Source organism: Lacisediminihabitans profunda (genome assembly GCF_008040105.1).
GTDB classification, from domain to species: domain Bacteria; phylum Actinomycetota; class Actinomycetes; order Actinomycetales; family Microbacteriaceae; genus Lacisediminihabitans; species Lacisediminihabitans profunda.
In genome coordinates this window covers 115,344-172,123 of record NZ_VRMG01000006.1, presented here as the reverse complement: position 1 = coordinate 172,123, position 56,780 = coordinate 115,344, and the positions used below count along the sequence as shown (strand labels likewise).

At 68.0% G+C, this 56,780-nt stretch carries 53 protein-coding genes and 1 pseudogene (2 of these 54 cut by a window edge); 12 read left to right on the top strand and 42 right to left on the bottom strand.

Annotated features, from left to right (window positions below; all coding sequences use genetic code 11):
- A protein-coding gene (locus FVP33_RS09345; RefSeq protein WP_147783384.1) for a dipeptidase crosses the window boundary here: on the bottom strand, positions 1 to 1,222 show its 5' portion. The gene continues 182 nt to the left of window position 1, outside the view; 1,222 of the gene's 1,404 nt are visible here — the first part of the coding sequence; the start codon lies at positions 1,220 to 1,222; its stop codon lies off the left edge, out of view.
- Positions 1,223 to 1,262: 40 nt separating this feature from the next.
- Here FVP33_RS09345 and FVP33_RS09340 point away from each other — a divergent pair, with 40 nt between their 5' ends.
- Complete coding sequence (locus FVP33_RS09340) at positions 1,263 to 1,847, top strand: DUF3043 domain-containing protein (protein WP_147783383.1); 585 nt, start codon at positions 1,263 to 1,265, stop codon at positions 1,845 to 1,847.
- A gap of 3 nt (positions 1,848 to 1,850) precedes the next feature.
- On the opposite strand, the gene FVP33_RS09335 is transcribed toward FVP33_RS09340, so the two are convergent.
- From FVP33_RS09335 to hisD, 3 genes are read right to left on the bottom strand one after another with little or no spacing between them, the layout of a single operon-like run.
- A complete protein-coding gene (locus FVP33_RS09335; RefSeq protein WP_147783382.1) occupies positions 1,851 to 2,879 on the bottom strand; it encodes a quinone-dependent dihydroorotate dehydrogenase in 1,029 nt (342 codons plus the stop codon).
- 31 nt (positions 2,880 to 2,910) lie between these two features.
- Positions 2,911 to 3,411, bottom strand: coding sequence for a transcriptional regulator NrdR (nrdR, locus tag FVP33_RS09330; protein ID WP_147783381.1), 501 nt, complete (start codon positions 3,409 to 3,411; stop codon positions 2,911 to 2,913).
- Between the two features lie 45 nt (positions 3,412 to 3,456).
- Entirely contained in the window at positions 3,457 to 4,767 is a 1,311-nt protein-coding gene (gene hisD / locus FVP33_RS09325; protein WP_147783380.1) for a histidinol dehydrogenase, read from the bottom strand.
- Positions 4,768 to 4,855: 88 nt separating this feature from the next.
- Between hisD and FVP33_RS09320 the strand changes: the two genes are divergently transcribed.
- Complete coding sequence (locus tag FVP33_RS09320) at positions 4,856 to 5,365, top strand: flavin reductase family protein (RefSeq protein ID WP_246142274.1); 510 nt, start codon at positions 4,856 to 4,858, stop codon at positions 5,363 to 5,365.
- A 634-nt stretch (positions 5,366 to 5,999) separates the two neighbouring features.
- Here FVP33_RS09320 and FVP33_RS09315 read toward each other — a convergent pair.
- Positions 6,000 to 6,224, bottom strand: a complete 225-nt coding sequence (locus tag FVP33_RS09315) for a hypothetical protein (RefSeq protein ID WP_147783379.1) — start codon at positions 6,222 to 6,224, stop codon at positions 6,000 to 6,002.
- A gap of 102 nt (positions 6,225 to 6,326) precedes the next feature.
- Between FVP33_RS09315 and FVP33_RS19485 the strand changes: the two genes are divergently transcribed.
- The 3 genes from FVP33_RS19485 (at position 6,327) to FVP33_RS09305 (ending at position 8,377) form a co-directional block, all read left to right on the top strand.
- Positions 6,327 to 6,500, top strand: coding sequence for a hypothetical protein (locus FVP33_RS19485; protein ID WP_187270648.1), 174 nt, complete (start codon positions 6,327 to 6,329; stop codon positions 6,498 to 6,500).
- 66 nt (positions 6,501 to 6,566) lie between these two features.
- Positions 6,567 to 7,028 (top strand): hypothetical protein, encoded by a 462-nt coding sequence (locus tag FVP33_RS09310; RefSeq protein ID WP_147783378.1) that lies wholly within the window; start codon positions 6,567 to 6,569, stop codon positions 7,026 to 7,028.
- Complete coding sequence (locus FVP33_RS09305) at positions 7,025 to 8,377, top strand: wax ester/triacylglycerol synthase domain-containing protein (RefSeq protein WP_147783377.1); 1,353 nt, start codon at positions 7,025 to 7,027, stop codon at positions 8,375 to 8,377. Before FVP33_RS09310 ends, FVP33_RS09305 begins: the two co-directional genes overlap by 4 nt.
- On the opposite strand, the gene FVP33_RS09300 is transcribed toward FVP33_RS09305, so the two are convergent.
- The 3 genes from FVP33_RS09300 to FVP33_RS09290 all read right to left on the bottom strand — a co-directional run bounded on the left by FVP33_RS09300 (position 8,322) and on the right by FVP33_RS09290 (position 9,881).
- Complete coding sequence (locus tag FVP33_RS09300; RefSeq protein ID WP_147783410.1) at positions 8,322 to 8,684, bottom strand: iron chaperone; 363 nt, start codon at positions 8,682 to 8,684, stop codon at positions 8,322 to 8,324. The genes FVP33_RS09305 and FVP33_RS09300 overlap by 56 nt on opposite strands.
- Positions 8,685 to 8,760: 76 nt before the next feature.
- The gene (locus FVP33_RS09295) at positions 8,761 to 9,030 is read right to left on the bottom strand and encodes a hypothetical protein (protein WP_147783376.1); all 270 of its coding nucleotides are present in this window, start codon (positions 9,028 to 9,030) and stop codon (positions 8,761 to 8,763) included.
- 107 nt (positions 9,031 to 9,137) lie between these two features.
- A complete protein-coding gene (locus tag FVP33_RS09290) occupies positions 9,138 to 9,881 on the bottom strand; it encodes an SGNH/GDSL hydrolase family protein (RefSeq protein WP_147783375.1) in 744 nt (247 codons plus the stop codon).
- Positions 9,882 to 10,314: 433 nt separating this feature from the next.
- Here FVP33_RS09290 and FVP33_RS09285 point away from each other — a divergent pair, with 433 nt between their 5' ends.
- Entirely contained in the window at positions 10,315 to 10,680 is a 366-nt protein-coding gene (locus tag FVP33_RS09285) for a hypothetical protein (protein ID WP_147783374.1), read from the top strand.
- 60 nt (positions 10,681 to 10,740) lie between these two features.
- On the opposite strand, the gene dnaE is transcribed toward FVP33_RS09285, so the two are convergent.
- From dnaE to FVP33_RS09180, 21 genes are all read right to left on the bottom strand, one after another.
- On the bottom strand, positions 10,741 to 14,238 hold the full coding sequence (gene dnaE, locus FVP33_RS09280; RefSeq protein WP_425460942.1) for a DNA polymerase III subunit alpha: 3,498 nt from the start codon (positions 14,236 to 14,238) through the stop codon (positions 10,741 to 10,743).
- Positions 14,239 to 14,320: 82 nt separating this feature from the next.
- Positions 14,321 to 15,241 carry an RluA family pseudouridine synthase gene (locus tag FVP33_RS09275; protein WP_147783372.1) on the bottom strand — a complete coding sequence of 307 codons (921 nt, stop codon included), beginning with the start codon at positions 15,239 to 15,241 and terminating at the stop codon, positions 14,321 to 14,323.
- Positions 15,242 to 15,249: 8 nt separating this feature from the next.
- A complete protein-coding gene (lspA, locus tag FVP33_RS09270) occupies positions 15,250 to 15,846 on the bottom strand; it encodes a signal peptidase II (protein WP_246142273.1) in 597 nt (198 codons plus the stop codon).
- Positions 15,833 to 16,618 carry a DivIVA domain-containing protein gene (locus FVP33_RS09265; RefSeq protein WP_147783370.1) on the bottom strand — a complete coding sequence of 262 codons (786 nt, stop codon included), beginning with the start codon at positions 16,616 to 16,618 and terminating at the stop codon, positions 15,833 to 15,835. Before FVP33_RS09265 ends, lspA begins: the two co-directional genes overlap by 14 nt.
- A gap of 116 nt (positions 16,619 to 16,734) precedes the next feature.
- Positions 16,735 to 17,040 carry a YggT family protein gene (locus FVP33_RS09260; RefSeq protein ID WP_147783369.1) on the bottom strand — a complete coding sequence of 102 codons (306 nt, stop codon included), beginning with the start codon at positions 17,038 to 17,040 and terminating at the stop codon, positions 16,735 to 16,737.
- Between the two features lie 23 nt (positions 17,041 to 17,063).
- Positions 17,064 to 17,537: a cell division protein SepF gene (locus tag FVP33_RS09255; protein WP_147783368.1), complete on the bottom strand. Its 474-nt coding sequence runs from the start codon at positions 17,535 to 17,537 to the stop codon at positions 17,064 to 17,066.
- A 35-nt stretch (positions 17,538 to 17,572) separates the two neighbouring features.
- Complete coding sequence (locus FVP33_RS09250) at positions 17,573 to 18,253, bottom strand: YggS family pyridoxal phosphate-dependent enzyme (protein ID WP_147783367.1); 681 nt, start codon at positions 18,251 to 18,253, stop codon at positions 17,573 to 17,575.
- A gap of 24 nt (positions 18,254 to 18,277) precedes the next feature.
- Positions 18,278 to 19,450 (bottom strand): cell division protein FtsZ, encoded by a 1,173-nt coding sequence (gene ftsZ, locus FVP33_RS09245; protein ID WP_147783366.1) that lies wholly within the window; start codon positions 19,448 to 19,450, stop codon positions 18,278 to 18,280.
- Positions 19,451 to 19,625: 175 nt separating this feature from the next.
- Positions 19,626 to 20,624, bottom strand: coding sequence for an FtsQ-type POTRA domain-containing protein (locus FVP33_RS09240; RefSeq protein WP_222706673.1), 999 nt, complete (start codon positions 20,622 to 20,624; stop codon positions 19,626 to 19,628).
- Between the two features lie 10 nt (positions 20,625 to 20,634).
- Complete coding sequence (gene murC, locus FVP33_RS09235) at positions 20,635 to 22,050, bottom strand: UDP-N-acetylmuramate--L-alanine ligase (protein WP_147783365.1); 1,416 nt, start codon at positions 22,048 to 22,050, stop codon at positions 20,635 to 20,637.
- The gene (locus FVP33_RS09230; RefSeq protein WP_147783364.1) at positions 22,047 to 23,138 is read right to left on the bottom strand and encodes a UDP-N-acetylglucosamine--N-acetylmuramyl-(pentapeptide) pyrophosphoryl-undecaprenol N-acetylglucosamine transferase; all 1,092 of its coding nucleotides are present in this window, start codon (positions 23,136 to 23,138) and stop codon (positions 22,047 to 22,049) included. The genes murC and FVP33_RS09230 overlap by 4 nt, the downstream gene beginning before the upstream one ends.
- Complete coding sequence (gene ftsW, locus FVP33_RS09225) at positions 23,135 to 24,454, bottom strand: putative lipid II flippase FtsW (protein WP_147783363.1); 1,320 nt, start codon at positions 24,452 to 24,454, stop codon at positions 23,135 to 23,137. The genes FVP33_RS09230 and ftsW overlap by 4 nt, the downstream gene beginning before the upstream one ends.
- Positions 24,414 to 25,919, bottom strand: coding sequence for a UDP-N-acetylmuramoyl-L-alanine--D-glutamate ligase (gene murD / locus FVP33_RS09220; protein WP_147783408.1), 1,506 nt, complete (start codon positions 25,917 to 25,919; stop codon positions 24,414 to 24,416). The genes ftsW and murD overlap by 41 nt, the downstream gene beginning before the upstream one ends.
- Positions 25,919 to 27,016, bottom strand: coding sequence for a phospho-N-acetylmuramoyl-pentapeptide-transferase (gene mraY / locus FVP33_RS09215; protein ID WP_147783362.1), 1,098 nt, complete (start codon positions 27,014 to 27,016; stop codon positions 25,919 to 25,921). Before mraY ends, murD begins: the two co-directional genes overlap by 1 nt.
- Positions 27,013 to 28,422, bottom strand: coding sequence for a UDP-N-acetylmuramoyl-tripeptide--D-alanyl-D-alanine ligase (locus FVP33_RS09210; protein WP_147783361.1), 1,410 nt, complete (start codon positions 28,420 to 28,422; stop codon positions 27,013 to 27,015). The genes mraY and FVP33_RS09210 overlap by 4 nt, the downstream gene beginning before the upstream one ends.
- Positions 28,422 to 29,960 (bottom strand): Mur ligase family protein, encoded by a 1,539-nt coding sequence (locus FVP33_RS09205; protein WP_147783360.1) that lies wholly within the window; start codon positions 29,958 to 29,960, stop codon positions 28,422 to 28,424. The genes FVP33_RS09210 and FVP33_RS09205 overlap by 1 nt, the downstream gene beginning before the upstream one ends.
- A 31-nt stretch (positions 29,961 to 29,991) precedes the next feature.
- Positions 29,992 to 31,746 (bottom strand): peptidoglycan D,D-transpeptidase FtsI family protein, encoded by a 1,755-nt coding sequence (locus FVP33_RS09200; RefSeq protein ID WP_246142272.1) that lies wholly within the window; start codon positions 31,744 to 31,746, stop codon positions 29,992 to 29,994.
- 31 nt (positions 31,747 to 31,777) lie between these two features.
- Complete coding sequence (ftsL, locus tag FVP33_RS09195; RefSeq protein ID WP_147783359.1) at positions 31,778 to 32,398, bottom strand: cell division protein FtsL; 621 nt, start codon at positions 32,396 to 32,398, stop codon at positions 31,778 to 31,780.
- A complete protein-coding gene (rsmH, locus tag FVP33_RS09190; protein WP_147783358.1) occupies positions 32,395 to 33,348 on the bottom strand; it encodes a 16S rRNA (cytosine(1402)-N(4))-methyltransferase RsmH in 954 nt (317 codons plus the stop codon). Before rsmH ends, ftsL begins: the two co-directional genes overlap by 4 nt.
- A gap of 105 nt (positions 33,349 to 33,453) precedes the next feature.
- Positions 33,454 to 33,885, bottom strand: a complete 432-nt coding sequence (mraZ, locus tag FVP33_RS09185; protein WP_147783357.1) for a division/cell wall cluster transcriptional repressor MraZ — start codon at positions 33,883 to 33,885, stop codon at positions 33,454 to 33,456.
- A 252-nt stretch (positions 33,886 to 34,137) separates the two neighbouring features.
- Entirely contained in the window at positions 34,138 to 34,503 is a 366-nt protein-coding gene (locus tag FVP33_RS09180) for a DUF3040 domain-containing protein (RefSeq protein WP_147783356.1), read from the bottom strand.
- A 77-nt stretch (positions 34,504 to 34,580) separates the two neighbouring features.
- On the opposite strand from FVP33_RS09180, the gene FVP33_RS09175 reads away from it, so the two are divergent.
- Positions 34,581 to 35,702: a polyprenyl synthetase family protein gene (locus tag FVP33_RS09175; RefSeq protein ID WP_147783355.1), complete on the top strand. Its 1,122-nt coding sequence runs from the start codon at positions 34,581 to 34,583 to the stop codon at positions 35,700 to 35,702.
- A 48-nt stretch (positions 35,703 to 35,750) separates the two neighbouring features.
- On the opposite strand, the gene FVP33_RS09170 is transcribed toward FVP33_RS09175, so the two are convergent.
- A complete protein-coding gene (locus FVP33_RS09170; RefSeq protein ID WP_147783354.1) occupies positions 35,751 to 36,092 on the bottom strand; it encodes an Rv2175c family DNA-binding protein in 342 nt (113 codons plus the stop codon).
- A 169-nt stretch (positions 36,093 to 36,261) separates the two neighbouring features.
- Here FVP33_RS09170 and FVP33_RS09165 point away from each other — a divergent pair, with 169 nt between their 5' ends.
- Together FVP33_RS09165 and pknB are read left to right on the top strand one after the other, a co-directional pair.
- Positions 36,262 to 37,542 (top strand): muramidase family protein, encoded by a 1,281-nt coding sequence (locus FVP33_RS09165; RefSeq protein ID WP_246142271.1) that lies wholly within the window; start codon positions 36,262 to 36,264, stop codon positions 37,540 to 37,542.
- 58 nt (positions 37,543 to 37,600) lie between these two features.
- On the top strand, positions 37,601 to 39,550 hold the full coding sequence (gene pknB, locus FVP33_RS09160; RefSeq protein WP_147783353.1) for a Stk1 family PASTA domain-containing Ser/Thr kinase: 1,950 nt from the start codon (positions 37,601 to 37,603) through the stop codon (positions 39,548 to 39,550).
- Positions 39,551 to 39,709: 159 nt separating this feature from the next.
- Here pknB and FVP33_RS20225 read toward each other — a convergent pair.
- From FVP33_RS20225 to FVP33_RS09135, 5 genes and pseudogenes are all read right to left on the bottom strand, one after another.
- Positions 39,710 to 39,838 (bottom strand): annotated as a pseudogene (locus FVP33_RS20225) (3-deoxy-7-phosphoheptulonate synthase); the annotation flags it as partial.
- Between the two features lie 189 nt (positions 39,839 to 40,027).
- Positions 40,028 to 42,133, bottom strand: coding sequence for a phosphocholine-specific phospholipase C (locus FVP33_RS09150; RefSeq protein ID WP_147783352.1), 2,106 nt, complete (start codon positions 42,131 to 42,133; stop codon positions 40,028 to 40,030).
- A gap of 207 nt (positions 42,134 to 42,340) precedes the next feature.
- Positions 42,341 to 43,669 carry a class II 3-deoxy-7-phosphoheptulonate synthase gene (locus FVP33_RS09145; protein WP_147783404.1) on the bottom strand — a complete coding sequence of 443 codons (1,329 nt, stop codon included), beginning with the start codon at positions 43,667 to 43,669 and terminating at the stop codon, positions 42,341 to 42,343.
- Positions 43,670 to 43,778: 109 nt separating this feature from the next.
- Positions 43,779 to 44,468, bottom strand: a complete 690-nt coding sequence (locus tag FVP33_RS09140; RefSeq protein ID WP_147783351.1) for a lysophospholipid acyltransferase family protein — start codon at positions 44,466 to 44,468, stop codon at positions 43,779 to 43,781.
- Positions 44,469 to 44,540: 72 nt separating this feature from the next.
- Entirely contained in the window at positions 44,541 to 45,491 is a 951-nt protein-coding gene (locus FVP33_RS09135) for an ROK family glucokinase (RefSeq protein ID WP_147783350.1), read from the bottom strand.
- 182 nt (positions 45,492 to 45,673) lie between these two features.
- On the opposite strand from FVP33_RS09135, the gene FVP33_RS09130 reads away from it, so the two are divergent.
- Positions 45,674 to 47,494 (top strand): AMP-dependent synthetase/ligase, encoded by a 1,821-nt coding sequence (locus FVP33_RS09130; protein WP_147783349.1) that lies wholly within the window; start codon positions 45,674 to 45,676, stop codon positions 47,492 to 47,494.
- Here FVP33_RS09130 and FVP33_RS09125 read toward each other — a convergent pair.
- The 3 genes from FVP33_RS09125 to FVP33_RS09115 all read right to left on the bottom strand — a co-directional run bounded on the left by FVP33_RS09125 (position 47,491) and on the right by FVP33_RS09115 (position 52,939).
- Entirely contained in the window at positions 47,491 to 47,979 is a 489-nt protein-coding gene (locus FVP33_RS09125; protein WP_147783348.1) for a peptide deformylase, read from the bottom strand. The two genes, FVP33_RS09130 and FVP33_RS09125, sit on opposite strands and share 4 nt — an antisense overlap.
- Before the next feature lie 140 nt (positions 47,980 to 48,119).
- Positions 48,120 to 49,436 (bottom strand): MinD/ParA family ATP-binding protein, encoded by a 1,317-nt coding sequence (locus tag FVP33_RS09120; RefSeq protein WP_147783347.1) that lies wholly within the window; start codon positions 49,434 to 49,436, stop codon positions 48,120 to 48,122.
- A gap of 98 nt (positions 49,437 to 49,534) precedes the next feature.
- Positions 49,535 to 52,939, bottom strand: a complete 3,405-nt coding sequence (locus FVP33_RS09115) for a pyruvate carboxylase (protein ID WP_147783403.1) — start codon at positions 52,937 to 52,939, stop codon at positions 49,535 to 49,537.
- A gap of 122 nt (positions 52,940 to 53,061) precedes the next feature.
- On the opposite strand from FVP33_RS09115, the gene FVP33_RS09110 reads away from it, so the two are divergent.
- Positions 53,062 to 53,868 carry a ParA family protein gene (locus FVP33_RS09110; RefSeq protein ID WP_147783346.1) on the top strand — a complete coding sequence of 269 codons (807 nt, stop codon included), beginning with the start codon at positions 53,062 to 53,064 and terminating at the stop codon, positions 53,866 to 53,868.
- A gap of 257 nt (positions 53,869 to 54,125) precedes the next feature.
- Here FVP33_RS09110 and FVP33_RS09105 read toward each other — a convergent pair whose 3' ends face one another.
- The 4 genes from FVP33_RS09105 to FVP33_RS09090 form a co-directional block, all read right to left on the bottom strand.
- Positions 54,126 to 54,674 carry a MerR family transcriptional regulator gene (locus tag FVP33_RS09105; protein ID WP_147783345.1) on the bottom strand — a complete coding sequence of 183 codons (549 nt, stop codon included), beginning with the start codon at positions 54,672 to 54,674 and terminating at the stop codon, positions 54,126 to 54,128.
- A 172-nt stretch (positions 54,675 to 54,846) separates the two neighbouring features.
- Entirely contained in the window at positions 54,847 to 55,548 is a 702-nt protein-coding gene (gene ftsR, locus FVP33_RS09100; protein WP_147783344.1) for a transcriptional regulator FtsR, read from the bottom strand.
- On the bottom strand, positions 55,548 to 56,024 hold the full coding sequence (locus FVP33_RS09095; RefSeq protein ID WP_147783343.1) for an FHA domain-containing protein: 477 nt from the start codon (positions 56,022 to 56,024) through the stop codon (positions 55,548 to 55,550). Before FVP33_RS09095 ends, ftsR begins: the two co-directional genes overlap by 1 nt.
- Before the next feature lie 21 nt (positions 56,025 to 56,045).
- Entirely contained in the window at positions 56,046 to 56,639 is a 594-nt protein-coding gene (locus FVP33_RS09090) for a CDP-alcohol phosphatidyltransferase family protein (RefSeq protein ID WP_246142270.1), read from the bottom strand.
- A 69-nt stretch (positions 56,640 to 56,708) separates the two neighbouring features.
- Between FVP33_RS09090 and FVP33_RS09085 the strand changes: the two genes are divergently transcribed.
- Positions 56,709 to 56,780: the 5' end (the start) of a DUF1295 domain-containing protein gene (locus tag FVP33_RS09085; RefSeq protein WP_147783342.1), read on the top strand. It continues 750 nt past the right edge of the window; only the first 72 of its 822 coding nucleotides appear in the window; the start codon lies at positions 56,709 to 56,711; the stop codon falls past the right edge of the window.

Sequence of the window (56,780 nt, the reverse complement as noted above, 5' to 3'; positions counted from 1 at the left end):
CACCGACTCCCATCTCCACGACCTCGGCACCCCAGGCCTCCGTCATGGCAGTCTTCACCTCGGAGACGGCCCAGCCGCTCGTGTCGACGAGGAATCCATTTCCCTGGTCCACGTCATCGATCTCGACCTGGGCTCCGAACGGCGCATTCGCCAGGAGGTGCTTCTCGAGTGCGGCGAACGCCTCTCCCGACTGCTGCCCGGGTGCGATGCGTGCGCTGATCCGCACGGACACGACCGGTGCGAGCGTGTTGGAGGCATTGGCGACGGTCGGGGCGTCGATGCCCGTGACCGTGATCGCCGGCTTCGACCAGATGCGGCCGAGGATCGGACCAGAGCCGATCGAGGTCACCCCCTCCACCAGCCCGGCCTCGTGCCGCAGCTTCTCCTCCGAATAGTCCGGGGTGTCTGCCTCGCGGGACGTGAGCCCCTCGACGGCGACGGAACCGTCCTCGTTGTGCAGCGTGGCGAGCAGGCGGATGGTGGCGAGCATCGCGTCCGGAACCGCTCCCCCGTACATGCCGGAGTGCGAGGCATGCTCGAGAGTGCGCACCGTGAGACGGAAGGTCACGTTTCCGCGGAGGCCGACGGTGAGGGCCGGGGTGTGGATGTCCCAGTTGTCCGAGTCCGCGACGACGATGACATCGGCGGCGAGTTCGCGCCGGTGCTTGGCGAGGAAGTTGCTGAAGGAGCGCGAACCGAACTCCTCCTCCCCCTCGATGAAGACCGCAAGGCCCAGATCGAAGTCGCTGCCGACCGTCTCGACGAGGGCGCGGATCGCCGCGATGTGGGAGAGCACGCCCGCCTTGTCGTCGGCGGCTCCCCGGCCGTACAGCCGGTCGCCGCGCACGGTGGGCTCGAACGGCGAGGACTCCCAGTCCTCGTCGTGGCCGGGGGGCTGCACGTCGTGGTGGGCGTAAAGCAGGATGGTGGGCCGGCCGTTACGGGCGGCCCGGGTCGCGAGCACGGCGGGCTGGCCGAGGGTCGGCGTGTCGCCGATGGTCGCCCGGGACACCTCGACGGTGTCGAACACCCCGAGGCCGCGCACGAGCCCGGCCACGGCATCCGCGCTCTCGCTCACGTGGGTCGGATCGAACGCGGCCCAGGACACGGAGGGGATGCGCACTAGCCGGGAGAGATCGGCGATCGTCGTGGGCATCCCGGCCTGCACCGCGTCGCGCAGTGCGCCAAGGAGTTCCGGCCGTGTGGTCTCAGTTGAAGTCATGGAGGTAATCTTAAGCAGACAACTATCGCAAGGACCCCACATGGCCAAGCCAAGCACGAGCAAGCCTGACGACGCCGTCGGCTACGAGCTCAACACGGACAGCACGATGGCCGGCAAGGGCCACGCCACACCGACTCGCAAGGAGCGGGAGGCCGCAAACCTTCGCCCGCTCGTGTCGAGCGATCGCAAGGCGGGAAACGCGGCGGCCCGCGCCAGGGCGGCCGAGGCCAGGGAGAAGGCCCGCATCGGCATGGCCAACGGGGACGAGAAGTACCTCCCCGTGCGCGACAAGGGCGTGCAGCGCCGCTTCATCCGAGACTACGTGGACGCCCGCTGGAGCGTCGGCGAACTGATCATCCCGGTGATGTTCCTCGTGATCATCCTCACCTTCATCAACAATGTCCTGCTGCAGAACATCGCGATCTTCAGCCTGTGGGGCTTCTTCCTCGTCGCCGTCATCGACTGTGTCGTGGTGGGCATGATCGTCCAGCGCAAGCTCGCGGCCAAGGTGGGTGCCGACCGCCTGCAGAAGGGCAACCGCTGGTACACCGCGATGCGGGCCCTCCAGCTGCGTCCGATGCGTCTCCCGAAGCCCCAGGTGAAGCGCGGCCAGTTCCCCGCCTAGCCGTCAGCGGCGCAGCGCCAGCAGTCCGCGGTTGATGCTCCTGGCCCAGAACGGGCCGCGGTAGAGGAACGCCGTGTAGCCCTGCACGAGCGTCGCCCCCTCGGCGAGACGCTCGGCGACGTCGGCCGCCGTCTCCACTCCCCCGACCGAGATCACGCACATGTCGGCGGGGACGACGGAGCGGATCAGCCTCAGCACCTCGAGGGAGCGCGCGGCGAGCGGCGCGCCGGACAGGCCGCCGGCGCCGGCGGCCTCGACGACCGACGCGTCGGTGCGCAGGCCCTCCCTGGAGAGCGTCGTGTTGGTGGCGATGATGCCGGCGAGCCCGAGTTCCACCGCGAGCCCGGCGATGCGGCGGACGGCATCGTCGGCGAGGTCCGGCGAGATCTTCACGAGGACGGGGGTCTCGTCCGCGGCATCCCGCACCGCGGTGAGCAGCGGCGCGAGCTTGTCGAGTTCCTGCAGGCCGCGCAGGCCCGGCGTGTTGGGCGAGCTGACGTTCACGGCGAGGTAGTCGGCGACGGGCGCGAGCAGCCGGGCGCTGACGAGGTAGTCGTGGATGGCGTCGTCCACCTCCACGACCCGGCTCTTGCCGATGTTGGCGCCGATCACCGGTCGCTCGAGCCTCGCGGACTCGAGGGCGAGGCGCGGCGCGGCATCCGCCGCCCCGTCGTTGTTGAAACCCATTCGGTTGATCACGGCGCGGTCGGCAACGAGGCGGAACAGCCGGGGCCGGGCGTTGCCGGGCTGGGCGATGGCGGTGACGGTGCCAACCTCGACATGCCCGAATCCGAGCTGGCCGAGGCCCTGGATGGCGCGGCCGTCCTTGTCGAACCCGGCGGCCACACCGAACGGGGACGGGAATCTCAGGCCGAGGGCCGTCACGCCGAGGGAGGGGTCGGGTCGGGTGAACACCTCGATCAGCCGCCCGATGCCGAGCCGCGGCAACCAGCGAATCACCGTGAAGGCGAGGTGGTGGGCGTTCTCCGGGTCTAGCCGCGAGAGGACGAGCGAAAAGAGGATGCGATACATGCCGTAGTCAGGCTATCGGCAGTGGCGCCGGTCAGGCGTCGGCGACGTGCGCAGCGCCGTCCTTTGCTGCGGCGTCCTGGGCATTGTCGTGTTCGACCCTGAGCAGGGTGATCGCCGACTCGAAGTCCTCGAGCGAATCGAAGCCCTGGTAGACGCTCGCGAAGCGGAGGTAGGCCACCTCATCGAGTTCGCGAAGGGGCGACAGGATCGCCAGGCCGATGTCGTTCGCCTCGATCTGGGAGGCCCCGGTCGCGCGAATCGACTCCTCCACCTTCTGGGCCAGCACCGCGAGATCGGTGTCGGTCACCGGACGTCCCTGGCACGCCTTCCGAACGCCCGAGACGATCTTCTCCCGGCTGAAGGGTTGCACGACGCCGCTTCGCTTGACCACGTTGAGGCTCGCCGTCTCGGTCGTGCTGAATCGGCGGCCGCACTCCGGGCACTGCCGGCGGCGACGGATGGACATGCCGTCGTCGCTCGTGCGCGAGTCGATGACGCGGGAATCGGGGTGCCTGCAGAAGGGGCAAAACATGGTTCTCAGGATACCGGCTGCCCGGCGCGTTCGTGCGAGGGCGGATCAGCGCTCGGAGAACCGCGCGGTGACCGCCGCGGCGTGGGCCGGCAGGTCTTCGGCGGTGGCGAGGGCCACGATTCCGGCCTCGACCGCACGGAGTGCCTCCCGGTCGTAGCGAATCACCTGTTGCGGCCGCAGGAAGGTGTACGCCCCGAGGCCCGGGGTGAATCGCGCCTGGCCGCCGGTGGGCAGCACGTGGTTGGAGCCGGCGAGGTAGTCGCCGAGGCTCACCGGGGAGTTCTCGCCGAGGAAGATCGCCCCGGCGCTCTCGATGAGGTCGAGCACCGCGTCGGGCTCCGCGGTCTGGATCTCGAGGTGCTCCGGGCCGTAGACGTTGCTGAAGGCGGCCGCGGCCGGCAGGTCGTCGACGAGCACCACGGCGGACTGCTGCCCGCGAAGTGCCGTGTCGACCCTGGCCCGATGCGCGGTCAGCGGCGCGAGCCGCTCCAGTTCCGCGCGCACGCGGGCCGCGAGTTCCGGCGAATCGGTCACGAGCACCGCAGCGGCGAGCTCGTCGTGCTCGGCCTGGCTGAGAAGGTCGCTCGCCACGAGGAAGGCGTCGGCCGTGGCATCCGCGATCACCAGGATCTCGGTGGGACCGGCCTCCGAGTCGATGCCGACCTGGCCCCGGACGAGACGCTTGGCGGCGGCGACGTAGACGTTTCCCGGCCCGGTGATGACCTGAACCGGGTCGAGTCCAAGCTCCGCGACACCCCAGGCGAAGGCGCCGATCGCCCCGGCGCCGCCCATCGCGTAGACCTCGTCGATGCCGAGCAGCCCGGCGGCTCCCAGGATCGTGGGGTGAACCGAGCCGCCGAATTCCCTTTGCGGCGGCGAGGCGAGGGCGATCGAAGAGACACCGGCGATCTGCGCCGGTACCACGTTCATCACGACGCTCGACGGGTAGACGGCCTTTCCGCCGGGTACGTAGAGCCCCACCCGCCGCACGGGGCTCCACCGCTGGATCACCTCGGCCCCCGGCCCGAGCCGGGTTACCGTCGGGGTGGGAAGCTGGGCGCGCGATGCCGCGCGAACGCGATCGATGGCCTCCTCGAGCGCGTCGCGCACGTCGGGCCGGAGCCCGCGCACCGCCGCGGACACGGTGGCGACGTCGAGGCGCACCCGGTCCGGGCGCACGCCATCGAGTCGGGTCGCCTGGTCGATGAGGGCCGCGGCGCCTCGGCGCCGCACGTCGTCGATGAGCTCGCTCGCAATGGCAGTGGCGGCTGACACGTCCGTGAGGGATCTCGGGATCAGATCCAAGAGTTCGGCACGGCTAGGCTTGAGACCCCGCAGGTCAATCGTCTGGATCATGGCCAGACCATCCTATTGGACGGCGGCTCCCGGAATCCGCCCGGGAATAACGGTCGCGCCCCACGGATTGGCACTGAGGATGAAGGACATGGCCCCAGCGCCCCACGCCGAAGAGCCTGACGGGCTCGCGGCGTTCAAACACGCCTTCCGGCGGCACGCGGCCGGCGTGGTGGTCATCACCGCGCTCACCCCGGAGGGCAAGCCCGTCGGCTTCACCGCCACCTCCCTCGCGTCCCTCGCCGCCGTGCCTCCGCTCGCCACCTTCAACATGGCCCGCACCGCCAGCGCCTGGCCGGCGATCGTGGGCACGGACTACGTCGCGATCCAGACGATGGGCGTGCGTACCCGCCACCTGGCCGAACGGATGTCGGGCGACCACGCGCTGCGTTTCGACGGCGACCACTGGTACGAGGGCCCGCACGGCATCCCGATTCTCAAGGGCGTCACCTCCTGGATGATCGGACGCATCGTCGAGCGCCTCAACGTCGCGGGAAACGCGGTGATCGTGGTGCAGATCGAGGAGGGTGCGCTCGGCGAGCCGGATGACGCCCTCCTCTACCACGAGCGCCGCTACCTCAAGCCGGGCGACGAGGTCTAGCTAGCGGTACTGCCCAGGGACGTTGGTTGACCGGCTGATGGAGCCAGGCCAGAGGGCGTTTCGGGCCGTCTGGCCTGGCCACTGTGCGCTATTCCCTTGCCCCTGGCACGGGTTGTGCAGGACGGCGCCGGCGTCCACGGGTGCCCCACCCCTACAGACTCCAGTTGTGCAGGACGGGTGGTGCAGGACGGCAGAACGGGTTGTGCAGGACGCCTCGGGCGGGATAGCGAGGACGAGAGGTGCAGAACCCACGGGAGCGTCCCGCAGACCGCAACCCTTCGGGTCGCCACACCCCTCCCGTGTCCTGCACAAGCTGTCCTGCAGAAACTGTCCTGCACAAGCCGTCCTGCATAACTGGAGTCTGTAGGGGTAGGCACCCACACCACCGGAGCCCGTCCTGCAGAACGCGGCCCGACCGACGCGGGCGGCACAACTAGCCGGCACCGCCAGAGGGCCGAGAAGGTCCAGCCTCCGGCGCACGAGATCCGCAATGCGCCGACGGCCACACACGAACGTCCGTAACGGTGTGTGGAGTCCAACAGCAGCATCAGCGTGGGACAGGAGCTCCTCGCTCACGTTCACCGACTGAAGCGAGTCGCCACACCCAATCAACCAACCTGCCTGGCCAGTACACCTAGCCGCGGGAGTGCGGCTTCTGCACCTGACGCCGGGCGATCACTCTCGGCGCGATCCAGAACAGCGCGAAGGTTCCGATCGCGGCACGCACGACCGCGAACACGAGCACCCACCAGCCGACCGGCATCCCGGAGAGCAGCAGTCCCACCCCGAACACGACGAGGACGACGTCCGCGGCGTACGGCACCCTGAGCCAGAACAGCAGTCGCTTCGTCGGGTCCATTGCTCCATGATCCTCCGTCCTGCTGGGCACTGGACGTGCGCCCCGAAGAGGCCTACCGTTCAGGCCAGCGAGGTGTTCGCTGCGACGATGCGGAGGTTCACAATGAGCGGCAACAACGGAGGGTCCCCCGACGAGACTCCAGTGGGCGACATGACAGGCGAGGGTCAGACCGAGGTCGGCCCATACCCTTCACTCACCGACATCGAGAACATGGAGCAGGCCGACCTCGAGTCGGTCGCGAAGAAACCGGAGAAGCCGTCCGACAAAGACTCCTGACCCCGTCGCGGAACACCGGGACCTTCGGACCTAGAGAGCAGTCCGTTCTATTGTGAGACTGCGTGCATGTCCACCAGTGCCCCGCGCCGCGCCGAAAACGCGACGGCCAGACGCGTGGGATACGCGCTGGCCGTCGTGATCAACGGATTGCTTCTCTACGGCATCAACGTGTGGCCGGGCTGGAGGGTTCTGCCGTTCCTCACCGAGGAGACCACACTCGTGCTCGGTCTGGTCACCCTCTCCCTGATCGCCGGGATGGTCGTGAACGCCGTCTATGTCGTCGCCGATCAGACCTGGCTCAAGGCGCTGGGCGACCTGATCACCCTGGCCATCGGGATGGCCGTGCTGGTGGGATTCTGGGAGGTCTTCCCCTTCGACTTCACCGGTTCGTCTCTCGGCTGGGGCACGGTGGCGCGCGTCGTGCTGATCGTTGCCATGGTCGGCACGGCACTGGGGCTGGCGGTGCAGTTCGTGGTGCTGATCGCGAGTCTGTTGCATGGCAGCAGGCGATCGACGGGCCCACGGTGACCTCGTCCCGAATCGACCGCGCGAGCAGCGACGACCTCATGTCGCTGGCCTCGGACCGCGGATCCGCACCGATGCAGGTGGGTGCCGTGCTGATGCTCGATGTCGGCCGGGGATTCGAACCGGAGCGCCTGGTGCACGCGATCGAGCAACGGCTCCCCGCCATCCCGCGACTGAGGCAACGGCTCGAGCGGGTGCCCGTCGGGTTCGGGCGGCCGATCTGGGTCGACGACGCGGGCTTCCGGATCGCCGACCACGTGTCGATAGTTCGCTGCCCGTCGCCTGCCGGCCCGGCTTCCGTGCTCGACGTCGCCGCCGGTCTCATCACGACTCGACTCCCCCGCGACCGTCCGCTGTGGAGGGCGAGTCTCGTCACTGACGTCGTCGGCGGCGGCGCGGCGCTCGTGATCGTGTACCACCACGTGCTCGCGGATGGCATCGGCGGACTCGCCGTTTTGGCTGCGCTCGCCGGCGCTCCCGCGGTCGATCCGTTGTTCCCGAGGTCGCGCCCCACCCGCCGCGAGCTTGCCCTCGGGGCCGCCCGCGATCGCCTGCGTGCCGTGACGCGCCTCCCGTCGGCACTCGCGCGACTGGCCCAGGCCGCGCTCCAGCTCGGGCCGGCGCTGCGGACGCGCCCGCAGCGGTCCTCCCTCAATCGGCCGACCGGCCGGCGCCGGAGATTCGCCACGGTCACCTGCGAGCTGGACCGCGTGCGGGAGACCGCCCACGGCCACCACGCGACCGTGAACGACGTCGTGCTCAGCGCGATCACCGGGGCCCTGCATCGGCTGCTGGCCGAGCGCGACGAGCCGGCAGAGACCATCGTCGTCTCCGTGCCGTTCTCCTCCCGTGGCAGTACTGCCGCCTCACGGCTCGGCAACGCGAGCGGGGTGATCCCGCTGCGCCTCCCCGCCACCGGCGATCCCGACGAGCGTCTCGAAGCGGTGGCCCTCATCACCCGCGCGGCGAAACTGTCGGCGCCCGGTGCGTCGACCGCCATGCTCGGACCCGGCTTTCGCCTGCTGGCGCGGGCCGGACTCTTCCGGCGGTTCATCGACCGCCAGCGTCTCATCCAGACCTTCGTCAGCAACCTGAAGGGCCCGCAGGACAGGCTCGCCATCGATGGCCGGCCCGTCGTGGCCGTGATCCCCCTCAGCGTCGCGGTCGGCAACGTGACGGTCTCATTCTCGGTGCTCTCCTACTGCGGCACCCTCACCATCAGTCTCGCCGCCGACCCGGATGCGTGCCCGGACCTCGACCGGCTGCGGCAGCTTCTCGAGCGCGAATTGAACGACGTCACCCGGAGATCCGTTGCCGGAGTCGCACCAGATCGTCGGCGACCCGTCGGATGAGGCCATAGGGCACGGGCTCCGAGTACGGGAAGGAGAGAGTGCCCTTGTCACCGCGGTACGGGGCGAGCTGCCGCTCGAGCTCGACCCTCATCGTCGGCACGGCGTACAGCGCCACGTGCCGCTTCCAGCCGGCGAAGTACGCCAGACGGCGTCCGTCGAGCACGATCGTGGGCATCCCGTAACTGATCGTCTCGATCGAATCCGGCGCCGCGCCGCGCAACTCGCCGCGAACGCGTTCGAGCACCGGGCGGACCTCCGTGGGAAACGAGGCGATGTACTCGTCGACCGTGGCGAACTGCTCTCCCATCGGCTCCTCCTCGGCGAGACCGCCCATTGGGCAGAATCGTACCCGCGTGCCGCACGGCGAGCCACCGCCGAGTCGCTCAGGAGCCCGACGATTGGGCGTGTTGCCCGAAGCCCTGGCCGGGGACCGCCGGACCGATTTGCTGTTGGCTGCCGTCGTCGGAGAAGCCCGACTGGTTCGTGTCGGACCCGTCGCCGCGCTGCACGTTCGACGTCCCGACGGACGTCGGGGTTCGAACCGTGCCGAGCCAGAGCGCCAGAGACACGATTCCGGTGGCCGCGAGACTCACGACGCCCACGAGCACGGTGACGCTCGCCGCGAGTTGCCGGCCCTCTGATCGGATGCTCACGCCGCCACCTCCCTGTCGTCGACAGCCGTCGACAGGACCAAGACTGCTCGCGCGAGCTTGGATTCGCATAAGAACTGGCGGAGAGCGACCTGCGAGTCAAGTGCCGATCAGGCGGCATCCGTCGCGGTCGTCGCGACGGGGGTCGGCACTGGTCGACTGATCGGCTGGGTGGTCACGGCCGTCGCCAGCGCAGCGCCCCACTCGGCGTACATCCGTCCGTACGACGATTGCCGTGACTCGGGGAGCCGGAGCCCCTCGTGCAGCGAGGCCGGGAAGGCGACCGAACTGACCCGCGGCCTGGTCGCCACGACCTCCCGGGTGATCCGGTTCAGGACTCTGGCCTGGTGACCGGAGGCCAGCCGAGCCGCGCGCGAGATCGACCCGGCGTTGTCCATCGGCGGGATTTCGGCCACCAGCACCTGTCCATCGCTCGCGAGGTGGCCCGCCAGCTGGTCGACGGTGACCGCGATCAGCCGCCGCCAACTGCTGCGGGAGGTCATGCGGAGCGTGTCGGTGATTCCGATCATCAGGATCACCACGTCGATTCGCGCGAAGGTCGCCGCGGAGGAGGTGATGGCCGGCGCGGATCGCAGCCGGCCGTCCGGGAAGCCGACCGACGACCAGTACACGCCGGAGCCCGCGGCGCGCGCGAGTCGACGCGCGCACTGCGCGGCCACGCCGAGTTCGTGGCTGCGCACGCCCAGGCCGACCGCGGTGCCCTCCCCGATCGTGATGATGCGGTACGAATCGTCACCCTCGACGACTCCGCCCGCCGAATCGGTCGGATAGCTATCCCCGCTCGCATCCTGGCACGGGAAGAGGAATTCGGCGAGGTTGAGGGACCTCGCCACGACGCGGAAAGCCGATCGAATAGGCCGCCCTGCTGCCACCATCCGCTTGGTCCCCTCGTGTGCGTCCGACTGGGGTCCATCCCCCGGAGACAGTACATCACGAGATACTCTCATAAAATGGCGGATGCCCCGAACTGGGGATGCCACGCCGCCTCCGGAAATGCCGCCACCGGCGTCGAGTCGGGGCTAGTGGCCGCTTCGCCGCGCGCAAACAGGCCATTCTCCCCGACTCGTCGCGACTTTTGGGGCGCCTGGTCGACAACGATCACCGGCGAGTGGCGTCGGGAGAGAGCGCAGTCAGCGTGCAGGCTGGCGCGGGACTTTCGGCTCTGCAGGAGCCGGCGGTCGCGTGCCAGCGTGGGGTGATGGATCACTGGCCTGCGCACGCGCAATCCCGAGGACTGCCCCTGTCAGACCTCGGAGGGAGCGCGCCATGGTCGAGTCAGTGAATGTCCCTCGCCGCTCACCGCCTGAACCGCCGCGATCGCCGCGAGTTGCGATCTGGCCCACCGCACCGACGGGGTGGATCGCCGTGGCTGCGGCCGCGGTCGGCCTCGGCACGTGGGTGGTGTTGCCGATCATCACGACGCTGTTCGCCGAGCGATACCCGGTGACCGATACCTTCGTCATGCCCGTGATCGGCACGGTAGTGATCCTGCTAGCCGCGCTTTTCAACGTGCTGTCCGTGTGGCTGTGGAAGCAGCGATCCGTGCTGAACATCGTCGCGTTGGCGGTAGTCGCGCCGGCGGCGATCTTCTTCACGTTCTTTGTCGTGGGCGAGGGTATCGGCGGCGCCTGAATCGCCGCCCGCTCCATCCCGCCGCCGGGGCGCGCGCGGCGGAAGTTCCCCGGGAAGTTTCTAGCCCAGGCAGCTCGGGCCGAGCAGAGACTTCAGTTCGCCGTACAGGTCCGCGTTCACGGACACCGGATACGGCACCTCGAAGACCCGAGCCGTGTCGCCCTTCACGAGCTTGAGCCGAACCTCGGTGTCGCCGGAGTGCCGAATGAGCACGTCGTTGAGCGCCGTGACGATATCGGTCGTCGCCCGCTGCTCGGGAACCGAGATCACGAGCGGACCGGAGCCGAGACTCTGCCCGATGTCTGGACTGAACATGCTCACCGCGTGCAGGTTCATCCCGTCGTCGCGCACGCTCACCCGACCGCGCACCACCACGATGGAGTCGTTGGTGAGGGCTGGCGAGAACTCCTGGTAGGTCTTGCCGAGGAACATCACGGTGATCTCCCCGGCGAAGTCCTCCACCGTGATGAGTCCGTACTGGTTGCCGGAGTTGCGCGCGGTGCGGTGCTGCACCGAGGTGATGAGGCCGGCGACCGTCACGTGCTCGCCGTCGGCCGCGACATCCCCGCCCAGGATCTCCATGATGCTCGCGCTCGCGTGCTTGGCGAGCTGCACCTCGAGGCCGGCGAGCGGATGATCGGAGACGTAGAGCCCGAGCATCTCTCGTTCGAAGGCGAGCTTGTCGCGCTTCGACCACTCCGGTCGGTCCGGCACCTGGTTCACCGCCTGCGGCTCGTCCCACAGGCTGTCGAAGTCGAAGCCGACCTGGCCGTTCGCCTCGGCGCGCTTGTCGCTCACCGCCGAGTCGATGGCGTCCTCGTGGATCTCGAGGAGGGCGCGCCTCGTCGCTGCCGTCGAGTCGAAGGCCCCCGCCTTGATCAGGGATTCCACCGTGCGCTTGTTGGCGACCTGGATCGGCACCTTGCGCAGGAAGTCGTGGAAGGACTCGAATCGCCCCTTCTCCTCCCGGGCCCGCTTGATCGACTCGACGACGTTCGACCCGACGTTGCGGATCGCGCCGAGGCCGAAGCGGATGTCGCCGGCGACGGCGGTGAAGTCGCCGGAGGACTCGTTCACGTCGGGCGCGAGCACCCGGATGCCCATGCGCCGACACTCGCTCAGGTAGAGCGCAAGCTTGTCCTTGGAGTCCCCGACGCTCGTGAGCAGGGCGGCCATGTACTCGGCCGGGAAATTGGCCTTGAGGTACGCGGTCCAGTAGCTCAGCACGCCGTAGCCGGCGCTGTGCGCCTTGTTGAAGGCGTAGTCGGCGAAGGGCATCAGGGTGTCCCAGAGCACCTTCACGGCGTTTGCGCTGTAGCCGTTGGCCTTCATTCCGGCCTCGAAGTCGGCGTACTGCTTGTCGAGCTCCGACTTCTTCTTCTTGCCCATCGCGCGCCGCAGCACGTCGGCCTGCCCGAGCGTGAACCCGGCCACCTTCTGGGCGACGGACATCACCTGCTCCTGGTACACGATCAGGCCGTAGGTGATGCCGAGGCTCTCCCGCAGAGGCTCCTCGAGCTCCGGGTGGATGGCCTCGATCTTCTGCAGGCCGTTCTTGCGCAGCGCATAGTTGGTGTGCGAGTTCATGCCCATGGGGCCCGGGCGGTAGAGGGCGATGACGGCCGAGATGTCTTCGAAGCTCGTGGGCTTGAGCTGCTTGAGCAGCGAACGCATGGGCCCGCCGTCGAGCTGGAACACGCCGAGCGTCTCGCCCCGGGCCAGCAGGTCGTAGGTCTTCTGGTCCTCGTCGAGGTCGAGGTCCTCGATCACGAGCTTGTTGCCCGTGTTCTGTTCGATCATGCGCAGCGCATCCTCGATGATGGTGAGGTTGCGCAGGCCGAGGAAGTCCATCTTGATCAGACCGAGGGACTCCAGCGGCGGCTGGTCGAACTGGGTGATGATCGCGCCGTCGTCCTCGCGCTTCATGATCGGCAGGACATCGAGCAATGGTTCGGCCGACATGATCACGCCGGCGGCGTGCACACCCCACTGGCGCTTGAGGTTCTCGATGCCCTTCGCCGTGTCGAAGACCTTCGCGGCCTCCTGGTCGGTCTCGAGCACCGCCCGGAAGTCGGCCGCCTCCTTGTAGCGCGGGGCATCCTTGTCGAGGATCTCGCTGAGCGAGATGTCCTTGCCCATGATCGCGGGCGGCATGGCCTTGGTGAGCTTCTCCCCCACCGAGTACGGCATGCCGAGCACCCGGGCGGAGTCCTTGAGCGCCTGCTTCGCCTTGATCGTGCCGTAGGTCACGATCTGGGCGACCCGGTCGTCCCCGTACTTGTCCGTCACATAGCGGATCACCTCCGGCCGGCGCCGGTCGTCGAAGTCGACGTCGACGTCGGGCATGGATACCCGCTCCGGGTTGAGGAAGCGCTCGAAGATGAGTCCGTGCGCCAGCGGGTCGAGTTCGGTGATGCCCATGGCGTAGGAGGCCATCGATCCGGCGGCCGACCCGCGACCGGGACCCACCCGGATGCCCTGCGCCTTCGCCCACGCGATGAAGTCGGCCACGACGAGGAAGTACCCCGGGAATCCCATCTGCTTGATGACGTCCACCTCGTACTTCGCCTGGGCGAGGTGGGCCTCGGATGGCGCATTCTTGAAGCGCCGCATCATGCCGACGCCGACCTCCTTCTCGAACCAGGAGGCCTCCGTCTCGCCCTCCGGCACGGGGAACCTCGGCATGAGGTCGCGGTGCTCGAACGACACCTCACAGCGCTCGGCGATGAGCAGGGTGTTGTCGCAGGCCTCCGGGTAGTCGCGAAACAGATGACGCATCTGGTCGGCCGACTTGAGGTAGAACTCGTCGGAGTCGAACTTGAAGCGATTCGGGTCGTCGAGGGTGGAGGCGGACTGCACGCAGAGCAGAGCGGCGTGCGCCGTCGCGTCGTGCGCGTGGGTGTAGTGCAGGTCGTTGGTGGCGACGAGCGGCAGGTCGAGGTCCTTCGCGAGGCGAAGCAGGTCCTCCATTGTGCGGCGTTCGATATCGATGCCGTGGTCCATGATCTCGGCGAAGAAATTGCCCTTGCCGAAGATGTCCTGGAAGTCTGCGGCGGCCTTGCGCGCCTCGTCGTACTGCCCAAGACGCAGCCGCGTCTGCACCTCGCCGCCGACGCAGCCCGTCGTGGCGATGATGCCCTGGGCGTAGCGGCTCAGCAGTTCCCTGTCCATCCGGGGCTTGAAGTAGAAGCCCTCGATCGAGGCGAGCGACGACAACCGGAACAGGTTGTGCATGCCCTCGTTGTTCTCCGAGAGCAGGGTCATGTGGGTGTACGAGCCGGACCCGCCCACGTCGTCCTGGTTCTGGTGGTTCGCGCCCCACTTGACCCTGGTGCGATCCTGCCGGGCGGTCCCAGGGGTGATGTACGCCTCGGTGCCGATGATCGGCTTGACTCCGTTGGCCGTCGCGGTCTTCCAGAAGTCGTAGGCGCCGAACATGTTGCCGTGGTCGGTCACCGCGATGGCGGGCATCTTCTGCTCGGCGGCGGCCTTGATGAGAGGGCCGACCCTGGCCGCACCATCCAGCATCGAGTACTCGCTGTGCACGTGCAAATGCACGAAAGATTCATTGCTGACTGGCACCGATACTCCGACTAACCGAGGGCTGGATGTTTTCCCCGGCCTTTAGCTTAAGCCCGGCTCAGTCGCGTCGAAGCACGTCGAGCGCGTGTTGCAGGTCGGCGGGATACCGGCTGCTGAAGACCACCGGTTCGCCCGTCGCGGGGTGCCTAAAACCGAGCTGCATGGCATGGAGCCACTGCCTGGTGAGGCCCAGCCTGGCCGAGATCGTCGGGTCTGCGCCGTACATGGCGTCGCCGACACAGGGGTGCCGCTGGGCGGCCATGTGCACGCGAATCTGGTGGGTCCGACCGGTCTCGAGGTGCACCTCGAGCAGGGACGCGCTCGGAAACGCCTCGAGGGTCTCGTAGTGGGTCACAGAGTCCTTGCCGTCGATCGTCACGGCGAACTTCCAACTCGAACTGGGATGCCGCCCGATCGGCGCGTCGATAGTTCCGGCGAGCGGGTCGGGATGCCCCTGCACGACGGCGTGGTAGATCTTCTCCACCTCGCGGTCGTGAAAGGCGCGCTTCAGCTCCGAGTATGCCCGCTCGCTCTTGGCCACGACCATGAGGCCGCTCGTGCCGGCGTCGAGGCGGTGCACGATCCCCGCACGTTCGGCGGCGCCGGAGGTGGAGATCCGGAAGCCGGCGCCGGCGAGGGCTCCGAGCACCGTCGGCCCGGTCCAGCCGACCGACGGATGCGCGGCCACCCCGACCGGCTTGTCGACGACGACGATGTCGTCATCGTCGTAGATGATCGTGAGGTCTGGCACGACGACAGGCTCGATTCGCGGTGCCTCCTTGGGCTGCCAGGTCACCTCGAGCCAACTGCCGGCCTGCAGGCGATCTGACTTGCCGAGCACCACGCCGTCGGCCGTCACTCCCCCGGACTCGGCGACCTCGGCGGCGAAGCTCCGCGAGAAGCCGAGCAGCTTCGCGAGCGCCGCATCGGTCCTCTCGCCGGCCAGTCCGTCGGGCACCGGCAGGCTGCGTGTTTCCATCGAGGGGCCTACTTGCTGTCGTGTGAAGTCGGGGGCTGTGGCTCGACATCCGACGCGGCGTCCGCCGGTGCAGTGCCGTGGCCGCGCTTGCCGTCGAGCCCGACGCCGCGGATCGTGAGGATGATGAACAGCCCCATGCTCGCGACGATGAACGAGTCGGCGATGTTGAAGATCGCCGGAAAGCCGATGACCTGGATGAAGTCGACCACGTGGCCGACCCCGAAGCCGGGTTCCCGGAACAGCCGGTCGGTGAGATTCCCTGTCGTGCCGCCCAGGAGCATCCCGAAAAGCACGGCCCAGCCGACCGAACGGATGCGCCGGGAGAACCCGATGATGAAGACCGTGACGGCGGAGGCGGCTATCGAGAAGATCCAGGTCGAACCGCTGGCGAAGGAGAAGGCGGCACCGGAGTTCTTCACGAAGTGGAACTGAAGAACCTCACCGAGAACGCGTACCAGTTCGCCCTCGGTGAGATTCGAGACAATCAGAAACTTGGATAACTGGTCGAGACCGTAGACAGCGAGCGCAACAACGGCCAGCGTGACGAGAGCACGAACGCTGACCGGTGAAGCGCGAACCTCCGCCTGCGGCTCAGTTGCCGCCAAAGCCCTGGTAGCTGGCTGGTGGAGGCGTCTGGCTGTTGAACGGCGCGGAGTCGAACGGCACGGCATCGACCGGCGCGGAGTCAACCGGGCCCGAATCGAACGACGCCGACGCGAACGATGCGCTGCCCGGCGCGACTGCCGAAGCAGCGCTGTTGGACGTCACCTCGGTCGCTTCGAGCTCGTGCAGCTGGCCCTCGATGTAGCTCTTGAGCTTCTGGCGGTACTCCCGCTCGAAGGTGCGGAGCTCTTCAATCCGGGTCTCGAGCGAGACCCGCTGCTGGTCGAGGGCGTTGATCTGGGTGCGCTGGGCCTCTTCGGCCTCGCTCACGATGCGGGCCGCGGTGGCGTGGCCCTCGGCGATGAGAGCGTCACGCTTCTCGATGCCCTCGCGCACGTGCTCCTCGTGAAGCTTGCGAGCAAGCTGCAGGAGGTTGTTCGTGTTGCTCGGGTCGATGGCATTGGGGTCGGATGCCTGGTACGGAGCCGGGGCGGCGACCACGGGCGCCGCGGCGACGACGGCCGGAGCGGAGGCGAACTGCGGCTGCGGGGCGGCCTCGACCGCTGCCGGGCCGGATGCCGCTCGCTGAAGCTCGCTGATCCGGGCGTCGCTCGCGATCAGGCGCTGGCGAAGCTCCTCGTTCTCCTGATTGAGGCGACGCAGCTCGACGACGACCTCGTCCAGGAAGTCATCGACCTCGTCCTGGTCGTAACCTTCGCGGAATTTCGTCGGCTGGAACCGCTTGTTGACTACATCTTCCGGCGTCAGGGCCATTGGTGTCACCTCAAGAACTCTCTGGTACTGCGTTTATTGACAATGATCTAACGCTAGCAAACAACCCGGGTCACGGGGGTCATGAACTCGCGCGGTCGGCGACCGCTTTTCACAGGTTACACAAGTGTGCGGATTACCTGAACGACGTAGATCAGGATGATGACCGCGAGCATCACGATCGACCAGGAGAGGTCGAGCGCAATACCGCCGATCCGGATCGGACGCACGAGCCGGCGCACGGCCTTGATCGGTGGATCGGTGGCGGAGAACACGAATTCGGCGATCACCAGGCCCGCGCCCTTCGGACGCCAGCTCGGCAGGAACGTGCGCGCGACATCCAGTGCGAGCCGGCCCCACAAGACGAACGAATAGATGAGCAGCAGGGCATAGACGAGGGTCGCGATGAGCGACAGTACAAACACAGAACTCCCGGCCGGTTCCGAGGTCAGGACTGGGCGAAGAACGAGGCGTCGACGTCGGGCTCGACCTCGGCCTGGTCGCCGCTCACGGCCACGTGCGCCGGCGACAACAGGAACACCTTGCTGGTGACGCGCTCGATCTTGCCGTAGAGGCCCTGCGAGAGGCCGCTGGCGAAGTCGATGAGTCGGCGTGCCTCAGGCTCGCTCATCTGGGACAGGTTGATGATCACCGGGATGCCGTCGCGGAAGCTCTCGGCGATGACCTGTGCGTCCTTGTACTGGCGCGGGTGCACCGTGAGGATCTCGTTCATCTCGGCGGGACCGGCCGACCTTTGGCTCGGCGCGCGGCGCAGGGGGGTCACCGGGGCACGATTGCTCACCGGCTGCGGCACGTGATGAGCGACCGGCGCGGCAGGCGCCGCCGGTGCGGTCTCCTCGTACTCGAGCTCTTCATCCGCAAGGCCCAGATAAACCATGGTCTTGCGTAGCGGGTTAGCCATTTCGTGCCTCCTGTGGTGAAACTCTTGTGTTCAGATTAACCGGCGGTTGGCCGGATTCCCGTGATTGCCGACCCGATGCGCAGGTGTGTCGCGCCCTCGAGCACGGCTTCGCGATAGTCGCCGGACATGCCGGCGGAAATGTAGCGGGCCGCTGGGGCGATCGCCCTGACCCGCTCCGACGCGGCGCGCACCCTGGCGAACGCCGCGCGGGGTTCTTCGCCGACCGGGGCCACGGCCATGACGCCGAGAAGGCGCAAACCGCTCGTCGCCAGCACGCGCTCGGTGAGGGTCTCGAGGTCCGCGTCCCGCACTCCGCCCCTGGCCGGGTCGTCGGTGAGGTTGAGCTGCACGAAACAGTCCACCACCGACTCGACGGACGCGAGCGCATCCACGACGGACTCGCGATCCAGCGAGTGGATGACGCGCGCGTATGCCCGCACCTGCCGCGCCTTCTTGCTCTGCAGTTGACCGATGAAGTGCCAGGTGATGTCGAGGTCGGCGAGTTCGGCCGCCTTGGCCTGCGCCTCCTGGTGCCGGTTCTCGCCGAAGTCGGTCACCCCGAGCGCGAACAAGTCGCGCACGAGCCGCGGCGGGTGGAATTTCGTGACGACGATGAGCGAGATCTCGTCGACACTCCGCCCGGCCTCGGCCGCGGCGTCCGCGATGCCTCGGCGCACCGCCTCGAGTCGCTCGGGCAGCGCGGCACCTGCGGTCATGAGATCGCCCCGCCGGTGTCGGCGCTACTTGAGGAAATCCGGAATGTCCAGGTCGTCATCGTCGTCGTCGAACACCGGGTCTTTCTGGGCGCTGGGCGCGCTGGGCAGCTCGGGCTCGGGCGACCAGGCCGGCGCCGCGGCCGGCTCGGCCTCGGCGTAGCCGGTCGACGCCGCTGCGCCGACTCCGACACCGACCGGAACGGCGGCATCGACGAAGTTGGAACGATGGCCGTTCTTCTTGACGACCGGCTCTCCGCCGTCGAATCCCGCCGCGATCACCGTGACGCGCACCTCGTCGCCGAGCGTGTCGTCGATGACGGCACCGAAGATGATGTTGGCCTCGGGATGCACGGCCTCCTGCACGAGGCGAGCCGCGTCGTTGATCTCGAAGATGCCGAGGTTGGATCCGCCCTGGATGGACAGGAGCACTCCGTGCGCCCCGTCGATCGACGCCTCGAGCAGCGGCGATGCGACAGCGAGCTCGGCGGCCTTGATGGCTCGATCTGCCCCGCGGGACGACCCGATGCCCATGAGCGCGGACCCGGCTCCCTGCATCACCGACTTGACGTCGGCGAAGTCCAGGTTGATGAGGCCCGGGGTGGTGATGAGGTCGGTGATGCCCTGCACGCCGGCAAGGAGCACCTGGTCGGCGGTGGCGAATGCCTCGAGGAAAGAGATTCCGCGATCGCTGATCTCGAGGAGGCGATCGTTGGGGACGACGATGAGCGTGTCCACCTCGCTCTTGAGCGCCGAGACGCCCACGTCGGCCTGGGCGGCGCGACGCTTGCCCTCGAATCCGAACGGACGCGTCACGACACCGATGGTGAGGGCACCGATCGACTTGGCGATGCGGGCCACGACCGGCGCGCCGCCCGTGCCGGTGCCGCCGCCCTCTCCCGCGGTGACGAAGACCATGTCGGCGCCAGCAAGCGCCTCTTCGATCTCCTCGGCATGGTCCTCGGCCGCGCGACGCCCGACCTCGGGGTCCGCGCCGGCGCCGAGGCCGCGGGTGAGCTCGCGTCCGACGTCGAGCTTGACGTCGGCATCGCTCATGAGCAGCGCCTGCGCGTCGGTGTTGATCGCGATGAACTCGACTCCTCGGAGCCCGAGTTCGATCATCCGGTTTACGGCGTTAACGCCGCCGCCGCCAATGCCGACGACCTTGATCACGGCGAGGTAGTTTTGGTTCGATGTCACGTCCGGCCTCCGCTTGAAAAAACTCTCAACCTTTACTAGAGCGTTAAAGTTATGCCCGGTATAGGTTTCTTGGTTTGACGGTAAGCGCCGCGGGCACACGGAGGCGTGAGGCGCGCCAGCGTGTCGCGGAATCTGCTCGCGAGAAAGGCGAATTCCGTGCCGCGCGGACGATCGCTCAGGCCGGGCCGACGACCGGATTCGTCGGGGCGGACACGTCGTACTTCACTGCGGACGTCGGACTCTGGGTCTTCATCAGGGCGACGAGCACACGCGCCTTGAGCTGCGAGTTCTCCGCGCTCCCCCACACCACGGTCTGGCCCGCCCCGGTGAGGGTGAGGGTGACATCGTCAGTGGTCTGGGCCGTGACGCTGTCGACCTTGCCGAGCACGCTCGGGGGAAGGGCGAGCAGAACTGCGACCGCCGCCTGGAAGGCCGCCCCCTTGGCGCCCGTGGTGCCGACGTCGATGAGCGGCAGGGACGGCGGCCGGTCGGCAGACTTCTCGATCTCCACGCCGGCCGGGTCCACCACGGAGAATCCGGAAGCGGTGGCGACGCTCCCCACCGGTGCACGCTCGGTGACCCGGATCACGAGAGTGTCCGGTGGCACGGTCTCGGTGACGAAGCTGCGGATCAGCGGGAAGCGGGACAGCTCGGCCTTCACCCGCGCGAAGTCCACGAGGGCGAGTGGCTTGCCGACCTGGTCGCCGACCGCGTTCCGCACGGCTGCCGCATCCACCCGCGTGGTGCCGACGACCGTCACGGTGCGCAGGGCGAGCAGCGGTGAATACACGGCAACGGTCACGAGCCCCACCAGCACGACCGCCGTGATCGCCGCGGACAGCCAGGCGACACGGCGACGACGCGAACGCCGGGTGAAGCGGCGGACCTCGCCGCGCTCGTAGCGCCGCCGCGCCCGCGCGGCCTTCTTCAATTCGCGCTCGGCGACCGGATCTGCCGGTGGGATCGTGCCTGCCGCGGCCCTCTTGGGCGCCTTCGCCGAGTGCTCGGTCGTAGGGGTCTCGCTGGCCGTCGAGGTCTCGCGGGCCTTCGGGGTCACCGGCGCCGTCGGTCGCGCCGGGGGCGCGGGCGTCGACGCGCGACTCTTGGTCGAGGAGGCCGGGCGGGTGGGCTGCTCCCCGGTCGGTCGCCGGTCGAACCCCTGTGGTCGTTTCACTCGCGGCCGCTCATTCGTCGGCCGGGCCGGCCGTCGCCCTCTTGTCGAGGGCCTCCAGCAGTTGGGGGATGATCTGATAGATGTCGCCGCCACCCATCGGGATCACGAAGTCGCCGGGCCGTGCGATCCGGGCCGCATAGTCCACGGCATCCTGCCAGTCCTCGAAGTAGCGGCCGGACGAGGGATCGGTGAACCTGCTGGTGATGAGCTCGCCCGTGACGCCGGGCTCCGGATCCTGCCGTGCGCCGTAGATCGGCACGACGATGGTGTGATCGGCGAGGGACTCGAAGGTCTCGGCGAACTCCTTCGCCATGTCCCGAGTGCGGGTGTAGAGATGCGGCTGGAAGATCGGGATGAGACGCCCGGCCCCCACGACCCCGCGCGCGCCGGAGAGCGCGGCCCGGATCTCGGTGGGGTGATGCGCGAAGTCGTCGTAGACGCTCACGCCGCCGACGCTGCCGCGCAATTCGAACCGTCGCTCGGTGCCGTCGAAGAGCGCGATCGCATCGAGCGCCGCCTGCGGTTCGAAGCCGAGGGAGACCAGCACGCCGAAGGCGCCGGCGGCATTGACCGCGTTGTGCAGACCGGCCACGCGCAGGCGGGTGCTGTAGTCGGCGCCGAGATAACGCAGGGTGAAACCCACGGTCGCGGCGGTGTCGAGCGAGTGGAGACGGATGTCGGCGGCCGGATGCTGCCCGAAGGTGAGCACGCTTCGGTCACCGAGACGGGTCGTCACCGAGACGGCGCGCGGGTCGTCGCTCGAGATGACGACGCGCTCCGTCGCCGTGCGGGCGAAGGTGACGAACCCCTCCTCGAACGCCTCCTCGGAGCCGTAGTGGTCGAGGTGATCCGGGTCGACGTTGGTGATGAGGGAGATCGCGGTGTCATAGAGCAGGAACGAGCCGTCGGATTCGTCCGCCTCGACCACGAAGACCTCGCCGGCTCCGGGTGCCGCGCTCACGCCGAGCGAGCGGATCACTCCCCCGTTGACGAAACTCGGGTCGGCGTCGAGGGCGAGCATCGCGGTCACGATCATCGCCGTCGACGTGGTCTTGCCGTGAGCGCCGGCGACCGCGACGACCCGGTGGTTGCGGGTGAGCCAGGCCAGCGCCTGCGCACGATGCACGATCGGGAGGCCTCGCTCACGGGCGGCGAGGTACTCGGGGTTGTCCTCGGCGATCGCCCCGGTCACCACGAGGGTGTCGGCATCCCGGATGTTCTCGGCGGCATGGCCGATCGCCACGGCGACCCCGCTTGCGCGGAGTGCCTCGACGGTCTCCGTCGCGCGGATGTCCGATCCGGTCACCGGCAGGCCGGCCGCGTGGAAGAGCCGCGCGATGCCGCTCATCCCGGCGCCGCCGATGCCGACGAAGTGCACGCGGCCGAGATCGTCGGGCACGGACTGGGAGAAATCTGACTTGATCATCGTGACAAATGTACTTGTCCATCGACCGCGCTCGTGACGAGGTCGACCATGCGATCCGCTCCGTCCAGCACGCCCACCGACCGGGCCCGCGCGGCCATGTCCGCCACGAGCGCGCGGTCCTCGAGCAGCGGCACGAGGGTGCCTGCCACCCAGTGCGGGGTGAACTCGGCGTTGGCCACGAGCACCGCGCCGCCTGCGGCGACCACCTCGCGAGCGTTGAGCCGCTGCTCGCCGTTGCCGATGGCGAGCGGAACGTACGCCGTCGGCAGGCCGAGCGCGGTGAACTCGCTCACGGTCGCGGCGCCCGCCCGCGCGACGGCGAAGTCGGCGGCGGCGATCGCGAGATCCATGCGGTCGCAGTACGGCAGCACGTGGTAGCCCGCGAGCTCGCTCGCGGTGATCTCCGAACGCTGCCCGGTGACGTGCAGGATCTGCCAGCCGGCGCCGAGGATCGAGGCCGCCGCGGCGAACACTGTCTCGTTGATGCTCTTCGCTCCCTGGGATCCGCCGGTGACCAGCAGGGTGAGCTTCGCCGGCGACAGGCCGAAGTAGTCGGCGGCCTCCCGCCGCGAGCTCGCGCGGTCGAGCGTCTCGATCTCCCGGCGCAGCGGCATGCCGACGAACCGGGCGTGGGGCAGCCGAGTGCCGCGGAAGGCGACGCCCACCGAGCGTGTGAAGCGCGCTCCGAGCCGATTCGCCATCCCGGGCCGGGCGTTGGCCTCGTGCACGGCGATCGGGACGTGCTCGGCCCGGGCGGCGAGGTAGGCCGGAGCCGACACGTAGCCGCCGAAGCCCACGACGACGTCGATCGAGTTCTCGGTCAGGATCGTGCGGATGAGCGAGACGAGGTGCCGGAATCGACCGGGAAACCGCAGCGCCGCCCTGTTCGGCCGGCGCGGGAAGGGCAGACGGGGAACGACGAGCAGCTCGTAGCCACGCTCGGGCACGAGGCGGGACTCGAGGCCCTCCGCGGTGCCGAGCACGAGGATCACGGCATCCGGGTCACGGTCACGGAGGCGATCGGCGACGGCAAGCAGCGGATTGACGTGCCCGGCGGTGCCCCCTCCGGCGAGAAGGTACCGCGTCACCGGGAGCGCCCAGTCCTCGGCGTGTCCAGAGCGGGTTCCGGTGACTGCCGGGCGAAGGAGAGCACGATGCCGATCGCGATGAGCGAGGTGATGAGGGCCGACCCTCCGGCCGAGATGAGGGGCAGCGGCACCCCGAGCACCGGCAAGATGCCGAGCACCACCGCGATGTTGACGAAGGCTTGCCCGATGATCCAGACCATGACGGCGCTCACGGTGATGCGCGCGAAGGGATCGGTGTTGGCCCGGATGATCCGCACGAAGCTGATGGCGAGAACGATGAAGAGCGCGAGCACCAGGATGGCGCCGATGAGCCCGAGCTCCTCGCCGATGATCGCGAAGATGAAGTCGTTGTCGGCCTCGGGCAGCCAGGAGTACTTGGCCTTGGAGTTTCCGAGACCCACGCCGAAGACGCCGCCGGAGGCGAGCGCCCACCAGCCCTGCACGGTCTGGAAGCAGTTGCCGAGGTAGTCGCTTGCCGAGGTGCAGCCGGACGCGAAGGCGGCGATCCGGTCGCGCCTCGAGGTGCTGGCCAGCGAGAGGATCGTGGCGGCAAAGGCGATGAGCAGGATCGGCACCGCGAGGAAGCGCAGGCGCACCCCGGCGAAGTAGACCGCCCCCAGCACCACCATCGTGAGGATGATCGACGTACCGAGGTCGCCGCCGAGCACCACGAAGCCGATGGCCGCCCCGGCCACCGGCACGAGCGGCATCACGAGTTCGCGCCAGTTGTCGAACGAGCCCTGCTTGCGGGCCAGGATGTAGCCGAGCCACGCGACGAGACCCAGCTTGACGAGCTCGGACGGCTGACCGCTGAACGGCCCGAGGCTGATCCAGTTCTTGTTTCCGCCGTGCTCGACGCCGAGTGGCGTCGCCACGACGAGCAGCTGCAGCACGATCGCGATCAGCAGGAAGGTGCCGGCCCAGCGCTTCCAGAACCGGGCGGGCATCCGCGATGCGATGAGCATGAGCGGGATGCCGAGGGCGGCGAAGAGCACCTGGCGCACGAAGCCGTTGAAGAAGTCGCCGCTCGCAAGGAAGGACTCCACGGACGACGACGAGAGAACCATGATGAGACCGAAGACCACCAGGAAGAGGGTGGCGCCGAGCAGCACGAAGTAGTTGCCGGTCTCCGCGGCGAAGATGCGGCGGACGGCGACAAACGCGGCCGGTGCGTGGCGCGGCTCGCGCGCCTCGGCCGCTGGCTGGCCGGCGGTCGGCCGCGGGGCCGCCCCCGTGGTCCTGGTCGGGCGCCGAGCCTGGGCGGGCTGGGACGTCCTAGAGTTCGTTGCGCGGGGTCGCGGGAGGCTCGTCGTCATCGGCCCTGCCTCCCAACATCTCGTGCACTGCGGTCGCGAATCGATTTCCCCGGTCGGCGTAATCGGTGAACTGGTCCATGGACGCGGCCGCCGGGGCGAGAAGCACCGTGTCCCCACTCCGCGCGACAGCAGCCGACAGCCTCACGACCGTCGGCATCACCTCTTTAGTGTCAGTCGTGTCGACCTCGAACAGCGGCGTTTCGGGCGCGTGTCGCGCGAACGCGTCGACGACGGCGCTGCGGTCGGAGCCGATCACCACCGCGGCACGCAGGCGCGGGGCGTTGGCGGCGACGAGCGCGTTCACATCCACTCCCTTGAGCAGTCCGCCCACCACCCAGACGACCGAATCGAACGCCTCGAGGGAGGCAGCGGCGGCGTGCGGGTTGGTGGCCTTGGAATCGTCCACCCAACGGATGCCGTCGGCCTCCGCCACGGTCTCGGTGCGGTGGTGATCGAGCCGGAACGCGCGCAGCGCGAGCCGGATCACGCCGGGCGCGACCCCGAGGGAGCGAGCGAGCGCGGACGCCGCGAGCACGTTCGCGACCATGTGTGGCGACCCGAGCCCCACCACCTCGAGCTCGTCGACTGAGGTGAGCTCGATCGCCGACCGGTGGCGGTCGTCGAGGAATGCCCGGTCCACCACGATCCGGTCCACGACGCCGAGGTCGCTCGGCCCGGGAAGGCCCAGTCCGAAACCGATGGCGCGACAGCCGTCGACCACCTCGGCCTGCTCGACCATGGTTCTGGTCGCCTCGTCCTCGATGTTGTAGACGCACGCGGTGATCGTGCGTTCGTAGACCTTCGCTTTGGCCTCCCGATAGGCCTCCGCTGAGCCGTGCCAGTCGAGGTGATCCTCGGCGACGTTGAGGCACACGCTGGCCCAGGCGGACATGCTGTCGAGGTAGTGCAGTTGGAAGCTGGAGAGTTCCACCACGAGGACGTCGAACCCGATGGGGTCACGAACGGCGTCGAGCACCGGCACGCCGACGTTTCCACAGGCCACGACCCGCTTGCCGGAGGCCGCGATCATCGCCGTGGCGAGTTGCACGGTGGTGGTCTTGCCGTTGGTCCCGGTCACCGCGATCCACTCCGCCACCCTGACGGTCTTGTCCCGCAAGCGCCAGGCCAGCTCCACGTCGCCCCACACCGCGATGCCGCGAGAGGTCGCCCGTTCGACCAGGGGATGATGCGGCGCGAACCCGGGAGACACGACAACGAGTTCCGGGGCGAAGGCATCGAATGCCTCGTCGAGGCCGTCCAGCGCGAGTGGGACGCCGATCACGCCGAGCAGGTCCGCCGTCTCCTCGTCGGCCCGGTTGGCAAGCACGAGGAGCTCCGCGCCGAGTTCGGCGAGGGTATCCGCCACGGCGAAGCCGGTCACCCCGAGCCCGAGCACCGCCACGCGCAGGCCGCTCCAGTCGGCGTGCCAGCTGCTGAGGCCCGCGATCTCCTCCGCCGTCCGCATCAGCGGGAGACCCACTCGAGGTAGAAGATCCCCACCCCGAGGGCGACGAACAGCCCGGAGATCACCCAGAAACGCACCACGATCGTGATCTCCGCCCAGCCCTTCATCTCGAAGTGGTGGTGCAGCGGGCTGGCCCGCCAGATCCGTTTGCCCTTGGTCAGCTTGAAGTAGATGCGCTGGATGATCACCTGGCCGGTGACCACGAGGAAGAGACCGCCGATGAGCACGAGCAGCAGCTCGGTGCGGGTGAGGATAGCGAGCCCGGCGAGCGCTCCGCCGAGGGCGAACGATCCCGTGTCGCCCATCATGATCTGGGCGGGCGACGTATTCCACCAGAGGAATCCGACGAGCGCGCCGGCGATGCAGGCGGCCACGACGGCGAGGTCGAGCGGGCGGGAGACCAGGTAGCACTTGTAAAGGTTGTCCTGGTCGATGGTGGGGCTGAAGCAGGATTGGTTCGACTGCCAGAACCCGATGATCACGTACGAACCGATCGCGAAGATCGACGAGCCGGCGGCGAGGCCGTCGAGGCCGTCGGTGAGGTTGACCGCGTTCGAGACGCTCGTGGTGATGAGCACGACCCAGATCACGAAGATGATGACGCCGGCGGTGAGGCCGAAGATCTTCACGAAGTTGAAGTTGAGGTCGCGCACGAACGAGATCGCCGTCGACGCGGGACTGCGGTTGTTCGCATCCCGATAGGTGAGGGCGATCACCGCGAAGACGATGGCGACGATGACCGTTCCGAGGATCTTGTACCAGCCGGCGAGGCCCAGGCTGTTCTGCCGTTTCACCTTGAGGAAGTCGTCGAGGAAGCCGATGAGGCCGAGCCCGCCCATCATGGCGAGCACGAGCAGCCCCGCCCCGGAGACGGAGTCCCGCGCCACGAGATGGCCGACGAAATAGCCGATGATCGACGCCGTGATGAAGACGATTCCGCCCATCGACGGAGTGCCGCGCTTCATGACGTGGGCCGTCGGGGTGTCTGCCCGCACGAACTGGCCCAGGTTCAACGACCGGAAGGCCCGCGCGAAGAGCGGGGTGAGCAACAGGGTGAAGACCATCGAGACGCCGGCGCCCACGAGCAGCGCGATCACGCGGGCACCTCGCCCAGCCGGTCGCCGAGAAGCCGGAGACCGGCCGAGTTCGACGACTTCACGAGCACGACGTCACCGGCCCTCAGATCCTGGTTGACCAGATCGTAAGCCTCGTCGAGCGAGCCGACGAGAACCGACTCGCCATCCCAGGACCCCTCGAGGCCGGCGGCATTGTGGATGTGGCGGGCGCCATGGCCCACCACCACGAGCTTCTGGATGTTCAACCGCACGACTAGCCGACCGATTCGGTCGTGCTCCTCGTTCGCGTCGTCGCCGAGCTCCGCCATCTCGCCGAGGACGGCGACCGACCGCTCCCCCGGCTCAACGATCTGGGCGAGGGTCTTCAGCGCGGCGGACATCGAGTCGGGGCTCGCGTTGTAGGCGTCGTTGATCACGATGACCCCGTCCGCGCGGCGCAGCAGTTCCATCCGCCAGCGCTCGGCCCGCTCGACCGCCTCGAGGGACGCGATGGCCCCCTCGAGCGGGATGCCGAGCTCCCGCACGACCGCAAGGGTCGCCAGCGCGTTCATCACGTGGTGTTCGCCGAGGATGCGCAGCGACACCTCGGCGCGCCCCTCCGGGGTGATCAGGGTGAAGCGGGTACCGGTCGCCGTGGCACGGAGGTCGTCCGCCCGCACCTCGGCCCGGGCATCCAGTCCGAACCAGACGGGACGCGCGCGGGTGAGCGCGGCCATCGCCGCAACTCTCTCGTCGTCGGCGTTGAGCACCGCGACCGCCTCGGCCGGCAGGCTGGTCACGATCTCGGCCTTGGCCCGTTGGGTCGCCTCGATGCCGCCGAACTCGCCGCTGTGGGCGAGGCCGACCTTGAGCACGACGGCGATGTCCGGCATCGCGATGCCCACGGTCCTGGCGATCTCTCCGGCGCCGCTCGCCCCCATCTCCACGACGAGGAAACGGGTGTCGTCCTGCACCGAGAGCATCGACAGGGGCGCGCCGACCTGGTTGTTGAACGAGCCCCGGGGAGCCACCGTCGGACCGACGGCGGAGAGCACGGCACGCAGCATGTTCTTGGTGGTGGTCTTGCCGTTCGAGCCAGTGATGCCGATCACCTTGAGATGGCCGGCCGAACGCACCCTCGCGACAACGGTCCGGGCGAGATCGGCCAGGGCCTGGAGGCCGTCGTCGACGACGACCTGGGCCACCGGGAGATCGAGCCGTCGCTCGACGATGAGCAGCGCCGCCCCATTGTCGACGGCCGACGGTGCGAAAAGGTGTCCGTCGGTGGTTTCGCCGCGCAGGGCGAAGAAGATCGACCCGGGCTCGACCAGTCGGGAGTCGGTCTGCGCGGTGGCCGATGCCGAGATCGCGGCGGGCTCGACCCCGGAAGGAAGTTCGAGCACTCCCCCGACGGCCGCGGCGATCTCGGCCGGTGTCATGGCGATCACTACGACCAACCCGCTTCGCGCAGGGCGTCGCGCGCTTGCTCGCGCGCCGAGTACGGCGTGCGTTCGCCGCGGATGTCGCGGTAGTCCTGGTGGCCGGGTCCTGCCCAGAGGATGGAGTCGCCCTCCTCGGCGAGCGAGACCGCAAAGCGGATGGCCCGCTCCGGCGGGCTCACGACGTGCAGCTCGGCGGGGTGCTCGGCGAGGTTCGCGCCCTCGACGAGGGTGGCCCGGATCGACTCCGGGTTCTCGAATCGCGGGTGGTGGTCGGTGATCACGAGGATGTCCGACCCCTCGGAGGCCACCCGGCCCATCTCGTGGCGCTTTGTCGCATCCCGGTCGCCGTCGGCGCCGAAGACCATGATGACCTTGCCCGGGGTCACCTTGCGCACGGCGGCGAGGGTGTTGAGGAAGGCATCGGGGCTGTGCCCGAAGTCCACGTAGACGGAGGGTCCACGCTCCCCGGAGACGAGTTCGGTGCGGCCGGGCAGGTAGGCCTCGATGCCGCCGCGGATCGCCTGGCCGATGGCCTCGAGTTCAAAGCCTGCCTCGACGAGCATCACGATCGCGAGCCCGGCGTTGGCGGCCATGTGCCAGCCGATGACCGGCACCCGGGTGACGAGGGAGCGGTTCTCCGGACCGGTGAGGCGGAACTCGGTGTACGCCGCCTTCTCGTCGAGAATCTCCACGTTCCACTCGCCGACCACGCCCGGTGTCGCCGAGATGGTCGTGACGGGAATGTGAGAGCCCTCGACCACGCGCTGGCCCCACGGCGTGTCGAGGGAGACCACTCCGCGCTTGCCGCGCTCGGGTTCGAAGAACGCGAGCTTGGCGGCGAAATAGTGCTCCATCGTCGCGTAGTCGTCGAGGTGGTCGTGGCTGAGATTGGTGAAGGCGACGACGTCGAAGAGCAGCCCGTCCACCCGGTTGCTGGTGAGAGCCTGGGCGCTCACCTCCACGACCACGGCGCGCACCTCGCTCTCCCGCATCCGCGCCAACAGGGCATGCATCTCGCTGGCCTCCGGCGTGGTGAGCCGGCTGACCACCGTGAGGTCGCCGATGTGGCGCTCGGCGGTGGAGCTGAGCCCGGTGACGAGGCCGAGCTGCTTGAGGATCCCCTCGACGAGATAGGAAACCGAGGTCTTGCCGTTCGTGCCGGTGACGCCGAGCATCAGCGGCGGGTGCTCATTGGTGCGGTAGACCCACGCGGAGACGTCGCCGAGTGCGGCCCTCGGCGAGTCGACGATCACGATCGGCAGGCCGCTGTCTGCGCCCAGGGTGGCACCGACCCGGTCGGTGAGCATGGCGACGGCGCCGCTCTCCGCGGCGAGCGTCGCAAACTCCGCGCCGTGGCTGTGCAGCCCGCGGATGCCCACGTAGAGGTCACCCGGCTCCACCTCCGTGCTGCGGAGGGTCACTCCCGTGATCTCGACCCCGTCGATGTCGCCGACGTACTCCAACCCGAACTCTGTGATGAGTCCCGAGAGAGGCCTGGCTAGCGGATGTTCCGGTCTGAGAACCGGGGGGATCCGTGCTGTCAAGGCGTCCCCTCCCTTACTGAATCGTGTCGCGTCACCAGGTTGTGGCTGGACTGGTGGATGGTGTCGTCGACGGGGGCACCCGGTACTTGGTGAGTACCTCGCTCATGATCTTGTGGAACGTCGGCGCCGCCGCGGCGGAACTCTTCATGATATCCGGCTTCGTAAAAGTGACGATCACTGAGTACTGCGGGTCCTCCGCCGGAGCGATTCCGGCGACCGAGACGACGCGATCGCCCGTGTACCGGCCGTTCACCGCCACCTCGGCCGTGCCGCTCTTGGCCGCGATGCGATAGCCGGGGATCTTGAGCGACTTGGAGAGCTCGCCTCCCGTGACCACGCTCTCGAGCATGTTGACCACGGTCTTGGCAGCCTGGTCCGAGACGACGCGCACCCCGGCGGTCGGCGGCAGGTCGGTCATGGTCCCGTCGGCCTGCTGGCAGCCCTCCACCAGGGTGAGCGGCAGTCGAACGCCGCCGTTGCCGAGCGTCTGGTAGATACTGGCCATCTGCACGGCGGTCGCCGACACGCCCTGGCCGTACATCACGTTGTACTTGGTCTGGTCGTCCCACTTCTTGGCGAGGATGCCAGCCGACTGCTCCCCGCCCATGTCGATGGCGGTCTTCTCGCCGAGCCCGAACTTGCGCATGTAGTCGTAGCGGATCGACGGCGCGAGCCGGGAGCCGATCATCGAGATGCCGACGTTGGACGACTGCTGCAGCACGCCGGTGAGCGTGAGTCGCTCGGTGGGGTGCCCGGTCGCGTCCCGGATGAAGCCACCCTCCGGAGTGGTCCAGCGGGCGGGCACGGTCGCCTGGGTGAGCGGGTTGGCGGTTCCGGAGTCGATGAGCATCGCCGCCGTCATGGCCTTGAAGGTGGACCCCGGCTCGTAGGGGGTGCTGAACGAAAGGGCCCCGAGGTTGGCCACCGGCGTTCCATTGACGTCGTTGGGGTCCACGGCCGGCCAGTCGACGAGGGCCATCAGGTGGGCGTCCTTGATGCGTGTCACGCTCACCGTGGCCGACTTCGCGCCGATGGCCATGGCCTGCTCGGCGACCGCCTGGGCGGAGAACCACTGGAGGTCGCTGTCGATCGTGGTCTTGAGCGTGCCACCGGGCTTGGCCGCCTTGGTCGTGATCGAGCTTCCCGGTATCTGCACGCCGTCGGCGCCCTGCTCGTAGGTGAGGCTGCCGTTCGTGCTCGAGAGACACTTGTCGTCGGCCGCCTCGAGTCCGGCCTGCGGGCCGTCCGTGCCGACGAAGCCGACGAGATTACCGGCCACCGACCCGTTGGGGTAGGTGCGCTTGGAGTGGGTCTCGAACCCGACCCAGGGGATCTTCAAGGCGCGAACCTCACGCAATGCCTCGGCGTCGAGCCCCTTGGACACGACGGAGTAGTTGGAGTTCGGGTCTTTGGTGAGAGCCTGGAACACCACGGCCGGGTCCTGTTTCGTGACCGAGGCGATCTCGTTCGCGGCATCCATCACCGTGATGGTGGACTTGACCTTGTTCTTGTCGACGTGAGTGAAGGAGTCGACGTTGCGCGGGGCGACGATGATCCAGTAGCGGTTGACACTCGTCGCCAGGATCACGCCGTTGGCGTCGACGATGTCTCCTCGCGGGGCGTAACTCGTCACCGCGATCGCTCGCTTGCTGAGCGAGTCCTTGTTGAGTTCGTCGGCCCGCACGACCTGGATGTCGACGAGGCGAACCGTGAAGACGGCCACCACGGCGAAGCAGACGACGATGGCCAGCACGAGGCGTCGACGACTGCTGCGCAGAGGATTCACGGGCGGTCCTTTCGAGAAGCCGGAGCGCTGGTCAGTGGGTGTTGGGCGCTGGGAGGGCTCCCGGTTGTGACGCTACCGAACCGCCGGTTCCCGCCGTGGCAGGCGCGCCAGCGGCCGTTCCCGTCGTGGTCGCGCCAGTCGCTCCGGGCGCGGCGGACTGGCTGGCGAGCATCTCCGGCGTGAGCAACACGTTCGGGATCAGCGCAGCGCCGTTCGCGCCGACCGTGCTCGCGGCGTCGGCTGCCGTCGGGGCGGCGAGGACGGCGCCATCGGAGAGCCGCAGCCAGCCGTAGCCACTGGTGTTGAGCACCATCCCGAGCTGTTCCGCCCGCCCGGCGAGGTTCTGCGGCGACTCGAGCACGCGGAGGTTTTCGCTCAGCGCCTGCTGGTCGCGCGACAGCTCCTTGTGGGTGGCCTGCAGAGCCGAGATGTCGTATGAGCCCTGCGAGAGCACGATGCTCAGCAGGAGCTGAGCGATGAGGATGACGAACAATCCGGTGACGGCCACGAGCGCATAGACCACCCGAGGGCGCGCCCGGCGCTGGCTGCGCGTAGTGACGATCTCGATGTGACGCGGGTGTTCCTCGACCTCGCGGGGAGATCGGGCCGGCATCGACAGCTCTGGCTGGGCCAGGGCGAGGTTCATGGTCATGCTGCCCTCCGCAGTCTTTCTGCCGCGCGAAGTCGCACGGGTGTGGCTCTGGGGTTCTCCGCCTTTTCGGCATCGGAGGCGAGCTCGGCGCCGCGAACGAGCAACCTGAACTCCGGGCGGTGCTCCGGCAGCTCGATCGGAAGGCCGGCCGGGGCCTTCGAGGCTGCCGCGGCTGCGAGGGCGCGCTTCACGATGCGGTCCTCGAGTGATTGGTAGGCGAGAACGACGATTCGCCCGCCGACCTCGAGCGAGTCGAGGGCCGCCGGGATCGCCCTGGCCAGCACGGCGAGTTCCTGGTTGACCTCGATGCGCAGGGCCTGGAACACACGCTTGGCCGGGTGACCGATGCGCTGCACGGCGACCGGGGTGGCCGCGGTGATGAGTTCGACGAGCTGAGCCGAGCGCACGAGCGGCTCGGTGGCCCGCCTCTCCACGATCCGTTGCGCGTAGCGCGGTGCGAGCCGCTCCTCGCCGTACTCCCAGAAGATGCGGCGAAGCTCGTTCTCGCTGTATTCGGCGAGGATCTTCTCGGCCGTGAGTTCCGAGGTGGCGTCCATGCGCATGTCGAGCGGCGCATCCTTCGAATAGGAGAATCCGCGCTCCACCCGGTCGAGTTGCAACGACGAGACGCCGAGGTCGAAGAGGATGCCGGACACCTCGTCGATGCCCAGCCCCTCGAGCGCCTCGGTGAAGCGGTCGTAGACCGTGTGCACGAGATGAACGCGGTCGCCGAAGGGGGCGAGGCGCTCGGCAGCGATGGCGAGCGCGTCGGTGTCCCGGTCGAGGCCCACGAGCACGAGCTCGGGGAAGCGCTGCAGGAAGGCCTCCGCGTGCCCGGCCATGCCGAGGGTCGCGTCCACGAGCACCGCGCCGGGCTTGGCGAGCGCCGGAGCGAGCAGCTCGATCGTGCGCTCGAGCATCACTGGGGTGTGGATCTGGTTGTCGACCATGATGACCGGTGTTCCGGCCCCTGACCCCTGATCCCCATCCGGTCCGACCTGCCACCGGGGAAGTGTGGCAGGGCGTGAGATCGGCTGGGAGTCACGGGCAAGGCGCTAGAAGAGTCCGGGGATCACCTCCTCCGTGGTGTCGGCGAACGCACTTTCCTGTTCGGCGTAGTAGGTCTCCCAGGCCGCGGTGTCCCAGATCTCGGCGCGGTTACCCGCTCCGATCACCGTGAGGTCGCGACCGAGGCCGGCGTAGGCGCGCAGGGCGGCGGGGATCGTGACGCGGTGCTGGCCGTCTGGCACCTCCGCGTTGGCTCCGGAGAGAAAGAGGCGCAGGTAGTCGCGCGCCTGCTTGCTCGTGACCGGCGCCTGGCGGATGCGGTCGTGCAGCTCCTCGAACTCGCGGGTGCTGAACACGTAGAGGCAGCGTTCCTGGCCGCGGGTGATCACGATGCCGGACTCGAGTTCAGACCAGAACTTGGCCGGGAGGATGACGCGGCCCTTGTCGTCGAGCTTGGGGGTGTGCGTGCCAAGAAACATCGGCGACTCCCCCTCCTTCTCCGGCCTGGATTCAGGTAAGCTCCACTTTACTCCACTTCCCACCACAAAACAACGAAATTGAGGCGCGCGCCCCTCGAACTGGGGCATTCTGCCCCGAAATTTCAGGGATCTTGCAGGTGGAGGAAGGTGGAGGAGATTTCACCGATTTTGGGCAAGAAAAAAGGCCGACCTCTCGGTCGACCTCTTGACTGCTGCTAGTGCGACGTGTGCGCCAGCAGGGTAAAAATGGAGTTACTCGTGGCGGTCGTCCTGCCGCTTCTCCCAGCGGTCGTTCATGCGATCCATGAAGCCCACCTTCCTGGGCTTCGGCGCCGCCGGTGCCTCGGGCAACGTCAACCGCTTCGGTGAGGAGACGGACATGAGCACTCCCACGAACATCACGACGAACCCGGCGACCCCGATGAGCGGCTGGCGCAGCATCACGCCGGTGACGATCACCCCGACACCGAGGAGCCCGATGAGGATTCCGACGACAATGGCACGGTACGAAGGACGCCCGTGGCGGCTCCCGACGGTGGCGACGAAGTCAGCATCGTTGTGATAGAGGCTTCGCTCCATCTCTTCCAGGAGACGTTGTTCCTGTTCCGACAACGGCATGGTGACTCCTTTCGGGCTCGAGACCGACCGATGGTAACTCTCAATTGTATGCTCCCGAGCAAAGCTAGGCTAGGACCGTGGCTGAGAGTACGCGGTTAGTTGACCTAGTTCAGGCTGATATCGACGGATTTCTCGACGGCAGGGAACCACTCCTGTCCTCGATCGGCCCCGACCTGTCCCCCCTCATCGATTTCTCGCGCGATCTTCTCCGCGGTGGAAAAAGATTCCGAGCATTATTTTGCTACTGGGGCTGGCAATCGGTGAGCGGGCACTCCACTGGCTTCGACCCCGCGCAGCATGGCAAGGAGCGCAGCGACCTCGCCGCCGTTGTCAAGGCCGCGAGCGCGCTCGAGATGTTCCACGCCGCCGCCCTCGTGCACGACGACATCATGGACAGTTCGGATATGCGTCGGGGCATGCCGGCGGCGCACAAGCGATTCGAGTCCCTGCACACCGATGGCGGCTGGAACGGCAGCCCGCGCACCTTCGGCCAGTCCGCCGCCCTTCTGCTCGGTGACCTTCTGCTCGGCTGGAGCGACGAGCTCTTCGATGCCGGTCTCCGGGAACTGCCCGACCTCGCCGCTCGCGAGGCGGCCCGGCTCGAATTCAACCGCATGCGAACCGAGGTGACCGTGGGCCAGTACCTCGACATCCTCGAGGAACGGTCCTGGCGTTCGTACCCGGAGCCCGAGCTGCTCGCCCGCGCGCACCGCGTGATCGTCTACAAGTCAGCCAAGTACAGTATCGAGGCCCCGCTCGCCATCGGCGCGGCCCTCGCCGGCGGCAGCATCGCCCAGGTGTCGGCCCTGCGGGAGTTCGGACTCCCCCTCGGCATCGCCTACCAGCTTCGCGATGACCTGCTCGGCGTGTTCGGTGACCCGCAGACCACGGGCAAGCCGGCCGGCGACGACCTCCGGGAGGGCAAACGCACGGTGCTCATCGCCCTCGCGCGCACCAATCTGGCGCCCAACGCCACTCGCCTGCTCGACGAGTTGCTCGGCGACACCGACCTCAGCGCACAGCAGGTCTCCATGCTTCAGGCATCCATCCGCGAGTGCGGCGCGGTGGAGCAGGTGGAAAGGATCATCGACCACAACGTGCGCATCGCCATCGAGGCGATCGAAAACGCCCCGGTGAGCACCGCGGCCCGCGAGCAGCTCGTACAGCTCGCAGACACCGTGAGCAATCGATCGGCCTGAGGCGATCACGGCGGGTGCCGGAAACGCGGCCGAAGAATCCGACCGGCGCTAGAACCCGAGGGCCTGGGCGACCCGGCGTACCTCCGCCTTACGGCCGGCGCGCAGCGCGTCGACCGGCGGGATGCCGATGCTCTCCTCCGAGGTGAGCAGCCAGTTCATGGCCTCCTCGTCGCTGAAGCCGCTGTCGTGCAGCACCAGAAGGGTTCCTCGCAGTTCCGGAAGCGGCTCCCCGTCGCGGATGAACGACTCCGGAACCTTCCACACTCCGTCGACCTTCGCGGCGAGCAGGCTACGGTCCTCGATGAGCCGGCGAACCTTGCTCACGCCGATGCCGAGCAGTTCAACGAGGTCGGGGATGGTCAGCCAGCGTGTTTCTGGAGCAATGGTCACGAGGCAATGCTGCCAGAACTGGCCGTCAGCGCAAACTCAGCGAATGTTTCGCGTATGTTACGCCAAACCCCACCAGCCACGATAATTGACACTGAGTATCTTCTGTGTCAGCGTTGTTTGATTGAGTAACGACCTTCTCGGGGCCGGGGAGATGGACGGGGAACCACAAATGTCAAGCACATTCGAACCGGGCGCGAGACACGCGGCGCCCAAAGAGCGCAGCCGACTGAGCAAGAACCTGATGTCGACGCTGCCGATCGTGCTCGCCGGATCGATGGCCATGAGCATGAATCTCACCGGTCCGATCGACACCGCGGACGCCAAACCGCCCGCCAAGCCGCGGTCCAGCCCGTCGGAACTGGGAAAGACCATCCGTGAGGCATTCGCAGCGGCCAGCCGCGCCGCGGCCAACCCGACCCCGATCACCGTGTCCGCGGCTCAGACGAGCACCGCGGCCGCTCCGGCCACCTACAAAGTCGCCGCCGGGGACAGTGTCAGCAGCATCGCCGGCCGCTTCGGCCTGGCCACGGCATCCGTGCTGGCCCTCAATGGCCTCGGCTGGAAGTCGGTGATCTTCCCGGGCCAGGTGCTCAAGCTCACCAACGGCGGGGCGGTTCCCGTCGCGGCGCCCGTCGTGGGGTCGCCCACCTCTCGCTACACGATCGCCAAGGGCGACACGATCAGCCATATCGCCGCCCGCTTCGGAGTGAGCGTGCAGAACCTCCTCAGCGCGAACGGTCTCGGCTGGGCGAGCATCATCTACCCCGGACAGACTCTCGCGATTCCCGGGGCGTCGACCGCCGCTGTCTCCTCCACCCCGATCGTGGCCGCGCCGGCTCCCGCGAAACCGTCGGTCGCACCCGGTGCATACGTGATCGCCGCCGGCGACACGATCGCGGGCATCGCCGCCCGCTTCGGCGTGACGACCGGGGCGCTGCTCGCTGCCAACGGCCTCACCTGGTCGAGCATCATCTACACGGGACACAGCCTCGTGATCCCGGCCGCGCCGATCGTGCCCGCCGCATCGGTGACACCGTCGATCGTGCTCACCGCGGAGATGGCCACGAACGCGAAGACCATCATCCGGGTCGGCCGCTCCCTCGGCGTGCCCGACTACGGTCTCGTCGTCGCCCTCGCGGCCGCCGCGCAGGAATCCGGCCTCCGCAACCTGAAGTACGGGGATCGCGACTCGCTCGGCCTGTTCCAGCAACGCCCGAGCGCCAGCTGGGGAACGCCGGCGCAGATCCTCGACACCACCTACGCCGCACGACTCTTCTTCGGCGGCCCGAAGAACCCGAACGCCGCGAACACGCGCGGGCTGCTCGACATCCCGGGCTGGCAGTCGAAGACCGTCACCCAGGCCGCGCAGTCCGTGCAGCTCTCCGCCTTCCCCGACGCGTACGCGAAGTGGGAGACCGGGGCCCGCGCGTGGCTCAAAGACCTCGGCTAAAGCCCGCTTCACGGTGTTTTGGCAGGCCTTCTGGGCTGGCCAACTTTAGACTCGTGCGGTGAGCACCAACAGCACCGATCCCCTCATCGGCCGTCTTATCGACGGCCGGTACCAGGTGCGCTCACGCATCGCCCGCGGCGGCATGGCGACGGTGTACCTGGCCACGGACCTGCGCCTCGAGCGCCGGGTGGCGATCAAGGTGATGCACGGCCACCTCGCGGACGACTCGCAATACAAGGCCAGGTTCATCCAGGAGGCCCGTTCGGCCGCGCGACTCGCGCATCCGAACGTCGTGAACGTCTACGACCAGGGTCAGGACGGCGATACCGCCTACCTGGTGATGGAGTACCTGCCGGGAATCACCCTGCGCGACCTTCTGCAGGAGCACAAGGTGCTCACGACGGTGCAGGCCATGGACATCATGGAGGCGATCCTCTCGGGGCTCGCCGCCGCGCACAAGAACGGCATCGTCCACCGCGACCTCAAACCCGAGAACGTGCTGCTCGCGGATGACGGGCGCATCAAGATCGGGGACTTCGGGCTCGCCCGCGCCGCCTCGGCCAACACCGCGACCGGAAACGCGCTGCTCGGCACCATCGCCTACCTCTCCCCCGAACTCGTCACCCGCGGGGTGGCGGACACCCGCAGCGACATCTACGCCGTGGGCATCATGCTGTACGAAATGCTCGCCGGCGAGCAGCCGTTCAAGGGCGAGCAGGCCTTCCAGATCGCGCACCAGCACGCGAACGACACCGTGCCGATGCCGAGCACCAAGAACCCTCGCGTGCCGGCGGAGCTCGACGAGCTCGTGCTCTGGGCGACCGCGCGCGATCCAGACCAGCGTCCGCGCGACGCGAAGACCATGCTCGACCAGCTGCACGAGACGGAGGCGGCCCTTCGTCACGAGGACACCTCGACCGCGGCCACCGCCGTGCAGCGCACCGTGGTGATGCCGTCCGCCGTCGCCTCGGCCTCCTCCACCGCCGAGACCCAGATCTTCGCCGCGAAGGCGAGGCACCGCACCGGCCCGATCCTCACCGAGTCGGCGGCGACGCTCTCGAACAAGGCCGAGCGGCGCCGGTCCAAGGGCTTCTGGCTCTTCGGCCTCGTGATCCTTCTCGCCGCGCTGGCCGGCGGCACCGGCTGGTACTTCGGCTCCGGGCCTGGGGCGCGCATCGGCATCCCGGACCTGGCCGGCCAGTCGCCGACCGACGCGACCGCCGCCCTCGTGAAGCTCGGTCTCACCGTCGACCCGACCGTCGTGCCCACCGACTCGCCCACCGTGCCGAAGGATGCGGTGGTCAACACCGATCCGCCCGCTGGCAGCCTCATCGTGCGCGACACCGTCGTGAAGCTCCTCGTGTCCACCGGCCCGAAGCTCCTCGACCTCCCCGACCTGCGCGGCCTGCCGGAGCAGCAGGCCATCGACAGGATCAAGACCCTCGACTTCAGCTACGACGGCACCAAGTCCACCCAGCAGTTCGACGGCAAGGCGCCGCTCGGCACGGTGATCGCGGCGCTCGGTGCGGATGGCACCGACCTCTCCACGGTGAAGCAGTACGGCCAGCAGCAGAAGATCTCGCTCGTGATCTCGGCCGGCCCACTGCCCGCCGTGGCCGGACTGAGCTTCGACGAGGCGTCGAAACTCCTGCAGGCCTCCGGTCTCACCGCCACCAAGGGCGTGGATGCCTTCAGCGCCGACGTGCCGAAGGATGCCGTGATCGGCATCGAGACGCCCAAGGACAAGCCGATCCGCCCCAACGACACGGTGCGGCTGACCATGTCGCGAGGGCCGGAGCAGGTTGCGGTGCCGGATGTCGTCGGGGCACCGTGGTCGGAGGCAAGCAAGACGCTGACAAATGCGGGCTTCACGATCAAATTCAAGAATGACGGCGTGAGCCAGAACATCTCCGGTCTGCCCGGGGCCCGCGTGAGGGCGACCAATCCGCCCGCGGCCACAATCGTGGACAAGGGGTCGACCGTCACCGTCACCCTCGGGATCAACTAGCTCGATCCGCACGACTTCGCCCCTCCCCGCACGAGTCCCTCGCGGAGGGAGACAGCGCACGCCGCGGCGGAGATATCGCGTCGCGGCGGGAGGCGCAAATCCCGCCGCCGAACGGTATCCCCCGCCGCGAGAGATGCCGCCCGCGTGGAACGCCGGGCCTCAGCGCGCGCCGAGCTCCTCGGCCGCGAGAAACGCCAGCTCGAGCGACTGCATCATGTGGTTGAGCCGGGGGTCGCAGAGGGGCTCGTAGCGGTTGGCCAGATCCGTCTCGTCGATCTGCTCCGAACCGTCTCGCTGTCGATGGCGAAGGGCAAGGAGCAGGTCCCGGTGCCGAATGTGGTCAACATGCCGTGGCCCGACGCGCAGGCGGCGCTCAAGGCCGCCGGATGTCCGGGGCCATTCGCGCGCCCGGACAGCGCGACGGGCGGCCCAGGCTCCCCTGGACCGCCGGCGTCAAGCACGCGAATCGCGCCTCGGTCAGCCGGTGATGCCGACCCTGCCGTCTTCCACGCGGCCGGTCAGGCGGCGGTGGAAGGTGGAATCCTCCACGGCGGCGATCTCGATGTCGTACCAGCCGCGCAGTCCGGGCCAACGGAGTTCCTTGTGCTCGTTGGGCCGCAACACCTGGGTCTGCGCCTGGTCGGCGTAGTTCAGCGACTTCATCGTGAGCGTGACGGGGGCGGAGCCCGTGTTGCTCACCGCGAGCACCAGGTCGTCCCCCCTCCCGTGGTCGGTCACGGTCGCATCCACGCCGGCAGCGGCGCCCGCCGTCGTGCCCGCGACCTCGTAGCGGAAGCCATTGGGGCCGGCGACCGCGAGGTCGAACGTGCCGACCTTCACCGGCACCTCGACGCTCTGCGACTTCTGCACGTCGAAGTGCTGCGGCTCGGCGTATTCGCCCGCGTAGCTGTAGAGCGTGAAGTGCGTGGAGCGCGAACCGGTGTTGCCCAGCGCGAGCGTGAGGGCGCCGAGGCCGTGGGCCTGGGCGGACACCCGCGGGCGGTAGGGCAGCGGGCGGGCCGGACGGGTGCCCGGCTCCTGGATCGGCGCGATCTGGTTCGTGGGCGGGGTGGGGTGCCAGCGGCCGATGGCGGCGGGAACCGGTCCCGGATGCTCGACCTGGGGCTGCTTTCCGGCCTGGGTGAAGTCGAAGACGCTCGTGAGGTCGCCACACACGGTGCGCCGCCACGCGGAGATGTTCGGCTCCTCGACCCCGGTCCAGCGCTCGAGGAAGCGGATCACCGATGTGTGGTCGAAGACCTCCGAGCTCACGTAGCCGCCGATCGTCCAGGGCGAGACCACGGTCATCGGCACGCGCGGGCCGAGTCCGATGGGCAGGCCGCCGAACCAGTCGTCGCCGTTGCCCGACACCGGTCGCGTCGGAACGGGCGGCGGCACGTGGTCGAAGTAACCGTCGTTCTCATCGAAGTTGAGGAAGATCGCGGTGGTGGCCCAGGTCTCGGGGTCGCTCGCGATGGTGTCGAGCAGCCGATAGATGAAGTTCGCGCTGCCCACCGGGGTGGAGGCACCGGGGTGCTCCGAGTCCGCGGCGGACGGCACGATCCAGCTCACCCGCGGGAGCTCGTCGGAGGCGATGTCCGCACGCAGCCGGTCGAGCATGGTCTCCGGGTTGCCGCGCCACATGGCCTTGTCGAAGAGCGACTTCTCTTCCTCGCTGAGCAGCGCGCGGCCCACGTCGAGCTGGGCCAGCAGCCGCTGCTGCTGCTCCGGGGTCTTCCCGGCGAGGTTGTCGTAGAACTCCTCCGTGGTGCGCAGTGTGCCGTCGACCGCGGCGAGCATCTTGTGGCCGATCTTCTTGAAGGTCTGGAAATATTCCACCGCGTTGTCGGTGAAGTTGTCCCAGTCCTGGTAGATGCGCCAGGACACCCCGGCGGACTGCAGCCGCTCCGGGTAGGTCGTCCAGTCGTAGCCGGCGTGGTCGTAGCTGTAGGCGGCGTTGGTGACGGCGCGCGCCGGGGATCCGGGCTCATTGCCCACCATGCCCGACCAGAGGTAGTTGCGGTTGGGGTTCGTGGAGCCGTTGATCGAGCAGTGGTAGGCGTCGCAGATCGTGAAGGTGTCCGCGAGCTCGTACTGCAGGGGGATGTCCGCGCGCTCGTAGTAGGTCATCGTGGACGGGCCCTTGGCCGGCACCCACTTGTCGTACCAGCCGTTGGCCCACGCCGTGGTCGTGCCGGTCCAGGAGTGGTCAAGACCACCGAGGTACTGGATGTCCGAGGCCGGCCGGCCGGCCAGATCGGCGGCCGTGCGCAGCGAGAACGGCAGCACGGTCCCGCCGGTGATCGTGGGCTGCTCGAAGACGGACTTGCCGCTCGGCAGGCCCAGCGCCGACCGGTCGCCGAAGCCGCGCACGCCGCGCAGGGAGCCGAAGTAGTGGTCGAAGGAACGGTTCTCCTGCATGACCACGATCACGTGCTTGATGGCTTTGAGGCCACCGGGGCGAACGGGCTGGGCCATCGCGGCCTGCACCGAGGGGGGAAGCAACGACCCCGCGGCGGCGATGGCTGTCGCAACCGCCGCGCCCTCCAGGAATCGACGACGGGAGAAACCTGAATCGGGCATGGGTCTACCTTCCATTGGCGTGAGGATCGGAGGTCATCGACCGTCGTGCCGTGGCGAATGCGCGGGCTGATGCCCTCGGTCATCGTGCCAGGAGGTGCGGTGGAATCGCTCCGCCACCAGTGTGGAGTCCGCGTGCGGACAGGCAGGAAACCCGACATGAACACCGGGTGAAAGACCGCGCAAAAGACGGCCGCGAAAGGTACCGGGCTAGCGCGCGCCGAGTTCCTCGGCCACGAGGAACGCCAGCTCGAGCGACTGCATGTGGTTGAGTCGCGGGTCGCAGAGCGACTCGTAGCGCGTGGCCAGGTCCGTCTCGTCGATCTGCTCCGAACCGCCCAGGCACTCCGTGACGTCGTCGCCGGTGAGCTCGATGTGGATGCCGCCCGGGTAGGTCCCCGCCGCACGGTGCGACTCGAAGAAGCCCTTGACCTCGTCGACGACGTCGTCGAAACGACGGGTCTTGTAGCCGTTCGGGGTGGTGAGTCCGTTGCCGTGCATCGGGTCGGTCACCCAGAGCGGGTTCGCATCCGCCTGCTTGATGGCCTCGAGCAGCGGCGGCAGGGCATCCCGCACCTTGCCGGCGCCCATGCGGGTGATGAAGGTGAGGCGTCCCGGCTCGCGGTCGGGGTCGAGCTTGTCGATCAGGCGCAGCATGTCGTCGATCTTGGTCGTCGGGCCGAGCTTGACGCCGATCGGGTTACGCAGGCGGGACATGTAGTCCACGTGGGCGCCGTCCAGGTCCCGCGTGCGCTCCCCGATCCAGAGGAAGTGCGCCGAGGTGTTGATCGGTGTGCCGTTGCGGGAGTCGATGCGCGTCATCGGGCGCTCGTAGTCCATCAGCAGGCTCTCGTGGCTGGTGTAGAACTCCACGCGCTTCAGCTCGTCGAAGTCGGCGCCGGCCGCCTCCATGAACTTGATGGCCTTGTCGATGTCGTGGGCCATCTGCTCGTAACGCACGTTGGCCGGGTTGCGGGCGAAGCCCTGGTTCCAGCGGTGCACCTCGCGCAGGTCGGCGAAACCGCCCTGGGTGAAGGCGCGCACGAGATTGATGGTGGAGGCGGAGGTGTGGTAGCCCTGTACGAGCCGACGCGGGTCGGCCTCGCGCGATTCCGGAGTGAAGTCGTAGCCGTTCACGATGTCGCCGCGGTAGGCCGGAAGGGTCACATCGCCGCGAGTCTCGGTGTCGCTCGAGCGCGGCTTGGCGAACTGGCCGGCCATGCGACCCATCTTGATCACCGGGGTCGAGGCGCCGTAGGTGAGCACTACGGCCATCTGCAGCACGGTCTTCACGCGGTTGCGGATCTGGTCGGCGGTGGCCCCGGCGAAGGTCTCCGCGCAGTCCCCGCCCTGGAGCAGGAACGCGTTGCCGCTGGCGGCGGCGGCGAGCCGCTCGCGCAGCACATCCACCTCGCCGGCGAAGATGAGCGGCGGGAGGGTCGCGATCTCGTCGGAGGCGGCCTGCAGGGCCGTGGAGTCCGGCCACTGCGGCTGCTGCTTGATGGGGAGAGTGCGCCAATAGTCGAGCCCGGCAATCACGGAAGGATCGGCAATTACCACGGGATCTTCGAAACGACTAAGCACGAAAAGAATTCCTCAATGCGACGGTGCTGGCGGTGGGTGTGGGGCCGGGGCCCGATTTGCCAGCCTACCGGCTTGCCGAGCCCTGCTTTTCCTTAACCGAAGTGGCATAGACATCCACATATTCCTGGCCGCTCAGGCGGTCGAGCTGGTACATGATCTCGTCGGTGATCGAACGAAGGATGAAACGGTCGCCCTCCATCCCCTCGAACCGGGAGAAGTCGAGCGGTTCGCCGATCACGATTCCGATGCGGCGCACCTTGGGCAGGCGGCGTCCGATCGGCATCACCTTCTCGGTGTCGATCATCGCCACCGGCACCACGGGAACATGGCCCTCCAGAATCATGCGGGCGACTCCGGTGCGGCCCCGGTACAGCCGGCCGTCCGGGCTGCGGGTGCCCTCCGGATAGATGCCGAGCACCTCGCCGCGCGCGAGAACGCCGAGACCGGTCTGCAGCGACGCCTCGGAGGCCTTGCCGCCGGACCGGTCGATGGGCAGCATCCCCGCCGCGGTGAGGAAGTTGCGGATGAACCAGCCCTTGATGCCCTTGGCCGTGTAGTAGTCGCTCTTAGCGAGGAAGCTGATGCGCCGGTCGATCACGAGCGGAAGGAATACCGAGTCGATGAACGAGAGGTGGTTGCTCGCCATGATCACGCCGCCGGTGCGGGGGATGTTGTCGTGGCCGGTGACCCAGGGCCGGAAGGCGGTCTTGAGAATCGGCCCTACGACCAGGTTCTTCATGAACCAGTAGAACATCGACACCACCTTTGAGAGACGAATCTCAGTTTAGCGGTGCCCGCGCGGCTCGGAGTGTCGGAGGGCCCGCGGTCAGGCCCGACTCGCCGCGTGCAGCCGGGCCAGGTCGGCCGCACCGACCACGCCGGCGTCGTTCACGAGTTCGGCGATCACGAAGGCGGGCTCCGGGTGGAAGCCACGGGCGGGCAGATGGGAGAGGTACGCCTCGCGGATCGGGTCGAGCAGGAGGTCGCCGGCGACGGACACCCCGCCGCCGAAGACGAACACCTGCGGATCGAGCACCGCGCTCAGCGACGCGCAGGCCTGGCCGAGCCAGTGCCCGAGTTCGCGAAGCGCCTGCAGCGCCCCCGCGTCGCCGGCCACGATGAGGGCCGCGACGTCCGGTCCGGTCAGCGCACCCTTCTGCTCGCGAACCGTGGCGAGGCCGAGACCGATCCCGCCGACGTCCGCGATGGCGTTGGCCATGCGGAGCAGGGCGCGGCCGGAGCCGTACTGCTCGATGCAGCCGCGGGCCCCGCACCCGCAGGGGAGGCCGTCCGGAACGACGCGCATGTGCCCGAGCTCGGCTCCCGCGCCGAACCCGCCCCGGAACAGGCGGTCCTGGGTGACTATGGCGCCGCCCACTCCGGTGCCGATGGTGAGCATCGTCATGTCACTCACGAGCCGGCCGGCGCCGAAACGGAACTCCGCCCAGCCGGCGGCGTTCGCGTCGTTGTCGATGGTGATGTCGAGGTCGAGACGCTCGGTCAGTCGCTGTCGAAGCGGCTCGTGTCGCCAGCTGATGTTCGGCGTGTAGTAGACGATGGACTGCGCGGCGTCGATGAAGCCGGGGGCGGCGACCCCGGCCGCGGTCACCTCGTGCCCCTCCCGGAGCTTTTCGATCATCGCCACGACGGCGTCGACGATCGCGTTCGAGTCTCCGGCCTGCGTTGCCACGCGGTCCTCGGCGATGATCTCGCCCTCCTCGCTCACGAGGGCCCCGGCGATCTTGGTTCCGCCGATGTCAATTCCAATTGCGTGCACGAGCGCGGGACCTTTTCTTGGTGTTACGGAAGGAATGGCATCCTGACAGGCGGCGAAATGTCGCCCGGATGCACCACCTAGAGTTTAGGCAACGAGCAAGGCTCCCCGCCACGCGCTCAGGTTCGCCAGAGCACGGCGGGTAGGCTTGAATCATTGAATTGACCGGTGCCAAGGGAGTTGCCGTGGAACAGTACGACGTGCCAGCCGTAGTCGAGGCCGACCCGCAAGCGAACGCGACAGACCTGCTGATCGACCGTGTCACCGCCACCCCGGACCTCGCGCTCTTCGCGCTTCCGACGGCCGACGGAGGGTGGACGGATGTCACGGCAGCCGAATTCCTTCGCCAGGTCGTGGCGCTCGCCAAGGGGCTCGTCGCCTCCGGAATCCAGCCGGGCGACAAGATCGGGCTGATGTGCAAGACCCGCTACGAGTGGACGCTCATCGACTTCGCCACCTGGTTCGCCGGCGCCGTCCTCGTGCCGGTGTACGAGACCTCCTCCCCCACGCAGGTGCAGTGGAACCTGTCCGACTCCGGCGCGATCGCCATGATCACCGAGACGCCCGACCACTTCGCACGGTTCGACGAGGTGTACGCCGACCTCCCCCTGATCGAGACGGTGTGGAAGATCAACCTCGGCGACCTCGACAAGCTCGCCGCGGCCGGCACCGCGGTGACCGACGAGGAGATCGAGCGTCGGCGCACGATCGCGAACGGCGCGGATCTCGCCACCCTGATCTACACGGCGGGCACGACCGGCAGGCCCAAGGGGTGCATCCTCACCCACGCCAACTTCGTGGAGTTGTGCCGCAACTCGGCGAAGGCGATCCCCGAGGTCGTGAACACGAGCTCGAGCACCCTCCTGTTCATCACCACCGCGCACATCTTCGCCCGTTTCATCTCCCTGCTCTGCGTGCACGGCGGGGTCAAGGTCGGCCACCAGGCGGACACGAAGCAGCTGCTGCCCGCGATGCAGTCCTTCAAGCCCACCTTTCTCCTCGCGGTGCCGCGGGTGTTCGAGAAGGTCTACAACTCGTCGGAGCAGAAGGCGGAGTCCGGCGGCAGGGGCGCGATCTTCCGCCGGGCCGCGGCCGTCGCTATCGAGCACTCGAAGGCGCTCGACGCCGGGTCGGTGCCCTTCGGCCTCAAGGTACAGTTCGCCGTGCTCGACAGGCTCGTGCTCTCCAAGATCCGGTCGGCCATGGGCGGCAACGTCAAGTTCGCGGTCTCCGGATCGGCCCCGCTCGGGCTTCGACTCGGCCACTTCTACCGCAGCCTCGGCATCACGATCCTCGAGGGCTACGGGCTCACCGAGACGACCGCGCCCATCTCCGTGAATCTCCCCTCCAAGTTCAAGATCGGCAAGGTGGGCCCGCCGCTGCCCGGCGTCTCGGTGCGGATCGCGGCGGATGGCGAGATCCAGGCCAAGGGAGTGAACGTCTTCGACGGCTACTGGAAGAACCCCACGGCCACGGCCGAGGCGTTCGACGGTGACTGGTTCAAGACCGGGGACATCGGCGAGTTCGACGAGGACGGCTACCTGTCGATCACGGGTCGCAAGAAGGAGATCATCGTCACGGCCGGCGGCAAGAACGTCTCCCCCGCCCAGCTCGAGGATCCGATCCGGGCGAACCCGATCATCAGCCAGGTGGTGGTGGTGGGCGAGCAGAAGCCGTTCATCTCCGCCCTCGTCACCCTCGACGAGGAGATGCTGCCGGTGTGGCTCAACAACATCGGCGAGGATGCGACCCAGTCGATCGACGAGGCGCGCAAGAATCTCAAGGTGATCGCCGAGGTGCAGCGGGCGGTCGATGCCGCGAACGCCACCGTGTCCCGCGCGGAATCGATCCGCAAATTCGTGATCCTGCCGAAGGACTTCACCGAGGCGACCGGCTACCTCACGCCCAAGCTCAGCGTCAAGCGCAACGAGGTGCTCAAGGACTTCCGCGACGTAATCGAGAGCATGTACCAGGGTGCTCCCGCCACGGAAGGCATCTCGACCTAGAACCAGGGCGCCTGACGGATCTGGGACATCGCCTCGCGCCGGACGTCCTTCTCGAGGCCGTCGATGTAGAGCTTTCCATTGAGATGGTCGGTCTCGTGCTGCAGCGCCTGCGCCATCACCCCGGTGCCGCTCAGTTCGATCGGCGTGCCGTGGATGTCCGTGCCCGTCACGCGTGCGAACGGGTACCGCAGCCGCTCGAAGTAGAACCCCGGAATCGATAGGCAGCCCTCGTCGACGAGTTCCGGTTCGCCGGACACCTCCACGAGCACCGGGTTGAGGATGTACCCGATCTTGCCGTCGACGTTGTAGCTGAACGCCCGCTGGTTCACGCCGATCTGCGGAGCGGCCACGCCCGCCCGACCCGGCACCTTGACGGTATCGAGAAGGTCCTCGACCAGACCGGTCACGTCATCCGACGGCCGGATCGGGTCGGACACCGTCTTCAACACCGGGTCCCCGAAGATCCTGATCTGTCGTTCCGTCATGCCGTGGTGTTCCGTTCTGTGTGCTGGGCGACTGGCGTGTGGGGCGCGGCCTCGGCAGGGGCGGCGAGCACCATCAGCGGGTCGTCGATCGAGTTGCCTCGCCGACGACCGCGGTGTCGAACTGCCGCGACCCGGAGTATTCAGCCACCCTGGCGCGCGGGCAGGCCGTCGGTCACGAGCGCCGCAAGTTCGAGCGCCGAGGCCTTGGTGAGGGGCTTCAGGTCCTTGTAGTTGATCACCGAACCGGCGGCGAGTTGCGGGTCGTACGGAATCCGCACGATCTCGCGAACGCGCGACTTGAAGTGCGCCTCGATCTCCTCGAGTTTGACGAGGTTGGTGCCCTGCGTTGCGGTGTTGAGTGCGACGATCGCGTTGCGCACCAGATCGCCGTAGCCGTTGGCCTCGAGCCAGGTGAGGGTCTCGGAGGCGAGGCGCGCCTCGTCCACACTCCCGCCGGAGACGATCACGACCGAGTCCGCGCGCTGCAGCGTGGCACGCATCACCGAGTGCACGATGCCGGTTCCGCAGTCGGTGAGAACTATCGAGTAGAACCGGGCGGCGAGATCGGCCACCACGTTGTAGTCGTTCTCGTCGAAGGCCTCGGACAACAGCGGATCGGTGTCGGAGGCGAGGATGTCGAGCCGGGTCTCGTCCCGGGAGACCATGGTGGTGAAGTCGTTGAAGCTCGTGATCGTCGGAGCCATCGTCACGACATCCCGCACCGTCGACCTGGTCTGCTTGTTGACCCGCTCGGAGAGAGTGCCCCTGTCGGGGTTGGCGTCGATCGCGATGATGCGGTCCTCGCGGGTCTCGGCCAGGGCCATTCCCAGGAGCGCCGTGATGGTGGTCTTTCCGACGCCGCCCTTGCGGGTGAGCACCGGGATGAAGCGGGCTCCGCCCTCGAACCTCTTGTCGATGCGAGCCTCGACGGCCTTGCGGGCGATCACCTTGGGAGAATCACCGAGGTTCACGAGATGGAGGGTGACGGCGTAGACGAAGGCGTTCCAGCCGCCCTCCGGCCGTCCGCGCAGCCGACGCTTGCGGCCGATGAGGCGGTCCGGGGTGAGCATGGATGCCGCCTCGGGCGAGGTGGACACCTCGCCGCGCAGGCGACCGCGGCGCGTCGATCCGCGATCGTCGCCAGCGGGAAGTTCGGGGATCACCGGAGGTTCCGGTTGCTTCTCCACCACCTTTGGCGGCACGACGGTGATCGACATCGTCGACGGCTCGGCGGTCTCGATCGCCCCCGGGTTCACCGGAACCTCCACGATCGCGACGGCGAGTTCGTCTTCCGGTGCGGCGTGAACCGTGGTCGGAAGGCTCACCTCGATGGTGAGGCTCTCCGGCAGGCGCGATGCGATGTCCCGGGATGGGGAGTCGATGAGGTCGACGGAAGCAGCGTTGTCGGCGCCGAGGCTCGCCTCGTGGTCGTCCGACTCATTGCGTTTAGTTGTCATGACAACACCACCCTTCGCTACTAGAGAACCCCTTATTTTACCCTCACGCCAGCCCCACCCGGGGGCGCGGCCGTTCCGGCTGTGGATCGGGGGCCGCGTCAGCTGGTCGTGACCTCCAGCAGAAGGTCGCCGGCATCCACCTGCTGGGTCTTCGGAACGGCGAGGCGCCGCACGATTCCGCCGACCGGCGTCGTGATCGCGGCCTCCATTTTCATCGCCTCGATCGAGGCCACGGCCTGCCCGGCCTCGACCGCGTCGCCCTCTGCCACCTGCAGGGTGACGACTCCCGAGAACGGGGCGGCCACCTGGCCCGGCCGGGCCGGATCCGCCTTCTCCGCCGCCTTGCTCTCGACGGTGATTCCCCGGTCCCGCACGAAGACGGGACGCAGCTGTCCGTTGAGGATGGTCATCACGGTGCGCATGCCCTTGTCGTCGGCCTCGCCGATCGCCTCGAGTCCCACGAAGAGGCTCACGCCGCGATCGATGTGGATCGCGTGCTCGGTGCCCTGGCGCAGACCGTAGAGGTAGTCGACGGTGTCGACCACCGACAGGTCGCCGTAGAGCTCCCGCACGTCTTCGAACTGCTTGGTCGGTCCGGGGAAGAGCAGGCGGTTCAGGGTCGCCCGCCGTGAGGCGGCGTCGCCGGCGAGTCCGGCGCGGGCGGCGTCCGAGATCTCCTCGACGCCGATCTTCACCTTGCGCCCAGCAAGCACCTTGGTGCGGAACGGCTCGGGCCAGCCGCCGGGCAGGTCGCCGAGCTCGCCGGCCATGAAGCCGATCACCGAGTCCGGGATGTCGTACTTGTCCGGATTCTCCTCGAAGTCCTTCGGATCGGCGTTCGCCGCGGCCAGGGAGAGTGCGAGGTCGCCGACGACCTTCGAGGACGGCGTGACCTTGGGCGGCCGGCCGAGGATCTGGTTCGCGGCGGCGTAGAGGTCCTCGATCTTCTCGAACTGGTCGGCGAGACCGAGCGCCATGGCCTGCTGGCGCAGGTTGGAGAGCTGGCCGCCGGGGATCTCGTGCCGGTACACGCGGCCGGTCGGGCCAGGCAGGCCGGATTCGAACGGCTTGTACGCGTGACGCACGGCCTCCCAGTACGGCTCGAGGTCGGAGACCGCCTTGAGCGACAGCCCGGTGTCCCGGTCGGTGTGGGCGAGGGCCGCGATGAGCGCCGACGCCGACGGCTGGCTGGTGGTTCCCGCCATGGGCGCGCTTGCGACATCCACGGCATCCGCCCCGGCCCGGCTCGCCGCGAGCAGCGTCGCGAGCTGGCCGCCGGCGGTGTCGTGGGTGTGCACGTGCACGGGCAGGTCGAACCGCTCCCGCAACGCCGCCACGAGCTTCTCGGCCGCTCCGGCGCGCAGCAGGCCGGCCATGTCCTTGATGGCGAGGATGTGCGCCCCGGCCTCGACCATCTGGTCGGCGAGCCTCAGGTAGTAGTCGAGGGTATAGAGCGTCTCGGCCGGGTCGAGCAGGTCGCCGGTGTAGCAGAGCGCCACCTCGGCGACGGCGCTGCCGGTCGCGAGAACGGAGTCGATGGCTGGCCGCATCTGGGACACGTCGTTGAGAGCGTCGAAGATGCGGAAGATGTCGACCCCGGTGGATGCCGCCTCGCGCACGAACGCGTCGGTCACCTCCGTGGGATACGGGGTGTAGCCCACGGTGTTGCGGCCTCGCAGGAGCATCTGGATCGCCACATTGGGCAGGGCCTCACGCAGCGAGGCGAGCCGGTCCCACGGGTCCTCGCCCAGGAATCGTAGCGCGACATCGTAGGTCGCGCCGCCCCAGGCCTCGACGGAGAGCAGCTCCGGTGTCATCCGCGCCACGTACGGCGCGACGGCCAGCAGGTCCTTGGTGCGCACGCGGGTGGCGAGCAGGGACTGGTGGGCGTCGCGGAAGGTCGTCTCGGTGACGGCAAGCGCGGTCTGGGCGCGCAGGGCTGACGCGAAGCCGACCGGACCGAGCTCGAGCAGGCGCTGCCGCGACCCGGCCGGGGCGGTCGCCGAGAGGTCGATCGACGGCAGCTTGACGGCTGGGCTGATGATGCCGGCGCCGTCGCCGTTCGGGTGGTTGACCGTGACATCCGCGAGCCAGTTGAGGATCTTCGTTCCGCGGTCCTTCGACTGGTGGGTGAGGAACAGCTCCGGTCGCTCCTCGATGAAGGCGGTGCTGAGATCCCCCGCCACGAAGGACGGGTCGTCGAGCACGGCCTGCAGGAACGGGATGTTGGTGGACACCCCGCGGATGCGGAATTCGGCCAGTCCCCGCTTGGCGCGGGCGACCGCGGCCGGGAAGTCGCGGCCGCGGCAGGTCATCTTCACGAGCATCGAGTCGAAGTGCGGGCTGATCTGGGTGCCGGGGTCGATGGTGCCGCCGTCGAGGCGGATGCCGCCCCCGCCCGGCGAACGGTAGGTGGTGATCTTGCCGGTGTCCGGGCGGAATCCGGCCGCCGGGTCCTCCGTGGTGATGCGGCACTGCAGCGCCGCGCCGCGCAGGCGGATGCTGTCCTGGCCGAGACCGAGCTCCTTGAGCGTCTGGCCGAAGGCGATCCGCATCTGCGACTGCACGAGGTCGACGTCGGTGACCTCCTCGGTCACGGTGTGCTCGACCTGGATGCGGGGGTTCATCTCGATGAAGACGTGCTGGCCCTTGCGCTCCCCCGCGGTGTCGAGCAGGAACTCGACGGTGCCGGCGTTGACGTAGCCGATCGACCTGGCGAACGCGATGGCGTCGCGGTACATGGCCTGGCGCACGTCCTCGTCGAGGTTGGGAGCCGGTGCGATCTCGATCACCTTCTGGTGTCGGCGCTGCACCGAGCAGTCCCGCTCGAAGAGGTGCACGGTCTCCCCGGTGGCGTCGGCCAGGATCTGCACCTCGATGTGCCGCGGCCGCACCACGGCCTGCTCGAGGAACATCGTGGGATCGCCGAAGGCGCTGTCCGCCTCGCGCATGGCCTCGACGAGCGCGGCCTTCAGGTCCTGCTTGCGCTCGACCCGCCGCATCCCCCGGCCGCCACCGCCCGCGACGGCCTTAGCGAAGATCGGGAATCCGATCGCGTCGGCGCCGGCCAACAGCTCGTCGACGTCGCTCGAGGCCGGCGTGGACTTGAGCACCGGCACCCCGGCGGAGATCGCGTGCTCCTTGGCGGTGACCTTGTTGCCGGCCATCTCGAGCACGTGCTGCCCTGGGCCGATGAAGGTGATGCCGGCCGCCGCGGCGGCCTCGGCGAGCTCGGGATTCTCGGACAGGAATCCGTAGCCGGGGTAGATGGCGTCGGCCCCGCACTCCTTCGCCACCCGGATGATCTCCGAAACGTCGAGATAGGCGCGCACCGGATGCCCCGGCTGGCCGATCTGGTACGCCTCGTCCGCCTTCAGCCGGTGCATCGAATTGCGATCCTCGTATGGGAAAACCGCTACGGTCTGCGCTCCCAGTTCATACGCGGCCCGGAAGGCCCTGATTGCGATTTCGCCACGGTTGGCAACGAGGATCTTCTTGAACATCTGGTCCTTTCGGAACACGGGTCAGCAGAATTTCAGGATCGCACGCGACCCGCCGGTACACTGCCACTCCGCCACGCCAACATTTAGGTTCTTTAAGACTAGTGAAGGTATCGTCTCTACTTGTGCATGTACTCAGCGTCAGCTCCCTCAAGGGCGGGGTCGGCAAGACCACGGTGACGCTCGGACTCGCTTCCGCAGCGTTTTCGAAAGGTCTCCGTACCCTCGTCGTCGATCTCGACCCCCAATCCGATGTGTCGACCGGTATGGACATCAATGTCGCCGGCCACCTGAACGTCGCAGACGTTCTCGCGTCGCCGAAGGAGAAGATCGTGCGCGCCGCGATCGCGCCGAGCGGCTGGACCAAGGGTCGCGCCGGCAAGATCGATGTGATGATCGGCAGCCCGGCCGCCATCAACTTCGACGGACCGCACCCCAGCATCCGCGACATCTGGAAGCTCGAGGAGGCGCTCTCGACCGTGGAGGGCGACTACGACCTCGTGCTGATCGACTGCGCACCGTCGCTCAATGCCCTGACCCGCACCGCCTGGGCCGCGTCAGACCGGGTCACCGTCGTGACCGAGCCCGGCCTGTTCTCCGTGGCGGCCGCCGACCGTGCCCTGCGCGCGATCGAGGAGATCCGCCGCGGCCTCTCCCCCCGCCTGCAGCCGCTCGGCATCATCGTGAACCGCGCCCGCGTGCAGTCGCTCGAGCACCAGTTCCGCATCAAGGAACTGCGGGACATGTTCGGGCCCCTCGTCCTCAGCCCGCAATTGCCGGAACGCACCTCGCTGCAGCAGGCGCAGGGCGCCGCGAAGCCGCTGCACGTCTGGCCGGGCGAGAGCGCCCAGGAGATGGCGCACAACTTCGACCTGCTGCTGGACCGCGTGCTCCGCACCGCCAAGATCGGCGAATACGCCGTAACCGCGTAGCGCACTTCCTGGCCCGAGCGACGGCACTCACCGCCACGGCCCCTGCATCCGGCTTACCGGCTTCCGGCTTCCGACTTCCGGCTTCCGGCTTCCGAAATCCATGCATTCTTCGGCGACACGCTTCACATTGCGCGGCCGCGCGGCGTGTCGCCACGGATTGCATGGATTTCGGAAGTGGAACGGAGTGGAGAAGTGGAGCGGAGAAGAGGAGCGGTGCGGAACCGCCGTGGACGGCGGGCGCCGCGGCGCCGACGGGGCTAGGAGGCCTTGATGGAGCGGCGAGCGGCGAGCTCGTCCGTGACGTCGGGACGTTCTGAGTCGAGTTCGACGAGGGAGCTCTCCACCTCGCGCAGAACCTTGCCGACAGCAATGCCGAAGACGCCCTGACCGCGGCTCACGAGGTCGATGACCTCGTCGTTCGAGGTGCACAGGTACACGCTCGCCCCGTCGCTCATGAGCGTCGTCTGGGCGAGGTCGTTCACGCCGGACTCGCGCAGCTGATTGACGGCCGTGCGGATCTGCTGCAGCGAGATTCCGGTGTCGAGCAGGCGCTTGACCAGCTTGAGCACGAGGATGTCGCGGAAGCCGTAGAGGCGCTGCGAGCCGGATCCGGCCGCACCCCGCACCGTCGGCTCGACGAGTTCGGTTCGAGCCCAGTAGTCCAGCTGGCGGTAGCTGATGCCGGCGGCGCGTGCCGCGACGGCTCCGCGATAACCGGCGGAATCATCGAGGTCGGGAAGACCGTCGGTGAAGAGCAAACCGAGGTCGTAACGAGAATCCTCGTTCCGTGTGTTTGGCTCGCTCATCTGACTGCCTTCCGCCTTGTCGACCGTCCTTAACGTTCAAGGAGTGGTTGATACTTCTGTCTTGTTCCACGTTACCGATGCGTTCACCCGGATCGGTGACATTGGCCAAGAACGTCATCGGCGTGTCGGTGCGGACCCGCGGGTTTCACCGTCGTTCCCGAGGAATTCCAGTTTAGGGGTCGAGCCTCGAGAGCGCCGAGCGAATGAGGCTGCTGCGCACAATCTCGAGCTGACCGGCGATCTCACGCGCGAGTTCGCCCGCCTTCGCCCTGCTCGACGCGTCTTTCCGTCGTGCGACGGGAATGAGCGCACTCTCGATGAGTCCGAGCTCCCGTTCGGCCGCCGCGCGGAATCCGCGCAGGTGCCGGGGCTCGATCCCCGAGCGCTGCAACTCCACCAGGGAACGCAGAACCGCGAGGGCCTCCTCGCCGTAGAGGTCGGTCGCGGCGATGAGCGACGACGACACGGCGTCGTTCAGCAGTTGCGGGGTCGCGCCGGCCTCCCGCACGAGCTCGTCGCGCTGGAAGCGTCTCTCCGTCGACAGGATGGACGGTGAGGCGAAGGTGGACCCGCCGGGCAACTCGGGTGCCCGGCCGGCATCCAGGTCGTCCAGGTAGCCCCTGATGACCTTGAGCGGCAGATAGTGGTCGCGCTGCATGGTGAGCACGAAGCGCAGCCGGTCGAGATCGGACGGGGAGAACTTGCGGTAGCCGGACTCGGTGCGCGCCGGGCAGATCAGCTGGCGTTCCTCGAGAAATCGCAACTTCGACGGCGTCAGGTCGGGGAATTCGGCCGTGAGCCGGGCAAGGACCTGCCCGATACTGAGAAGCGTCGGCGCCCCAGGCTCGCGAGCCTGGGCGGACGACCGCGCCACTACTTGCTCGCCAGGTGCGCGAGATCCACTCGGGACGCGTAGAAGGTGAGGCGGAACTTGCCCACCTGCACCTCAGCCCCGTCGGTGAGAAGCGCCGTGTCGATGCGCACGCCGTCGAAGTATGTGCCGTTGAGCGACCCGAGATCCCTGATCTCGAAAGTCGTCCCGTGCCTCAAGAACTCGGTGTGTCGACGCGAGACCGTGACATCGTCGAGAAAAATATCCGCATTCGGATGGCGACCGGCGGTGGTCACATCCGAATCCAGCAAAAAACGTGCCCCCACGTTCGGCCCCCGACGAACTACCAACAGCGCTGAACCGGACGGCAGGGCCGTGATGGCCTGCTGTTCCTCCGGCGAAACCTCTCCCTCGAGCGCGGCAAGCTGCGCCTCGAAATCACTGCTCAAGTGGAGGGTTGTGTCGTCCTCGCGAGGCCGGTTCTCTTCATTGTGATCCTGGTTTTCGGAATCAACCATGTCGAACCTCCCTTGCTTTCCTTAGCGCCCAAGCGTATCGGATTCGGACTGCGCGTCTACCCGGGGAATTCTGACCAGTCGGATGGTCTCGGCGAGGTAGATGAAGCCGGCCCACCAGTAGAGGAAGGCGCCCCACAGGGCGAAGGCCCAGCCGATCGGCGCGGTGATCCACGCGGCCGCCGGGAAGGCCTGGCCGATCATCAGGATGGGCAGGGCGTAGAACAGGCAGAACGTGGCCACCTTTCCCAGATGGTGCACGGGCAGGGGGCCGTAGCCGAAGTTCGCGAGGGTGATGCCGAGCGCGAGCAGCATCACGTCGCGGCCGACGATGACCGCGACGAGCCACCAGGGGATCACTCCACGCACGGCGAGGCCGATGAGCGCGGCGAAGATGAACAGCCGGTCGGCGGCCGGATCGAGGAGCTGGCCGAGCCGGGAGACCTGGTTGAGTCGCCGCGCGAGGATGCCGTCGAGGTAGTCGGTGATGCTCGAGACCACAAGGACGAGCAGCGCGTAGCCATCCTGAGCGAGCACGATGAGCACGAGGAAGACCGGCACGAGCAGCAGCCGGAGGAAGCTCAGGATGTTCGGGATCGTGAAGATCCGGGAACTCACCTGATTCCTCTGCTGTAGCTCCACAATTTCGAGTCTATCGATTGAGAGGCCCGGCGCTAGGATTCGAGGATGACTCCCCTGCTGGTCGTCGCCTGGATCGTGGCAGCAGCGTGTTGCCTCACCTGGGTCGCCTCCCTCGTC

What these genes read in the sequence shown, in the direction of transcription:
- FVP33_RS09165 (WP_246142271.1), top strand. Translation starts at nt 36,262, where the DNA reads ATGTCAAGCACATTCGAACCGGGCGCGAGACACGCGGCGCCCAAAGAG.
- FVP33_RS09340 (WP_147783383.1), top strand. Translation starts at nt 1,263, where the DNA reads ATGGCCAAGCCAAGCACGAGCAAGCCTGACGACGCCGTCGGCTACGAG.
- FVP33_RS09335 (WP_147783382.1), bottom strand. Translation starts at nt 2,879, where the DNA reads ATGTATCGCATCCTCTTTTCGCTCGTCCTCTCGCGGCTAGACCCGGAG.
- FVP33_RS09095 (WP_147783343.1), bottom strand. Translation starts at nt 56,024, where the DNA reads ATGGTTGATTCCGAAAACCAGGATCACAATGAAGAGAACCGGCCTCGC.
- ftsL (WP_147783359.1), bottom strand. Translation starts at nt 32,398, where the DNA reads ATGACCATGAACCTCGCCCTGGCCCAGCCAGAGCTGTCGATGCCGGCC.
- hisD (WP_147783380.1), bottom strand. Translation starts at nt 4,767, where the DNA reads ATGATCCAGACGATTGACCTGCGGGGTCTCAAGCCTAGCCGTGCCGAA.
- FVP33_RS09125 (WP_147783348.1), bottom strand. Translation starts at nt 47,979, where the DNA reads ATGACGGAACGACAGATCAGGATCTTCGGGGACCCGGTGTTGAAGACG.
- FVP33_RS09310 (WP_147783378.1), top strand. Translation starts at nt 6,567, where the DNA reads ATGTCCACCAGTGCCCCGCGCCGCGCCGAAAACGCGACGGCCAGACGC.
- FVP33_RS09300 (WP_147783410.1), bottom strand. Translation starts at nt 8,684, where the DNA reads ATGGGAGAGCAGTTCGCCACGGTCGACGAGTACATCGCCTCGTTTCCC.
- ftsW (WP_147783363.1), bottom strand. Translation starts at nt 24,454, where the DNA reads ATGACGACGAGCCTCCCGCGACCCCGCGCAACGAACTCTAGGACGTCC.
- FVP33_RS09275 (WP_147783372.1), bottom strand. Translation starts at nt 15,241, where the DNA reads ATGGAAACACGCAGCCTGCCGGTGCCCGACGGACTGGCCGGCGAGAGG.
- FVP33_RS09140 (WP_147783351.1), bottom strand. Translation starts at nt 44,468, where the DNA reads ATGTTCTACTGGTTCATGAAGAACCTGGTCGTAGGGCCGATTCTCAAG.
- mraZ (WP_147783357.1), bottom strand. Translation starts at nt 33,885, where the DNA reads ATGTTTCTTGGCACGCACACCCCCAAGCTCGACGACAAGGGCCGCGTC.
- rsmH (WP_147783358.1), bottom strand. Translation starts at nt 33,348, where the DNA reads ATGGTCGACAACCAGATCCACACCCCAGTGATGCTCGAGCGCACGATC.
- murC (WP_147783365.1), bottom strand. Translation starts at nt 22,050, where the DNA reads ATGATCAAGTCAGATTTCTCCCAGTCCGTGCCCGACGATCTCGGCCGC.
- FVP33_RS09105 (WP_147783345.1), bottom strand. Translation starts at nt 54,674, where the DNA reads ATGAGCGAGCCAAACACACGGAACGAGGATTCTCGTTACGACCTCGGT.
- FVP33_RS09180 (WP_147783356.1), bottom strand. Translation starts at nt 34,503, where the DNA reads ATGCCGTTGTCGGAACAGGAACAACGTCTCCTGGAAGAGATGGAGCGA.
- murD (WP_147783408.1), bottom strand. Translation starts at nt 25,919, where the DNA reads ATGCGGACGGCGGAGGAGATCGCGGGCCTCAGCAGCTGGCACGCCGAC.
- FVP33_RS09320 (WP_246142274.1), top strand. Translation starts at nt 4,856, where the DNA reads ATGGCCCCAGCGCCCCACGCCGAAGAGCCTGACGGGCTCGCGGCGTTC.
- FVP33_RS09265 (WP_147783370.1), bottom strand. Translation starts at nt 16,618, where the DNA reads ATGGCCCTGACGCCGGAAGATGTAGTCAACAAGCGGTTCCAGCCGACG.
- FVP33_RS09285 (WP_147783374.1), top strand. Translation starts at nt 10,315, where the DNA reads ATGGTCGAGTCAGTGAATGTCCCTCGCCGCTCACCGCCTGAACCGCCG.
- FVP33_RS19485 (WP_187270648.1), top strand. Translation starts at nt 6,327, where the DNA reads ATGAGCGGCAACAACGGAGGGTCCCCCGACGAGACTCCAGTGGGCGAC.
- FVP33_RS09255 (WP_147783368.1), bottom strand. Translation starts at nt 17,537, where the DNA reads ATGGCTAACCCGCTACGCAAGACCATGGTTTATCTGGGCCTTGCGGAT.
- FVP33_RS09315 (WP_147783379.1), bottom strand. Translation starts at nt 6,224, where the DNA reads ATGGACCCGACGAAGCGACTGCTGTTCTGGCTCAGGGTGCCGTACGCC.
- FVP33_RS09250 (WP_147783367.1), bottom strand. Translation starts at nt 18,253, where the DNA reads ATGACCGCAGGTGCCGCGCTGCCCGAGCGACTCGAGGCGGTGCGCCGA.
- FVP33_RS09120 (WP_147783347.1), bottom strand. Translation starts at nt 49,436, where the DNA reads ATGACAACTAAACGCAATGAGTCGGACGACCACGAGGCGAGCCTCGGC.
- nrdR (WP_147783381.1), bottom strand. Translation starts at nt 3,411, where the DNA reads ATGTTTTGCCCCTTCTGCAGGCACCCCGATTCCCGCGTCATCGACTCG.
- FVP33_RS09150 (WP_147783352.1), bottom strand. Translation starts at nt 42,133, where the DNA reads ATGCCCGATTCAGGTTTCTCCCGTCGTCGATTCCTGGAGGGCGCGGCG.
- FVP33_RS09115 (WP_147783403.1), bottom strand. Translation starts at nt 52,939, where the DNA reads ATGTTCAAGAAGATCCTCGTTGCCAACCGTGGCGAAATCGCAATCAGG.